Source organism: Streptomyces sp. NPDC050534 (assembly GCF_044457745.1).
In the GTDB taxonomy this organism is placed as follows: domain Bacteria; phylum Actinomycetota; class Actinomycetes; order Streptomycetales; family Streptomycetaceae; genus Streptomyces.
On record NZ_JBITHF010000015.1, the window covers coordinates 175,654 to 231,751 of the forward strand.

Here is a 56,098-nt window from a genome sequence, read left to right on the forward strand (position 1 = left end):
GGCGGGCGTGCTCGCAGTGGTGCCGTGCACCAGGCGCCGGCCGCCTTCCCCTTCGCGGCGTCCTCGACGTCAGGCCAGGCGGTCGCCAGCCATGCGGTGACGGCCGCGATCAGGATCAGCGCGATGTTGAGGGCGATCCGGCGATCCCCGATGCGCAGATGGACTGCGGTCGCGCCGATCTGCAGGATCACGAAGCCGGTGCTCGCGGCGAGGTCCAGCCAGGGGGCGATGCCACTCAGCGGCGGGAGGAGCAGCCCGATCGCGCCAAGCACTTCGACCAGTCCGATGACCCTGACGGCAGCCATCGGCATGCTGTCCACCCAGGCCATCATCGGCCGGAGCCGGTCACGGCTGCGGACCAGCTTCACCCCGCCGCTGTAGAGGTAGAAGAGGGCAAGCAGACCGGCGGCGATCCAGTAGGCGACGTTCACGGATTTCCATTCCTGGCGGGCAGTTGCAGGAGCACGCGGGCGTCTGGGCGGACAGTGGTCACCGCGACGGGACAGTGGTCACCGCAACGGGACAGTGGTCACCGCAACGGGAGGGCCCGGGCCATTCCGAAAAGGGAGGGCGTGAGTCCGCTGGGGCGGTGCGCTCTGACTCGGGGGAGAGCCGTGCCGTCAGGCCGTCGCCGGGGGAGCGCCGGTGGCGGGTTCGGTGGCGTACCGGCTCATCGTCCGGATGTTCGCCTGAGGGGTCAGATCCTGGCCGTCGGCCACCATGTCCCGCAGGTCTCGGAAGTACTGCACATACAGGTCGGGTGTGAAGGTGCTGAGCATGACGGCCGGCTGGTCGGTGATGTTGGCGAAGGTGTGCGGGGCGCCGGGCGGAACCATCACGAGCGTGCCCGGCGTCGCGTCGTAGTCCCGCTCCCCGACCGTGAACCGCACTGTGCCGGAGAGGATGTAGAAACCCTCGTCGTGCTGGGCGTGACGGTGCTGCGGCGGTCCGGGGGTGTGTGGTGCGAGCACGGACTCGGCCATCCCGAGACGGTGTCCGGTGGTGCTGCCGTCCTCGAGGACCCGCATGCGTGTGGTGCCCAGGACGATGCGCTCCCCGTCATCCGGGCCGACCACCGATACGGCGGGAACGGAATGCGGCCGCACGCCGGCCTTGTCGTCGTCAGTCATGTCTCGATTGCACGACCCGGGCGCCGCAGTGTCCAAGACTCATTACGGGACACCGATACCGGATCGGTATCGTTGCAGCATGGAGCTACGAACGCTGCGCTATTTCGTGGCGGTCGCCGAGGAGTTGCACTTCGGCCGGGCCGCCGCCCGGCTGCACATGAGTCAGCCGCCGCTGAGCCGGGCGATCAAGCAGTTGGAGACGGATGCCGGCGCCGTGCTGTTCGACCGGTCGTCCGCCGGTGTGTCGCTCACCGCGGTAGGGGTGGTGCTGCTTGAGGAGGCGCGCGGTCTGCTCGACCAGGCCGACCGGATGCGCGTACGCGTGGCTGCGGCGGCCGGTGCGGCATCCCTCACCGTGGGCCTCCTGGGCGACAGCACCGATCCCGGCATCCGCCGGCTGGCGGACGACTACCGCCGACGGCATCCGCACATCGAAGTCCGCGTCCGCGAGGCCGGCCTGGCCGACCCCACCTGCGGACTGCACGCCGGGCTGGTCGACATCGCCCTCACTCGCGCCCCCTTCGACGAAACCGGCCTGACCGTACGCGAGTTGCGTGCCGATCCGGTGGGGGCACTGCTGCGCGCCGACGATCCGCTGGCCGGCCGTGACGCCGTGCACCTGGCAGACCTGGCCGACCGCCGCTGGTTCGTCTTCCCCGAGGGCACCGACCCCCTCTGGCAGTCGTACTGGAACGGCGGGGAGCGCCGCGAGGGGCCGGTCGTGCGTGCGGTCCAGGAGTGCCGTCAAGCCGTTCTGTGGAACGGCACGGTCGGTATCACGCTGGTGACCCATGAGCCGGGAGCGGGGCTTGCTGTCGTGCCGCTGGTCGACATGGAGCCCAGCCGTGCGGTGGTGGCCTGGAACGAAGGCGACACGAACCCGCTGGTCCGCTCGTTCGCGCAGGCCGCTGCGACCGCACTGCGCGACGCACCGTCGCGCAGTGCCGTCGCAGAGCCGATCCAGAAGCCACCTGACATGGCCGGGCGATGATGGCGGGCCTGCCGCCCCGGCGACTCCGGGCCGTTGGCCAAACCGATCAACGAGATCCCCGAGCACGTGTTCTCGTGCTCGCTGGCCTCCACCAAGTGGACGTAAGTAGGGCGAGACGACGTTGTGGGTTGACTCCGAAGTACGAACGGCACAAGCCGTGGCGGCTCAGCTTCGAGATCCGCGACGACATCCACCACGCGTTCGTCACCCTCGCCTGCACGGGCAAAGGAGCCGTATTCGAGGTACCGAATTCTCCATACACCTAGTGATGGAGGCTCAGGCCGTTGATCGGTACGTGGCCGCTGCGTGATGGCTTCAACGCTTCTTCTGCCGCGGCTCAGTTAACGGCCACCTGGTGGCCGGCTCGGCGTAGTACGGCGACGGCTTCGTCAAGCTGGTCGGCTGGGACGAGTGCGAGGTCGCCGTCGTGGCTCGCGGCGGTCCAGACCGGGAGTTCGCCGGCGGCGAGCGGGGCGACGATGGCGCTGAGCATCCCGTCGCTTCCGGGTCGTGCGCGTCATCGCCGTTCCACAGCGCTGCCCGTCCGTCTTCGGCTGTGTCGTCGCGGAGCATCGCCGCGCCTCCGTCCGGACCGAGCACGAGTGCGAGCAGGTTGGAATCGGCGGCGACCGTGTGGATGTCGGACACCCGCTGGAGAACGAAGCGGCCCTCGAGCACGCGCAGGTTCTGAGTTCGAGCCGTCGGCGTCGACGCGGTCATGTGCCGCTGGCGCGGCGCACTCAGTGATGCAGGATCAGAATGCGCGCCACTGCTTTGGCCGTCGCCGTCATGAGTCTTCAGCAGTCCTCCTGTCGCGTAATAGCCGTCCCGAGTGCCGGTATCAACGGGTTACACGGACGGGAATTATCGCGATCGAATCAATCTGTCCTTGTGATCGCCAGTATGCCCGGACTGAGCGTGAACCTCGACGCCAAGTTCCTGGCTGCCACCAGTGGCGGCACGAGGGCGTTCGGCACCACTGACTGCCCTCGCACCTGAGGACGGTCGCAGAGCTAGAACTCATCCAATTGCCCATCCACGGCCGGACTGTGATGCTCGACCAGGAGTCTGGTTGGGCGTCCGTTCTCCGGTGCCAGAACGGTCTTGAGAGCCGCGTGCATGCGTCCCGGGATGATGACCGTGATCGTCTATCCGCGACATTATTGATGACGAAGGGGCCCTGCGCAGTGATGCGCTCGACGGATGAGTGGTCGATGCGCTTCGCGATGATCACACCTGCTGTATCTCTCGTTCCCGAGCCTGACACGCAGTTGCGGCAGCTCACGGAGGCGATCTCTGATCGTTGGCCTGAGGCGCCGCCGTATGGCGGCCGGTTCGCCGAGATCGTGCCGCACCTGACCATCGCTCAGGGCAGGAAGATGCCGTCCTGGAGGGGATCGAGGCCGACCTCGCCGGCACCGCCTGAGGTCCGGCGCGGACCGGGGTCGTGTACGACGTCGCGTCTGGAGGTGGATGGCTTGGCTCAGGCGATCGGCGTGGAGTGGGCGCGACGTTGCTGCTGGACCTCCGCATGGACACCCGACGGCCAAGAGTTCGTAACGAGCCATTGACAGGAGCTCTGGCCATGGGCAATCTCATGTGCACGCAGATGGCTAAACGATTAACCAACCCGGTATCTACTACTTTGGGCAGGGGCAATGGCGCGCCGGATCGGGATCAAGGACGTGGCCGCGGCGGCTGGTGTGTCGACCGCGACCGTGTCGCACATCCTGAACGGCGTCGAGGGCAAGCGGGCCAGTGCGGAGACCCGGCAGCGCGTCCTGCGGGTCGCCGACGAACTCGGGTACGCGCCGAACGGCCTCGCCCGGGGGCTGAGGCTGAAGCGGTCGCAGACCATCGGCTTCGTCAGCGATGAGATCGCCACCACCCCCCATGCCGGCCGGACGATCCTGGGCGCCCAGGAGGCCGCCGCAGCTGAGGGCCTGGTGCTGCTGCTGGTCAACACCAGCGGCGATGCCGAACTGGAGCGCACCAGCATCGAGATGCTGCTCCAGCGGCAGGTGGACGGCGTGCTGTACGCGGCGATGTACCACCGGAACGTGCGCGTGCCGGAGAGCCTGGGCTCGACGCCCACTGTGCTTCTGGACGCGCGCTCCGAGGACCCCGCCGTCCCCTTCGTGGTGCCCGATGAGGTCCAGGGCGGATACACGGCGGTGCGTGAGTTGATCGACCACGGGCACCGCAGGATCGGCATGACCGTGCAGACCGTCGACGTTCCCGCCCGGCAGGGCCGCTTGGAGGGCTACCGCAAGGCGCTGGCCGAGGTCGGTGTCCCCTACGACCCGTCTTTGGTCGCCGCGGAGACGGCAGTGTCCTTCGGGACGACGGTCGGCGATGTGGACGCGGGCTACCGGGCTGCTCGGCGCCTGCTGACGGCGGAGCAGCGCCCGACGGCACTGTTCTGTTTCAACGACCGCATGGCCGCCGGTGCTTATCGCGCTGCGGCCGAGTTGGGACTGTCCATCCCCGGTGATCTGTCGGTCATCGGGTTCGACAACCAGGAGCTGGTCTGCGAGGTCGTCTACCCCGCGCTGAGCACGGTTCAGCTCCCGCACTACGAGATGGGGGCACGGGCTGTGGCCCAGCTGCTCGCGCTCACCAAGACGCCGGGCCGGCCACCGGGCCCGGACAGCCAGGAGATGCTGCTTTGCCCGCTGGTGGCGCGGGCATCGGTCGCTTCGCCGCCCCGACTCTGACCCCGGGACGGCGAAGCATTTCGCACCATGACAGGCGACCGTCGCAACCGGTCGTCGGTCCTGTCAGTACTTGGAACACAGTGAGGGTACACACATGTCCCCTGAGATTTTCAACGAGGTGTCGAGCCGTCGCAGCCTGCTGGCGCTGGACGCCGCCTCCGCCGCGCCGGTAAGCGCGGGCGGATCGGTCTGCGTCTGTTTGGCCCGCTCCTCCAGCGGCCCGGCCTCTTTGGCGCGAGGGTACTGAGTCTCTCGCTCCTCGCCGACCAGGTGTCGGCGCGTCAGAAAGCCTCTCTCCCGCAGCTCGCCGCCGGCATCGCGCCGGACCTGGCTTTGCGTTGGCATGCCACCAGGGCCTGCCGCGAGTGCTGGTGGAGGCCACTTTCTTCGAGTGCTGCGAAGGAATCGTGGCCGTTTTCGTCCGGTGACCGCCCTTGGCATGCCCTCTGTACTTACCGAAAGGCACGTGTGTGTCCACCGCGCCCCGTGATCTGTTCCGGCCCGTTGCGCACTTGCGCCCGCCCCGCAACTGGATCAATGACCCCAATGGGCTGGTCTTCCATGACGGCCACTACCACGCGTTTTACCAGTACAACCCGTACGGGTCGACCCACGCGAACATGCACTGGGGCCACTTCCGCAGCTCCGACCTGCTGACCTGGGAGCCGCTGCCGATCGCCCTGTCCCCGACCCCGGGTGGCGTGGACGCCGACGGCTGTTTCTCCGGTAACGCCGTCTCCGACGGCGACCGGCTGGTCGCCTTCTACTCCGCGCACCGCGAGGACCGCTCGCCCCAGCACCAGCCGGTCACCTACGCCACCTCCCATGACAGCGGCCTGACCTTCCGCCCGCGCGGCGAACTGGTCATCCCTGCTTGGCCCGAGAGCTGCACCATGTACCGCGACCCGTACGTCTGGCAGGACGGCGACGGCTGGCGGATGCTGGTCGGCGCCGCCCTCGCGGACGGCCGTGGCGCGGCCCTGCTCTACGAGTCGCCCGACCTGGAGACCTGGACCTACCTGGGTCCCTTCGACGCCCGCGAGCAGGAGCCGGTCGGCGGCACGGAACTGCACACCGGCGAGGGCTGGGAGTGTCCCCAGTACCTCCCGGCGCAGTCCGGACGGCCCGGTGCTCTCCTCTTCAGCGCCTGGAACGACGACGACAGCCCACGGTGCGTCACGGCTCTGGTCGGCGAGGAGCACGGCAACGTCCTCGAGGCCGGCGCGCCAGTCCTCGTAGACCACGGCCCTGACTGCTATGCACCCGCCCTGCTGCGTGCACCCGGCGGCAGATGGCTGCTGTGGGGCTGGTCCGGGGAAGCCCGGGAGGAAGCCTGGGCGGTCGCGGACGGGTGGGCCGGCGTGCTGACCCTGCCTCGCGAGATCTCGGTCGGCGGCGACGGAACGCTGCGCCAGCAGCCCGCCACCGAACTCCTCGACCTGCGCGGCGAGCACACCGTCCACACCGAGGGCGTGACAGATGGCCCGGTGGACCTCGGCAGCGTGGGCCGAGCCTTCGACCTGACGGCCCGCCTGGAGCCGACCGGAAACGCCGGTCTGCGGCTGCTCACCACCCCGGACGGCTCGGAGTACCTCGACATCCGCCTCGACGCCGACACAGGCGAACTGGTCGTCGACCGCGACCACGCCTCGCTGGACACCCGGGCCCGCGGCGGCTCCTACCGGATGCCCTGCCTCACCAGCCGGCCCGTCGACTTGCGCGTGGTCGTCGACCACTCCATCGCCGAAGTCTTCCTGACCACCACCGGCCAGGTCCTCACCCTGCGCTTCTACCCGACCGGGGACGGCCCGTGGCGGCTACAGGCACGCAGCGCGCCCAACGCGCACCTCGGCTACGCGGTCGACGCCTGGGAGCAGCGGCCTCTCGTGATCAAGGAGGCGAGCGGCAACTCCGCCGAGCCCGAAGGGCGGTCCACATGAGCCCACATCTCTCTCCGCATCCGGCGGCAGCCCTGCCCACGGCGTAGGGCCCGTTCCCACCCCAGTTCTCCACCCTCCACGCCCCATCCGCACCTCCCACCCTGACCGGCACCACGCACCGGAGGCACTCACCATGAACATCGGCAATAGAAGTTCCCGCCGGACCGCTTGTACGGCCCTGGCCCTCGTCCTTCCGCTGGCCGCGCTGGCCGCCTGCGGCGGGGGCAGCGGCACCAACACCTCCGCCGAGAAGGGCAGCGGCACGGGCACCATCACTGTCTGGGCCCACCAGGGTCAGCAGAGCGAGGCCAGCGCCGTGCAGAACGCGGTGAAGACCTTCAACTCCTCGCAGAAGAAGGTCAAGGTCAAGCTGACGCTGATCCCCGACAACGACTACACCAAGACCATCACCACCACCGAGGCCTCCAAGCTGCCGGACGTGATGGAGTTCGACGGCCCCACCATGGCGAACTTCGTCTACAACCGGAAGCTCGCCGCGATCGACGACTACGTCTCCGCCAAGACCCTGTCCAACGCCACGGACGCCATCAAGGCCGAGGGTGAGATCGACGGCAAGCACTACGGCCTGGGCATGTACGACTCCGGGCTCGGCATCTACGGCAACAAGAAGCTGCTGGACAGGGCCGGGGTGAAGTACCCCACCGGTGTGTCCGACGCTTGGACCGCGGACGAGTTCACCGCGGCCGTCAAGAAGCTGGCCGCCAAGGACTCCGACGGCAAGAGCCTGGACCTTCAGGAGGGCGGCGGCTTCGCCAACGAGTGGGGCACCTACGGCTTCGGCCCGGTCGTCTGGTCGGCGGGCGGCTCGCTGCTGAAGAACGGCAAGGCAGAAGGCGCTCTCGACAGCCCAGCCGTGGCCTCGGCGCTGAAGACCTTCCAGTCCTGGAAGACCTACGTCGACCCCAACACCGACTCGAACGCCTTCACCAAGGGCCGCGTCGCCCTCAGCTGGGTCGGCCACTGGATGTACCCCGCCTACAGCAAGGCACTCGGTGACGACCTCGTCGTGCTGCCGCTGCCCGACTTCGGCAACGGCCCCAAGACCGGCCAGGGCTCCTGGGCCTGGGGCATCGGCGCCGACACCAAGAACGGCAAGGCCGCCGGCGCCTTCCTCGACTCCCTCATGAACGACACCAACGTCACCGCGATGACCACGGCCAACGGTGCCCCTCCCGGCACCGAGTCCGTGCTCGCCAAGAGCGACCTGTACAAGCAGGGCGGCCCGCTCCAGCTCTACGCCGACCAGCTGGCCAAGCCGTGTGGCGACAGTGACATCACGAAGTCCTGCGTGGCCGTGACCCGCCCGGTCACCGCCGGATACCCCACGGTCACCGCCAAGTTCAGCCAGGCGCTGAGCGACATCTACGGCGGCGCCGACCCGAAGACCGCTCTGGCCAAGGCCGCCCGCGCCATCGACCAGGACTACTCGGACAACGACGGTTACCAGCTGCCGTAGCCGGCATCCAGCAGCCGGGAGGGCCGGACGCACCCTGACAGCGCCCGCCCCTCCCGGCCGGGAAGAGGACCCCTACCGTGACCACCGTCAACCCCGCACCCGCCACGCCCGCCGGCAGGAAACCGACCTCACCACCGACATCCGCCAAGCCCAAACAGTCCGGGCGCAGAAACCGCGACTGGCTGCACGGGCTGCTGATGGCCGCACCCGCCCTCGGCGGCCTCATCGCCTTCGTCGGCGTCCCCTTCGTCTACGCGGTCGTGCTCTCCTTCTACAACGTGCGCCTCGGCTCGCCGCTCCCGCCCCGCTTCTTCGGCCTGGAGCAGTACCGGCGCATCTTCACCGACCCCGACATGTCCGGCCCGTTCCTGCGGGCCCTGCTGAACAACCTGACCTTCGCCGTGGTCGTCGTACCCCTGCAGACCGGCCTGGCACTGGCCCTGGCGATCCTCCTCAACCGCAAACTCAAGGCCATCGGCCTGTTCCGGTCCCTGTTCTTCCTACCCGTCGTCTTCCCCATGGCCCTGGTCGCCGTCATCTGGCGGCTCATCCTCGCCCGCAGCGGCGACGGCCTGCTCAACTCCGCGCTGCACGCGGTGACTTTCGGCAACTGGGGCGCCTTCGACTGGCTCGGCGACGGGCTCACCGCCATGGCCTCGATCATCGTGCTGTCCGTCTGGCAGGGCGTCGGCTTCCAGATGGTCATCCTCCTCGCCGGCCTCCAGCAGATCCCAGGCGAGCTCTACGAGGCCGCCCAGCTCGACCGCGCCTCCCGCTGGCAGCAGTTCCGCCACGTCACCCTGCCCGGCATCCGCGGCACCCTCGTCTTCGTCGCCCTGCTCACCTCGGTGTTCTCCTTCCGCGTCTTCGACCAGGTCTACGTCCTCGTCAAGGGCGGCGGACTCGACGAGGACGCCACCCGCACGGTGATGTACCAGGCCGTCACCACGGCCTTCGACCAGAACAACATCGGCCAGGCGTCCGCGATCACCGTCGTCTTCTTCCTGATCGTCGTCGCCCTGACCCTCATCCAGCGCCGCGTCGTCCGCGCGGGCAACGAGGACTGACCATGACCCGCTCACCCCTGCGCCGCTTCCTCGACTACGCCGTCCTGAGCATCCTGGCCTTCATCTTCGTCCTGCCCGTCCTCTACCTGTTCCTGGGCAGCTTCAAGCCCTCCGACGAAGTACTGAACGGCCTGACCGGCTTCCTGCCCACCCACCTGTCGCTGGACAACTACACCGCCGTCCTTGACAGCTTCGACTCCGACGCCACCGGCTACTTCTGGCGGTTCATGGGCATCTCACTGCTCCTGTCCGCCGTCGTGGTGCTCGGCGGGCTGATCGTCAACTCCATGGCCGCCTACGGGCTCACCCGGCTGCGCTGGAAAGGCCAGAACGCCGTCTTCACCCTCGTACTGCTGCTGTTGCTCGTCCCGTTCGAAGCGGTGGCCGTCCCGCTGTTCTACATGTTCAACGACCAGCGCAACACCATCTACATCCAGGCCATCCCCTTCATCGCCCAAGCCTTCTCCATCTTCCAGTTCGCCACCTACTTCCGCGCGATCCCGCCCAGCATCGAGGAAGCCGCCCGCATCGACGGCGCGGGCCCCTGGCGCACCTTCTTCGCGATCGTCGTCCCGATGTCGAAGCCGGTGTACGCGTCGGTGGCGATCCTGACCTTCCTCGGCCAGTGGGGCTCCTTCCTCTGGCCCGTCCTGATGGTCTCCGACCCCTCAGTACGTCCCCTCCCGCTGCAGATGAGCGTCTTCCAGGGCCAGCAGCCCGTGGACTGGGGCCAGGTCCTCGCCTTCGGTGTCCTGCTGGTCCTGCCGGTGCTGATCGTCTTCACGTTCTTCCAGCGGTGGTTCGTGCAGGGCGTAGCCAGCTCCGCCGTAAAGGGCTGAGTCGCTTTGACCGGTGTGTTGACCCGCCTCTGCAGGAAGGGAGGGGAGGTGACATGGGAGTCACTATCGCCGACGTGGCCGCGCGGGCCGGGGTCAGCAAGACGACGGTCTCGCGGGTGCTGAACGGCGAAGGCGAGATCAACGAGAACACCGTCGTGAAGGTCCGCAAGGCGATCTCGGAGCTCGGCTATGTGCCGAGCGCCGGTGCAGTGGGGCTGGCACGGGGCACGACCCAGATGATCGGCATGCTGGTCCCTGATACGGCCTGGGCCTGGGCCGGCATCGTGCAGGCGGTCGTCGAAACGCTGGAGACCGAGGGCTTCGGACTGCGCATGCTGACCTGGAACCACGGTGAGGAGTCACTGCGCAGGCTGGGCCTGCAGGTCGCCGCCAAGTCGTTCGACGGTCTGCTGGTGGTGGAGCCCGAGGGGGCCCTGGGATCCATCACGGAGCTGCACGAAGCGGGGCTGCCGGTGGTGCTGATCGACGACCGCTTCCAGCGGCCGGGATTCCCCTGCGTGGCCACCACCAACCGGGAGGGCGGTGAGCAGGCGGCGCGCCGCCTGCTGGACCTCGGACGCCGCCGACCTCTGGTGGTGACCGGTCCCGAGGAGTACGGCTGTACTCGGGAACGGCTGGACGGCTTCGTCGGCATCTATGCGCAAGCCGGGATTGATCTCGACCCGCGCAGCCTCATCGGCGGTGACTTCCTGTTCGAGACCGCCCGGAGCGCGGTCGCGCAAGCTCTCGCGGACGGTGTGGAGTTCGACGCGGTCTTCGGGCACAACGACCCCTCGGCGGCCCGTGTGCTCGCGGCCTTGCATGAGGCCGGCCTTCGGATACCGCAGGATGTCGCCGTGGTGGGCTTCGATGACGTCGAGCTGGCGTCGTACACCTATCCGGCCTTGACCACCATCCGCCAGCCGATGCGGGACATGGGTGAGGCAGCGGCGCGTCTGCTGCTCGACCACGTGCGCAGATCGCCGGAGGCCGCCCCCTCGCGCACCATTCTCACCAGCCTCGTGATCCGTGGCTCGACGTTACGGCCGAGCCCGAACTGACGCGACGGCGTCGCGATGCGCACGTGATGGCAGAAGCACCCGCCGTCGCCAATCAACTCTCTGACCCTGTACGACTCATTTCTTGGAGAACACAGTGGGACAGCCGGTCCGCTCTGCGGCGTACCTGGATCCGGAAGCGTCCGTGGAAGCGAGGATCGAAGACTTGCTGGCACGGATGACCATGCCGGAGAAGGTCGGGCAGTTGCTGACGCTCGACGCACAACACGGGGACCTGGCGGACATCGTGTCGGCCAAGCTGGCCGGATCGGTCCTGCACGTGTCGCCCGAGAGGATGCCGGAAGCCATGGAACTGGCCCGGCGGACACGGCTCGGCATTCCGCTGCTGACGGCCGACGACGGCATCCACGGCCACTCGTTCTGGCCGGGCGCGACCATCTTCCCGACCCAGCTGGCCATGGCCTGCACCTGGGACCCCTCCTTGCTCCACCGTGTCGCCCGGGCGGCCGCGACCGAGATCGCGGCGACCGGAATCCAGTGGACGTTCTCGCCGGTGCTGTGCATCACCCGGGACCTGCGCTGGGGCCGGGTCAACGAGACGTTCGGCGAGGACCCATTCCTGATCGGTGAACTCGGGGCGGCGATGGTGCGTGGCTATCAGGGTGAGGGCCTCAGCGATCCGACAGCCGTGCTGGCGTGCGCCAAGCACTTCGCGGGCTACTCCGAAACCCTGGGCGGGCGCGACGCGAGCGAAGCCGATCTCAGCCCGCGCAAGCTGCGCTCCTGGTTCCTGCCCCCCTTCGAAAAAGCGGCTCAGGCCGGCTGCAGCACTTTCATGCTGGGCTACCAGTCGATCGACGGCGTGCCCATCACCGCGCATCAGTGGCTGATCAACGACGTACTCAAGGGCGAGTGGGGCTTCACCGGCACCCTGGTGACCGACTGGGACAACGTCGGCCGGATGGTCTACGACCAGCGGACCTGCGCCGACCACGTCGAGGCGGCGGCGGTCGCCGTCAACGCCGGCAACGACCTCATCATGGCCACGCCGGCGTTCTTCGAGGGCGCGCAGGAGGCGGTCGCCCGCGGCCTGATCGAGGAGAAACAGATCGACGACGCCGTACGGCGGATTCTGCGGCTGAAGTTCGAACTTGCGCTCTTCGAGGACCCCCGCACCCCCGACCCCGAGCGGCAGGCGCAGGTGATCGGCTGCCGCGCGCACGCCGACCTCAACCTGGAAACCGCCCGACGCTCCCTGGTGCTGCTGCGCAACGACGGCACCCTGCCCCTCGACGGCGGGCTGACCCCCGACGGAACCGGCCGCGCCGCGAGCCGGGGCACGCCGCGGACGATCGCGGTCATCGGCCCCAACGCCGACAGCCCGGAAGCCATGCTCGGCGACTGGGCGGGCGCATCCGGACAGGTCGCGTGGATGCCCGACGGGCATCCACGCGAGACGGTGGAGACGGTGCTCGACGGCCTACGCGCCGTCGCACCAGCCGACTGGACCATCACGCACGCCCGCGGTGCCGACATCGAAAGCCCTGCATCCATGGGCGAGTGGTCGGTCGGGCCCGACGGCCAACCGCAGCCGCCCGTCTTCATCCCCGCCCCGGTCGACCAGGCACAGCTTCGGGAGGCAACCGCCGCCGCGGAGGCCGCCGACTACGCCGTCGTGGTCGTGGGAGACACCATCGCCCTCACCGGTGAGCTGCGCTCCACGGCCACGCTCGACCTCCAAGGAGGCCAGATCGCACTGCTGGACGCGGTCGCCGCCACCGGCACACCCACGATCGTCATACTCGCCCAATCCAAGCCGAGCACCCTGCCGGACTCGGCACTGAACGCGGCGGCACTCATCGAGGCGTTCAACCCCGGCATGCGCGGCGGCCGCGCCGTCGCCGAACTCCTCCTCGGACTCACCGAACCCAGCGGCCGGCTCCCGGTCTCCTTCGCACGCCACGTCGGACAGCAACCGGTCTTCTACAACCAGGTGCGAGGCCAGCACGGGAGCCGCTACGCGGACCTCACCCAGGACCCCCTGTTCGCGTTCGGCGAGGGCCTCACCTACACCACCGTCACCTACTCCGACCTTGTCGTACACGGCCCGGACATCACGGCAGACGGCACTGTCAACGCCACGGTACGGCTCACCAACACCGGCAGCCGTCCGGCCCTGGAAACGGTCCAGGCATACGTCAGCGACCTGACCACCAGCGTCACCTGGACCGAGCAGGAGCTGAAGGGCTTCACCCAGATCGAAATCCTTCCCGGCGAAAGCCTGGACGTCCACCTCAGCGTCCCTGCCTCGCATTGCTCACTCGTCACGGCCGACAACCGCCGCGTGGTCGAACCAGGTGAGTTCACACTCCGCGTCGGCACCAGCTCACGGCGGGAGCAACAGCTGAGCGCAGGATTCCGCATCCGGCCCTGAACCCCGCACACGGGCTTGAAGACTGCCGCCCCGCCAACCCGAGGGCCGTCGGGGCGGTCCCCCTGACATACCGAAAGGCACGCGTGCTCACGTCTCGCCGGTTGAACTCATGGTGCACGACGGCGTGAAGTGGCAAGAACGGGCGTCGTTCGCACTCGGAGAATGCAGGCATGAGGCTTGGCTGGTCCGCTGCCCCTTGGGTGGCGGACCAGCAGGGGGTTCCGGTCAGCTGGCGTTAGCGTGCTCAGCACGGGCTCGGGTGCTGGCGAGTCGGTAGGAGTCAGTGCCGGTCTCGATGATGGTGTCGTTGAAGGTGAGGCGGTCGACGATGGCCGCGCAGAGGCGGGGGTCGGTGAACGTCTTGGTCCAGCCGCCGAACGACTCGTTCGAGGCGATGGCCACGCTGTTCTTCTCCTCCTGTTCCGTCAGAACCTGGAAGAGGAGTTCGGCGCCACGGCGGTCGAGTTCCATGTAGCCGAGCTCATCAATACAGAGCAGGTCGACGCGGCCATAGCGGGCGAAAGTCTTGGTCGCTGCTTCTCGTCGGCTGCCTCGACGAGCTCGTTGACCAGCTTGGTCGCCAGCACGTACTTGACCAGGTAGCCAGCCATCGCCGCCTCGGTGCCGAGCACGATCAGCATGTGGCCGCCTGGACGACCCCGGACCATCACGCCGATCCGCATCACCCTGCCCGCAGTCGCGAGCCGATCGCGTTGACCGTCGCGGAGATCCGCCAGCTGTTCGCCGCCATCCTCAATGCACCCGTTGTGTCCCCGTCCAGGCCGCTGCACTGGTCAACCTGGCGCAGACGCCACCAGGCAACAGCCCGTCGCAGCCACTACAGACGGCGGTCCGCCGACGGGCCCACTGGGTAGATCACGAAAAACCGCACGGGAGTACTGGCTGCATTGCTCACGAGCCTTGTCAACGCGCTTGAGCAGTGCACCTACGGACGTCGGCTCGTCAGGGTGAAGCCTCAACGGCTGACGGAAACGAGTGTGTACGCCACGCCTCGGCCGACTCAGTTGACCGGGGCGGTCCGCCGGGAGCCATCAGACACGGACGAGGAGGATGCGTGGAAGGGTTGCCTGTACGGAGTTCTTGTCCATGTTGGCGCTCCGTCGCTACAGACCGGGAGCGGCGAAGTCGTTGAGGGCCCACAGTGCGGCGGAGTACCACAGCAGCCCGATCGCGCCGAACAGGGCGCTTCCGGCGGCCGGGAGCATCCAGCCGGGCAGGCGCCGGCTGTGGACCACCAATACCTTGGCTACGAAGGCTCCGTACAGCGCGCAACCGGCCACCGAGTGCAGGAAGACCCGGGTGCTCGTGGTTTCCACACCGTAGGTACGGACGCAGTGGTAGGCGATGGGCACCGACAACAGGAAGGCGGCCCATCCCACGATGCGGTGCGAGATGCGGACGCTGCGTGGCGCCGCTGCGAGACCGGGGAGCCGTCCGTACATCCACAGGGCCAGCAGAAGTTGGACGAGCGCGAGGCCGAACAGGGCGCTGCCCAGGCGGGCCTTGAGGGTGATCGCCGCGGCGCCCTGCGCGCCGAAAAGGCTGGTCGTGTACTGCGGGCTGTGGTGCTCGCCGGTCACCCAGATGGCTACGGCCACGGCCACTGGCACCGCAGCGCCCAGTGTGATGGCGGCGGCCCGCGCGGGAGAGTGCCGCTGGGGGGCTCGGTGACCGGTCCTGGCCGTCATGTCGGCTGACTCATCATGCGGTCTTCGCCGTTTCAGCTCTTGTCGACCTTGTTGCCGCCGGCGTCGAGGACGTACCACGCGGCACCGAACTGGTTGAGCGCCTGGCCGTTCGTGTCGCCCGGCTTGGAATCTCCCGCGTACCCATAGACCGGGTGACCGTGGTAAGTGACCTGCGTCGTGCCGTCGGAGCGCTTCGAGGTGCCCACCAGTTTGGACTGCGCCGAGCCGCCGGTCGACGGCGTCCCGGACGTCAGCAGCGGTGGCCACGCCGCGGCGCAGGACCCGTTGCAGGTCGAGGTTGTCGACTTGTCCGCCTCGAACAGGTACAGGGTGCGACCCTTGCCGTCCACCAGGATCGTGCCGAGGTTGCCGGCCGAGGCGGTCTTCACCATGGCCTGCGCGCCGGCCGAGGCACTGCTCGCCGGTGCGTACGGGCTTGTGTTTTGGCCCGCGCTGCTCGTGGCTGAGCTCGACGGCGTCGCTGGTGACGAGGACGAGGAACCACCGCCACCACTGGAACAACCGCTCGCGGCAGCGATCGACACAAGTGCCGCCGTCCACACGGCGGCCAGGCGGATACGCCTCATCCCAACTCCATTACTGGTAAGGGCCCTGAAGTCCGAGGGGCCGATGAGCGCATACGTCCCCACGTTCTCGCGCACTTTCTGCGCCACTGCACCGAGCTTCACTGAGATGGACTCGTTGAGCGGCGGGCACAGGCACATCAGTGTCCGCTGGGCCGAAGACCCACCAGAAGGCTCCGGGCACAGTCGGGAGACACAACAGGCCTCCATGACTGTGCCGATGGTCCGAAGCCTACGGTCTGAACCAGGCAGGTAGGGCCGTCGCGGCGGCGGCATGAAAGTGCCGCCGGGCCTCCTAGCGTCTGGTCATGCCAGTGCGTTCACCGCTGCCGCAAAGAGGCGGGGCAGGCGGGCGGCTGTGGGCATGATGCGCGAGGCCAGCGCCGGTTGCTGACGGGCCCGCACCAAGAGGTCGGTCAGGAGCCGGTGGCGGCGGGTGGCGCGGCACCAGTCGGTCTCGTAGCGGCTGGGTGTGCCGCGGCGCACATTGGCGACCAGGGCTTCGGCACCGGTGAGGGCGAGAGAGACGCCCTCACCGGTCAGCGCGTCGGTGTATCCGGCGGCGTCGCCGACGAGCAGTACCCGCCCGTGAACGCGGGTGCGTGCCCGCTGGCGCAGGGGCCCCGCGCCGCGCACCGCGGTGACGGCCCTCTCCGCAGGGAGGCGGGCAGGACACCGCCCGCAAGTGGGCCAAGAAGGTGGTGCGCGATCACGACGCGATCGCGGTGAAGGACTTCCGGCCGAAGTTCCTGGCGAAGTCCACGATGGCCCGCAAGGTGCCGATGCGGCGATCGATGCCACGAAGCAGGCCCTGCTGGAGACGGCCCGCAAGCACGGGCGCATCGTTCACCTGGTCCACCCCGAGCACACCACGATGGACTATGCGCACTGCGGCGCGAGAACCAAGCACGCACTTCCTCTTTCCGAACGAACCTATGCCTGCACCGTATGCGGAGCCGTATCCCCAAGGGACGAGAACTCCGCGCGCGTAATGCTGGTCCGGGCTGGTCTGCAACCCGGCTGGTGCTGATCGTGCAAGACCTGCGCGCCCGTCGGGCCGCGGGCAACGTGAGCTGGGAATTCACCCCGTTCACAGGGTGGAGGCGTCAAGCGTGTGGGTCATGGATCGGCGTCGCCTCGTCATCTCCGTCCGGGAGGGAGAGCCGCAGCCCGGACCGCCCCGTCGACCCCGTCGGAAGTTCCGCACGGTCGGCCAGACCCGGAATCGCTGTGACAGGAGGTGCACGGCGGCGGCACCGAAGTCACGTTCCTGAACTGACGCCGCACCTATTGACGGTAGTTGCACAACTCTCATACGGTGCACCCGCATTGACGTTTTGAAACGTTTCACTCCGGCGTTCGTATTCGTCGCGCAGCCAAGTCGCCCCGCTCCGCCCGCCCCGTGTGAGGGAGTAATCCAGTGGCAAGTCAGACAACGCCCCCCGACCGCAACTCGTCCCCCCTGCATGATCAGCCGCCATTCAGCCGGCGCCGTCTGCTGGGCGTGGGCTCGGCGCTGGTGGCCGGTGCCGCGGTGGCGGGAACTGTCGGCGCGTTCGGTGGCCGGGCAGAGGCGGCCGCAGGTGCGGTGCGTGCCAAGCCGGTCGATCTGTCCCAGGCTCACTGGATCTGGCACCCGGACGGGGGCCGGCGAAGCGGCGCGCCCGCCGGGTACCGCTACTTCCGCAAAAAGTTCGACGTCTCCCAAGGCGAGGTGACGGACGCGCAGTTCGTCGTCACCGGTGACGACACGGTTGATGTGTGGCTCAACGGACAGCCTCTGGCCGGATCCCCCAGAGTCGCTGGCTCCTGGCGCAGCGCGCTGTATGTCGATCTGAGGTCGGCCCTGGTGCCAGGCGCCAACGTCATTGCGTTGGCGAGCAGGAGCGCGGGCGGCCATGCCGGGGTCATCGGTCATCTGCGCGTGCGTACCACCGGCGGCACGACCGACCTGGTCACCGACGGTAGTTGGTCGGCGGGAAAGGATGTGCCGGAAGGCTGGGAGCAGGCGTCCTTCGCCGAGGGCGGCTGGTCCGCCGCCCTCGATCGGGGCGCCTACGGGATCGCTCCCTGGTATCGCAGGGTCGGTGTCCCGGAACTCGCGGGCGCGTCGCCTTTGAGGGTGGCCGGCTGCACCGTTGAGCACCGCATCAGACCCATGGGTGTCGACGCCGCACGGCCGCGGTTCGCCTGGAAGCTCGACTCGTCGGCGGGGCAGCAGCGCCAGGCCGCTTACCAGATCCAGGTCTCCTCCACGCGCGCGGGAATCGGAGACGTCTGGGACAGCGGCCGTGTCACCTCCGGGCAGCAGCTCGCCATCCCCTACGGCGGTCCCGGCCTCGTCGGCCTGACGCGTTACCACTGGCGCGTCCGTGTCTGGGACACCCAGGGCCGGGCGGGCGCATGGAGCGCGCCGCAGTGGTTCGAGACCGGTCTGCTGGCAGCGGCCGCGGAGTGGCGTGCCGCGTTCATCGGCCAACCCGCGACTCCGGACCTGACAGGGGCCGCCTGGATCTGGTACCCGGAGGGCGACCCCGCGGCGGGACTCCCTGTCGAGACCCGCTACTTCCGCCGCACCTTCACGCTGACGGGACCCCCCGCCGGCGCGACCCTGGTCGTCACGGGGGACGACACCGCGGACGTGTGGGTCAACGGCACCCAGGTGAGCACGTCACCGCGGGTGACCGACTCGTGGAAGAGCGCCGCCCTCGTCGACGTCACCGCCCATCTCACCAGTGGCAGCAACACCATCGCGATTGCCACGCAGAACACGACTGATTCCCCGACCGCAATGATCGCCAAGCTGACCGTTGCCGACGGCTCGACCGTCGTCACCGACACGTCGTGGAAGTCGAACAAGGACGCGCCGGCCGGCTGGAACACCCCTGGCTTCGACGACAGTGACTGGCTCGCGGCGCGCGCGGTCGCGCCCTACGGCAGCGGGCCGTGGGGGGCCAACGTGCACGTCGTCAAGCCCGCCCCGCTCCTGCGCAAGGCCTTCACCGTCCGTCAAAAGGTGGCCTCCGCACGGCTGCTGACCACTGCGCTGGGCCTCCACGAGACCCGGCTCAACGGCAGGAAGGTCGGCAGCGACGTCCTGGCCCCCGGCTGGACCGACTACGGCAAGCGCCTGCAGTACAAGGTTTTCGACGTCACCGCGCAGATACGGCAGGGCGGCAACGCCCTCGCCGCCTGGCTGGGCAACGGCTGGTACTCCGGCAGCCTCGGCTTCGCAGGGAGCCAGAAGTACGGCTCGCAGCCGTGGTACTCCGCGCAGCTGCTCATCACGTTCACCGACGGCAGCACCCAGCTGGTCACGACGGACGGCACCTGGAAGGTCAATACGGGTGCGATCAGGGCGGACGACCTCTACCACGGCGAGACCTTCGACGCGCGCCTGGACATCAGCGGCTGGGACGGCGCCGGCTTCGACGACAGCGGATGGGCCACCGCGGCCGTCTCCGGCGAGGCAACTCCCCACCTCGTCGCCCAGGTCGACAACGGTGTCACCGTCCAGCGCGAGTTCCGGCCTGCGGCGATCACCCAGCCGCAAACCGGAGTGTGGATCTTCGACATGGGGCAGAACTTCACCGGCTGGAACCGCATCGCCCTGACCGGTGCCGCCGGCACCACCGTCACCCTCCGCCACGGCGAGGTCCTCAACCCCGATGGCACGCTCTACACGACCAACCTGCGCTCCGCTCAGGCCACCGACCGATTCACCCTCGCCGGCACCGGCCGAACCGAGACCTACGAGCCCCGGTTCACCGTCCACGGATACCGCTACGTCGAAGTCACCGGCCTGCCCACCGACTTCACCCCCGACAAGGACACCCTCACCGGTCGTGCGGTGTGGACCGATGCCGCGCAGCCAGGCACCTTCAGCACGTCGGATCCACTGATCAACCAACTGCAGCACAACATCGTGTGGGGCGAACGCAGCAACATGCTGTCGATACCGACCGACTGCCCCCAGCGAGACGAGCGCCTGGGCTGGACCGGAGACATCGCCGCCTTCTGCGCCACCTCCACCTTCAACCTCGACAACCACGCCTTCCTCGCCAAGTTCGTCGACGACCTCATGGACGCCCAGCAGCCCAACGGCGCCTTCACCGACGTCGCGCCCGCAGTGATCAGCGGTTCCGGCACCGCCGGCTGGGGCGACGCGGGCACGATCATCCCGTACACCCTGTGGCAGCGTTACGGCGATCTCCACCTGGTCGACCAGCACTTCACCGCGATGGCGAAATGGGTCGACTATCTCCGCAGCACCGCGGGCACCGACCTGATCCGCGATCAGCAGACCTTCGGCGACTGGCTCAACGTCAACGACAACACGGCCCAGAACCTCATCTGCACGGCCTTCTTCGCATGGTCGGCACGCCTGGTCTCCCGCATGGCAGCCGCCACCGGCCGCGCGGCACAGGCCACGTCGTACGGGCAGCTCGCCGACCAGGTGGCCGAGGCCTTCACCGGTCGTTTCGTCACGGCCGACGGCACCGTCAGCGGCAACACCCAGACCGGCTATGTGCTGGCTCTGGCCTTCGAGTTGCTGCCCGCCTCCCTGGTCCAGCCGGCCGCGGACAAACTGGCGGCCAAGGTCGCCGCGACAAACGGGCACCTCAGTGTCGGATTCCTCGGCGTCGAGAACCTCCTGCCCGTGCTGGCCGCCCATGGCCATGTCCAGACCGCGTACCAGATCCTGCTGCAGCGCGGATTCCCCGGCTGGGGCTACATGATCGACCAAGGCGCCACCACGATCTGGGAGCGCTGGGACGGTATCCGCACCGACGGCTCCTTCAACGACCCGGGGATGAACTCCTTCAACCACTACGGTCTCGGCTCGGTCGGCGACTTCCTCTACCGCCACGTCGGCGGGCTCGGCCCAGGCAGCCCCGGCTACGCCTCCTTGCGCATCGCACCGCAGCCCGGCGGCGGCCTGACCTCGGCCTCCAGCACGTACGAAACCCCCTTCGGTACGGCGCGGAGCGAGTGGTCGGTCTCCGCGGGGCAACTGACATTGCACGTCACTGTGCCCACCGGCGCCCATGCGGCCGTCACCGTACCCACATCGCAACCGCAGTCGATCGCTGCACCCGCCCAGGCGGTCCCGGCCGGTGCGGCGACGTACTACCTTCCGGCCGGTCAGTACATCTTCACTGCGGCGCGCTGACATCGGCCCTTCACACCGAGAAAGGTGACGCTCCCCGTACGGCGGCTGCCCGGGCGTGGGCCTGCTGACCGCAGGCTCCCACCCCGGCAGGCCGTCGAGCGTCTACGGAGCGGACACCGACTCGGCGATCAAGGACACCGTCGACAGCCTCACCCGGGTCTCGCCAAGGACGTCGCGGGGGAGGACGTCCGCGTCAACGCGGTGGCGTCCGGCCTGGTCGACACCGACACGGCCTCGCCCGACCTGGTCGAACGTGCCGAGACCGGCGCGCCGATGGGCCGCCGGGCCAAGCCTCGGGAGGTGGCCGAGGGCGGCCCGCCGACTGAAACACCGGCGGCTTCCTACAGACTGGTACGACGGTCCTTGTGTCCGGCGGCGGTACCCGGCGGCGTCTCTCGTATGGGTGGCCGGTACACGGGTACTCGGCCCTCCGGCGCACCCGCGGTGAGGAGTCCGCTCCGTGGCACGTACAGAAACCGCTCCCGATCGTCTGCAGGCAGCCAGCCCCCGGGTCGGCCCCCGCTGGGGCCAGGCGGCCGGTGCGCTCTCACTGTCCGTGTCGCCAGTCTGCATCGAGTTGTCCGGCGCGGATGCGGGTACGGCCTCGGCGTACCGCTGCCTGCTGGCTGTCCCCGTCCTGGTGCTGCTGGCGTGGCCTGAATACCGCCGGGAGGGCCGGCCGCCTCGGCGGCAGGTGTTCTACGGGCTGGCCGGCGGGGCGCTGTTCGCCGGAGACATGCTGCTGTGGGCGAAGGCGATCACCGAGGTGGGGGCGGGACTGTCCACCGTGCTGGTCAACGTGCAGGTGGTGTTGGTGCCATTCCTCGCCTGGGCGGTGGACCGCGAGCGCGTGCCTCGCCGTTTCCTGCTGTGGCTGCCGGTGCTGGTCGGGGGTGTGGTGCTGACCGGTGGGCTGTTCGAGCAAGGTGCGAGTGGCAGCGATCCCATGGCGGGCACGGTGCACGCGGTGCTGGCGGCCGTGAGCTACTCGGGTTTCCTGTTCCTGCTGCGTCGCGGGGGCTTCCAGGGGCACGTCCGTACCACGTACACGTTGGTGATCTGTGTGTCGATCGTCGTCTCCGCGCTGGGCGGCGCCGCCTGGGGTGCCCTCGACCTCGCACCCTCCTGGCGGACCCTGGGCTGGCTGGCGGTGGTTGCGCTGAGCAGCCAGATCGTCGGCTGGTTGCTGGTGGCCATCTATTCTCCCCGGCTGTCCAGCCACGTGGGCGCGGTTCTCCTGCTGCTCACGCCGGTCGGTGCGCTGGCGCTCGGGACTCTGGTGCTGGGTGAGCGGCCGACGCCCGCACAGTGGGCGGGGTGCGTCTTGATCCTGGTCAGTGCCTACGTCACCACGGGTGGCGCGCCCGGCAACCGTGACGGTGACGGTCCGCAGCACGTGGGTGGGTCGGTCGTGGGGCCGCGCCGAATGTCGGCGCCCAGCCGAACCCCGAGGCCCGGCCCTCGGCCGCGGCGGTGATCGTCACGAGCTGTCCGACGCCCTTACCGACATCGATGTCCGGCTGCCTGGCCTGCTGGAGACCTGCCACGGACGGGGAAGAAGACCAGGCTGGCGCCGGCGACCTGGGCGGAGCCGGTCCACGATCGGCACGCGAACCCGCCGAGAGTGGTTTGCAGTCCGGTGCCGCGTGGGCCGCGGTGGTCTGGAGTCCCTAGGCGTGGACGCGGTTGAGTCGGAGGGGTGCTCCGGCCTGGTGGAGGCTGGTGAGCGCATGGCGGTAGGAGGCGACCAATCCGGTCTCGAGATAGCTCACACCCAGCTCCTGGCAGTGGTGCCGGACGAGGACCCGGGCCTTGCGAAGGTTGGGGCTGGGCATGCTGGGGAAGAGGTGATGTTCGATCTGGTGGTTCAGCCCGCCCAATGCGATGTCGGTGAACCAGCCCCCGTTCACGTTGCGTGAGGTGAGCACCTGGCGGCGGAGGAAGTCCGGGCGGTCGTCTTGGGTCAGGATCGGCATGCCCTTGTGGTTGGGTGCGAAAAGGGAGCCGAGGTAGAGGCCGAACAGGCCCTGGTGGACGGCGATGAAGGCGATCGCCATGCCGGGTGGAAGGATCCAGAACAGGACGGCCAGGTAGACCGCACAGTGCCCGAACAGCAGGGCCCCGTCGAGCTTCCGCTGCTTGAGGGAGCGGTTGGCCAGCGCCTTGCCGCTCGACACGTGCAGGTTGAAACCCTCCAGCGTGAGGAGGGGGAAGAACAGGTACGCCTGCCAGCGGCCGATCAGGCGGGGCAGCCCCGTGGCAACCCGGGCCTGCTCCTGGGACCAGACCAGCAGGTCGGGGGCGAGGTCGGGGTCGAGTTCGTCGTTGTTGGGGTTGGCGTGGTGGCGGGTGTGCTTGTCCTGCCACCAGCCGTATCCCATTCTGATACCGGCTCCGGCGATTCGTCCGCACGTCTCGCTGGCCCGCCGACGGCGGAACACCTGACGGTGCGCCACATCATGGGCCACGAGGGCAACCTGGCCGAAGACAACGGCCAGCACGGCCGCGACCGCCAGTGTCCACCAGCTGTCGCCGACGAGGGCGAGGGCGGTCCATCCGCCGATGTAGAGCCCGGCCACGAGCGTGATTCGGAGTGTGTAGTAGCCGGGGCGGCGCTCCAGCAGCCCGGCATCCGTGATCGTCCTCGCCAGCCGGGCGAAGTCGCTTCCGGAGCTTTCCGACCGGGAGGGACGCACCGTGGTACTCGTCATGAAGTAAGGCTCTCTGTGAAGTGGGCAGGGTCGAACTCCGGGGACTACCGGCGGCGGCCACCGCCGCGGCCGCGCATCGCGAAGCCGGCGATCCACATGACCAGCAGGGCAGCGGCGACCCACCACAGGATCTGCATCGTGAAGCCGAACCCGAAGACCACCAGGATCAGCGGAAGGAGAAGAATCCAGATCATCGCCGGGCTTCCAGAACGCGGGGATTTCCTTGATTCCGCGGGGTCAGGGCGAAGCGGCGTGGTGGAATGCCGCGCCCCGATGTCCCGGAGTGGCATGGCCCTACGCCGTGCTGCCAGTGAACGCCCGGCCACCTGACCTGTCAACGCGGTGTCGACAAGGGCGGGTTATGGGAGCTGGGCCGGGGCCGCCGGGGTGAGCGGCGGATCGGCGGGGGACTCGGTCGGCGAAGACGGCAGGATGTGGTGCCCCATCACGAAAGGGCCGTCACGGCTCCGCCGCGTCGCACGCATCCCACACCAGGCGGTACACACGTACGCGGCAGTGGATCGTTGCCCGCTTGAGGCTCATCCGGGTGCGCCGGGATCCCGTGACGGCGGGCGGGTGCCGGAACGGCCTCGCTCCTGACGCGGCGGGTCCGGCGCCGATGCGCAGGGTGCGTCCTGTGGGGAGAGTGTGGGCGGAGCGACGCTGCCGGGGCAGGGGCGGCATCTCGCCCGCCGGCCCACGCCGCAGTTCCGCGACAGGTGTCAACTAGCCATCCACGCTGGGCAGTACGCGCTGACTTTGCGCCGTATCCGCAGCCTCTGGACAGGGCTACGCTGGAGGCGAGGCCCCAGTCCCCGGTACCGACGCTGTGACCCGCTCCCGGGGAGGCCCACCGTGTTCGTCCTGCTCCTCATCCTCATCGCAGTCCTGTTCGGCTTCGGCTTCGTTCACCCCATCTGGTGGGTGGCGGTGGCGGTGCTGGTGTTCGGCGCGACCCGCCACGGCCGCGATCGTGGCGGAGGCTGGGGCCGTGGCGGCGATTCCTATCTCGGGGACCGGGACTACCGGGACTATCAGGAGCGCCGGGACCGGCAGGATCGCTGGGACCGCCGCTACAGGCGCCAGAACCGGGCGCGCTGGCGGCGCGAGGACCGTCGGGACCATGAACACCACAGGTGACCCGTGGAGAAGGCAGGCAGCCGCGGTCCGGGACGACTCCAGTCAGGCCGGAGACGTCGAACTCGAAGAGGTGCTGGTCATGCAACGTACAACCGTGCTCCAAGAAGACTGGTGGAAGCTGAGGGCCGAGGCCACGTGGGGGAACGCAGTCGCGGGAGAGGACCTCGTCGCGCTGCGCGCCGAGAACGATCAGCTGCGGCGGGCACTGGCCGGCCGTGCGGTCATTGATCAAGCCCGCGGCATGGTGATGGTTTTGACCCCCTGCAGCCGTGGGACGGCCAGGGACCTGCTGGTCGACGTCTCGCGGGAGTGCGGCACCAAACTTCCGGAAGTTGCTGCGGCCGTGATCGCGGCCTGGGAGGGGAAGCCGCTCCCGGAGAGGATGCAGCGGGCGCTGCGGCGGCTTCACGCGGAAGACTGAGGGTGCGACTCGTCGTCGGCCGATGAGCCGTCCAGATGGGGAGAGGCCATGATTCACGCAGCCGACGTCCGGGAATGGCGCAACCGCGATGTCGTCGACTCCGAGTCGCACAAGATCGGTGTCCTGGAGGCGGTCTATGTGGACACCACCACCGACGAGCCCGCCCTGGGCACGGTACGGACCGGACTGCCCACCCGGCACCGCCTGGTCTTCGTGCCCCTTGAGGACGCGGTCGCCGGGCCCGGCTATCTCAAGGTCGGCTATGTCAGAACGCTGGTGAAGCAGGCCCCTTCGATCGGCGTCGACGGCGAACTTCCGGCCGAGCAGGAGGAAGCGATCTTCAAGCACTACGGACTGCCCTACCAGCCCGGTACCGCCGGCGAACGGCAACTGGCCCGCCGCTGACCGCCCTTGGACGGGAGGACTGCCGTGCCCGCCGGGGCCGTGGGTCTTGGTCGCCGTCTCGGTCGGGCTGATTCCCCCTGTGCGTTCTCTTCTCCGTCTCGGCCCGTCGGCGCCGGCTGTTGAGCGGCCACCCAAGCCCGGTGACGCGCGAACTGGCTCCCGGGCTGGTCGCAAATCTGTTCACCGTCCACTCGGACAACTGGCGCGCCGCGATCAACTACGGCCTGCCCGCCGTGCCGGGGACCACCGGGCATCGGGGGCGGGACGTGCAGCCCGTGGTCCAACCCCCCAGGCCCGCGGTCCACCCCCCTCGACGCCCAGGGACCGGAGCCTGTGCGCGGCGTTGACCGTCCGTGACCTGCGGACGGCGGTGAACCGCCACCCCCGTGCCCAGCGTCCTCCTGTTGAGCCCGGCTTCTTCCGTTTGACGTGTCCCGGATCCGATGACTCGGATTGCCGGAACCGGGCGTCCGGCAGCATCTGGAGACTGCCCGGGCAGCCGCGCCCGCGTCTGCCCGGGCAAGGCCCTAATGCACCCGGTCCCCGCTGGTCTCCTGCTCCTGGGTTTCGTCGTCCGGCAGGTGCACGTCGTTGACCGCGATGTTCACCTCGACGACCTCCAGGCCCGTCATCCGTTCCAGCGCCGCGATCACGTTCTCACGCACCTCTGCCGCGACGTCGGTGATGCTCACCCCGTATTCGACGACGACCTGGAGGTCGATTGCGGTCTGCTTCTCACCGACCTCGACCTTGACGCCACGCCCCGCGCTCGCATGCCCGCCCGGGACCCGGTCGCGCACCGCACCCATGGTGCGGGTGAATCCGCCGCCCAATGCGTGGATTCCCGGGACCTCCCGTGCGGCGATGCCGGCGATCTTCTCCACCACCCCGTCGGCGATGGTCGTCCGGCCCCGGGTCTTCGGCGGTTCCTGGAGCCGGGGTTGTCCGGCGCGCCTTGTCATGTCCTGGTCGGTGGTACCGGGTTCCCCCAGGTCGGGTTTGGGCAGATTCGAACCGTTCGGTTCCGTCATGCGAAGCCACCTCCTCGGGTGGTGCACGGACTGACGTGCCCGGCGGCCGTCGGCCGCCGCGTTTCGCGCCGCTTGCCCAGTACCGCGCTACGCGGCGGACATGCCCGCGTACGGCCTCACATCGCGGTTACGGTCCAGGCGCTGGGAACAGGCGGGTCACCCGAACCCTAACGGACCGCGCCCGGGACTATGCTGCTGTACGGACGTCCCAGACCCTGGCGGCTTGTCGTTGCTCGACACAGATGGCGCGAGGAGCGGACTCGTAGCCTGTCGCCCGGCGCATCCCTGCAGGGAACCGGGTGGTCCTCTGGCCTCCTGTGCAGGCTTTCGGACCGGCCTTGCTCCGCCTCCGACGAACGTACGCCCCTACGGGAGCGCGCTCAGGTAGCCGGAACTCCGGCGTCACCGGGGCCGCTGCCGGATGATCTTTCGAACCGAGGCGTCATGCCCCTGCCGCAGCTCATTGTCTACCGACATGACCGAAGGACACGGGTGCTGATCACCCTGGTCGGTGAGTTCGACCTGGAATCGGCGCACCTGGTGCGCGCGTCCCTGGAGTCGTGCCTGCGCGACGGTATCCGCATTGTCGACGTCGACCTCACCCTCGTCACGTTCTGCGACCGCAGCGGACTCAACGCGTTCCTCGACGCTGCGCAGCAGACCACCGTTGCGGGCGGGACCCTGCGACTGCACCACCCGCCGCCGATGCTCGCGCGTATCGTCCGCCTCGCCGACTGCGGGTTCCTGTTCGTCGGTTCTCAGCTCGCCCCCCTGCCGCCTTCTGCCGGCGACACCTGGGCTGCGCCCCGTCCAGCCCCGCCGCACCGGCCTGTCCCACCTGTGCCTGTTCTCTCGGGTGATGCGCGATGACGGCCGGACCCGGATGGGGCACGTCACGGAAGCCGGGGGACGGCGAACCGTTCGCGGTGGCGCCGCTGCGGTTGCGCCGGCCGAACCGCCGGCTGGTGGAGGACCTGCGGGAGGATCTGGCGGATCTGTATGTCGAGTCCCGTGCAACGGCGCCGGGTGATGGGTACCGCCGTCCCGGCCGCCAGGACTTCCTGAACCGTGTCACCGCAGACATGGGCCGGCCGGGATTCGTCATGGTGATCGCCGAGTCGGACGGCCTGATGGGATGTGCCTTCGGATTCCCGGTGCGCGGCGACGGCTCGTGGTGGCTCGGCTTCGACGGAGTACTGCCGCGCAGCGTCGGGCAACTCACGGTGTCCGGCAGGGCTTTCGCGTTCGGTGACATCCTGATCCGCCCGCACCCGCAAGAACGGGAACTCGCCCGTCGTGTGCAGGAGCGGCTGCTGGCCGATCACCAGGCGTCGCTCGGCGCCACCTTGGTGGACGGGGCCGATCACCCCACTCTCGCCGCGCTCCACTCCTGGGGCTGGCTGGACATCGGAGAGCTTCGCAGGCCACTGGGTGCCACCACGTTCCGTGCGCTGGTGTTTCCCGCCGTGGAACAAACCGCGGCGAGGCTGGAGGGCCTTGTCACCATGACGGGAGGCGGTGGCGCGGGTGGGTCCTGAGAGCAGGTCGGCGCGCATCCAGCTACTGGTGGCCGATCAGGCGGCCCGACGCGGAGCCGGGGTCGGTGTGGTGGACGTGTGCACCGCGGCCGTGGCCGCGCTGCCGGTCGGCGGGGCCGGTCTGTCGGCGATGTCCAGGACCGCGCCGAGCCACCCGCTGTGCAGCACCGACGACATCAGCGAGCGACTTGAAGAACTCCAGCTCACCGTGGGCGAGGGGCCCTGCGTGGACGCCTTCCTGAACGGCTCGGCCGTCCTGACACCCGATCTGCTCACTCGTGACCTGCAGGACCGCTGGATGGTGTTCGCCGACGCGGCACTGGAAGCCGGGGCACGAGCGGTGTTCGCGCTCCCCCTGCAGATCGGGGCGATCAGCCCGGGAGTTCTGGACCTTTACGCCCGCGTTCCGGTCCGGTTGGACGCTGAGGAACTGGCGGACGCGTTGGCGTTCGCCGATCTCGCGACGCTGGTGCTGCTCGACACGCGAATCGGCGAGACGGGCGAGCCGCACAGAGGCCCTGTCGAAGACCTGGGCGCGTACCGGGCGGAGATCGACCAGGCCAGCGGGATGCTCACGGTCCAGCTCGGCGTCGGCATCGAAGAAGCCTTCGTCCGGCTCCGTGCCCACGCCTATGCGCAGGGACGCCGACTGGCCGACGTGGCGGCGGACGTGGTGGCCCGTCGCCTTCGTTTCCCACCGGACGCGGAGCCGGACCAGGCCGGGGAGGACACGTGACGTAATGGTGCCGATCGAGGAACGTGCTGTACGTCCCGCCCCTTCGGGCCGGGACCGGTCTCAATCGAAGGTGTCCACGATGGATCAACAGCTTTTGGCCAAGACCTTCGTCGAACTGGCCGACAACCTGGTCGCCGACTTCGACCTCATCGACTTCCTGCGCCTGCTGACCGACCGCTGCGTCGGCATGCTCGACGCGAGCGCCGCCGGGGTGCTGCTCGCCGACCGGGACGGCAAACTCCGAGTCATGGCCGCCTCCGACGAACAGGTTCGCCTGCTGGAGCTCCTCCAGCTCCAGAACGACGAAGGCCCCTGCCTCACGTGCTACCGCACCGGAGCACCGGTGATCGTCCCCGACCTGACCCAGGAGATCGACCGCTGGCCACGCTTCGTCACGGCGGCCCACCGCAGCGGATTCGAAGCTGTCCAGGCCCTGCCCATGCGTCTGCGGGACGAGACCGTGGGCGCCCTGAACCTCTTCCGCACCGCGCCCGGCCCCTTCGACCCGGCCGCCACTCTCGTCGCCCAGGCGCTGGCCGACGTCGCCACCATCAGCCTGCTGCAACAACGCACCGCCCAGCGCAGCACCGTGCTGAACGAGCAGCTGCAGACGGCGCTGAACAGCCGGGTGCTGATCGAACAGGCCAAGGGGAAGTTCGCCGAACGCCAAGGCGTCGACATGGAACAGGCTTTCAGCGCGCTGCGCGGCTACGCCCGCGCCCACAACCGGCGCCTGGCCGACGTGGCCCGCGCCTTCATCGACGGCTCCGAACCCCTCTCCGGTCTAGGAGGCTGACCCACACCCCGGCGGGGCCCCTCACTGCTCTGGGCCGTCCTCGATCAGACGGCGGTGCAGCTCCGTGGTCATGAGGTGGATCGCCCGCGTCAGCTCGGTGTTGGTCTTGAGCTCCAACTCCTGCTCTACGAAATCGTGGTCGGCCTTGATCTGCTGGAAGGCTGCCTGTCGGTTCTGGCCGATCATGACGAACGTGGAGAGGAAGATCGCCTCCAGCGACACCACGAGCGTCAACGTGGGCCAGGGGCTGCCCTCGACGAACAGCATCCAGACCACGAACGCGACGGCGTGAAGGTAGACGAACGGCATCGAACCGGCGAACTTGGTGACGGCGTCGGCGATCTTCAGCTGGACATCCTCGGCACGGCTGTTGCGGTGCGCAATCACTGCGGGGTGATGGATGGCCTGACTGTCCTGCTCGCTCATCGCGGGGCGCCTCTCGCGTCTCGGGGCTTCGCGGGGCACCGCCTACCACGGGCTACGGCCCCCGCGCGTCCCTGGAGCCTAACCGCAGGCCTCCGCCATCACTTGGTCGCGCAGGCGCGCAGGCGCAGATGATCGGCCGGGAGACCTGCATCTGCGAGGGAACGGCGTCCAGGGGCACCGCAACGTAGCGCTCCGGTGTCTCCGGCCGAGCGGCACCTCCGCTTCGGTGAGGCCGGCGTGCGCGGGGATCTCGCGGACGGAGGGTTCGCGGCCGTAGAGGAAGGCGCACTCGTCCCCGACGGAGCGGACCCGGGCGCGCAGCTCCTGCACGCGTTGCGGCACATGACCGCCCAGGAGGTGGTCACGGAAGTGCCGTTTCACCTCGCCGAGAATCGTCGGTACGGCAAAGCTGGGGAAGGCGGTGCCCAGGCTGGGAGCCGGCAGGTCACAGCATGATGGGGGAGCGGCGACAGTTGCTCGCGCGCGTGCCTATGGTCTGAAGCACAGCGCACGGATCCCTGAACGGCCCGCGTTCAAACGGGGTTTCCGGACCGGCTGCGGCAGTTCGGCCACAGTGGCCCCGTGTCCCCCAACGGGCCCCGGCGCGGCGTTGATCCAGGGCTATGCTGGTCGACAGACGTCCCGGACCCCGGCGCCGCACCGCACATCGGCCACGATGGCACTCCCGCACATCTGCCGGTCTCCTGTAACCGAGGCCCCATGCGCACTCCACGGCAACCCCACGAACCCGAAGGCCCGGAGCCGTCCGTCATGGACTTGGTACGGCTGCGCCATCTGAACCGCTGGCAGGCCGAGGGCATGCGGGAGGATCTGGCGGATCTCTACGTGGAGTCGTCCACCACCCCACCCGGTGAGCAGTTCAGCGGACGGCAGGAGTTCCTGCGCCGTCTGGCGGACGGCGTGAAACAGCCGGGATTCGACATGCTGGTCGCCGAGGCCCGGTCCCTGACCGGCTGCGTCTTCGGATTCCCCGTGCCGCGTGACGGCTCCTGGTGGCAGGGGTTCGACGGGCCGCTGCCACAGAACCTGGAGCAACTGACCGCGTCCGGACACGTCTTCGCGATCCTTGAGACCGTCGTCCATCCGCACCAGTACGCCCGCGGGCTTGCCCGCCGACTCCAGGAGCGCCTGCTTGCCGACCACCAGGCTTCGCTCGGTGTCACCTTGGTGGACCAGCGTGACCGCTCGGCCCGTGCCGCCTTGGAGGCGTGGGGCTGGCAGGAGGCAGGCCGGCTCCACCGCGCCCCGACCGTCCTGTGCGTACTCCTCCTGCCCCTCGGCGAGCGCACCACGGAACATCCGGACGGCCTCGGCCACAATGCCCGGACCCAACGGCCCGGATAGCCTCCTGCGCCGGCCGGGCGCGACGCGCGCGAAGACGGGGGAGCGTTGAGAAGCGGTGGAGCAGCGCGTGGAGTTGTCCTCGGAGCACGAGGCACGGCGGACCGCGGCGGTGCGTCGTTACGACATCCTGGACACTCCGCTCTACGGCGCCTTCGCCCGGATCGCCGCGCCGGCCGCCCGTCTGTTCGAGGTTCCGGCCGCCACGGTGACGATCGTGGACACCGAACGGGTCTGGACCCGGGGCTGTGCACCTCGGCGATCATCACGGGCAGCCCTCTGGTCGTCCCCGACATCCTCTACGACCCGGTCGCCCGCGCCCACTTACTGGTGACCGGCCCGGTTCAGGTGCGCTTCTACGCCGCCGCCCCGATGACCACCGGCGACGGTCACCACCTGGGGATCGTGGACGTCCGGTACACCAAACCGCGCCGCATCACAGCGGATCAGGCCACCGCCCTGACCGACCTGGCCGCACCCGTGATGGACGAACTCGAACTACGGCTGTCCGCCCTGCGCATGCTCCGACGACAGCGGCTTCTGCACTCTGGTCTTCGGCACCCTCGCCCCCGATCCCGCGGGCGGTTTCGCCCTCACCCTCGCCGGAGGCGGCCACCTCCCGGTCCACACCTGCGGCCCGCGGACGGGCCCGACCGGGCTGTCGCTTTGGCCGAGCCGGTGAACCTGGAGGGAGGGATGCTTGTGGGCCCCCTGCCGCGGGCGGACTTCGTCTCCCGGACCGTTCAACTCCAGCCCGGCGAGGCGCTCTTCCCGTACAGCAACGGACTCACCGAGGCCCGAACGTCCCACGGCGCCCGGTTCGGCGAGAGCGGCCTGTCCTCCCACCTCACCCACCACGCCGCCACCGACCGAGCCCTCGGCGTCACCGCGATCATCAGCGGCCTCACGGCGCTCCTGAAGACTTTCGTCGCAGGACCCGCGGACGATGTCGCGCTCCTCGCCCTCAGTGCCACCTCCACGACGGCCCTCCTCACGCCCTCGGCGCCTCGGGCACCGCACACACCGGCGTGCCCCTTGCAACCCCCGACAGCACGCGACCGGGCCGCACGGGCGATGAGCCAGACAGGCGGTCCGGCGGGCGCGCCCGCCGTCATCTGCGGTCCGCCGTTTGGAGGCGCCGCAGTGCCTGGCGCAGCTCCTGTCGTACCGGTTCCGGGAGCGCCTCGTCCTTCGTCGTGGCGACCAGGGCCGCGGCCACGGCCCGGAGTTTGATGTTGGAGCGCTGAGACACGTCCACCAGCAGGTCCCAGGCCCTCTCACTGGTGCAGGGCGCCAGGGCCATCACCATGCCGCGTGCCTGGTCGATCACCGCACGGCTCGCCAGCGCCTGCTCCAACTGCTCGTTGCGGGCGCGGAGTTCGTCGACCTCGGCCAGCAGTCCCGCATCCCCAGCCGTCGACAGCGGCTGCTCTTGACGGGGCGTGGTGCCGGTCACCCGCGTTGCTTGCTGTGCCGACGGGCCTCGCGCCTCCAGGGCGCCCGATGCCGAGGGCGGTACCGGCGCTTCCGGCAGTCCTGGTACTGGCGGACATCGGGACTGCCGCCACGGTCCCAGCCCCCGCCTTCACCACGGCGCCAGTATTGGGCGGCGCAGAACACCAGCACGATTACGGCCGCGGCGGCCCACCAGATGGGGCTGAGGAAGCCGAAGCCGAACAGGACCACGATGAGGATGAGGAGCAGGGCGAACACGGCGGGCCTCCCCGTAGCGGAGCTGCACTGCCGGGGGCCGGGGCCTGTTCGAACAGCGTAGCCCTGCCCAGAGGCGGCTGGTGACGCCGCATGTAACGGTCTCGCACCCGGACACATGGCCCCTTACCGGCTGTTCAGCGAGCGCGGCGAAGGCCGGCGTCTGCGGTACGGCCCGAGCCCCCGGCCGTGTCGATCACCCTTGTGCTCCGGGGACGCACCGCGCGCATCGGCGCCGGAACCTGCTGCGTCACGAGCGAGGGCGCTCCCGCACTCGCCATCACCATGGCATGCCGGCGAAGCCACATCCTGCCGTCGCCGCCGTGCCGGTCCTGTGCTGGGTCGCCGCCGTCCTGCTGGTCGCCTGGATCGTCGGCTTCGCGATGCGCGGGCGCGGCGGTGGCAGGCGCCGGTGTTTCACCAGGAGAGGATGCGCTGCCGCCGCGGATGCCCATGGTGACGGCGGGCAGCGGCGTCACCTGAGCGGGTCATGCATCCACCGCACCGGCGTGTCCATCAAGGGCGCGATCCGTGGCTTCCGCAGTACGATGGGTCGTGGGTTGGCTCACTCTCACGTGCAGCCGCCCGGAAGGGCGACTCCGGCGTGGTTGCGCCGGAGTCGTTGTCACATCCGGGCACTTCCGCTCCGCCGGTTCCGGCCAAGCCGCGATCTTCCAAGGGCGGCGGCCGGTGTCCCGCTCGGGAGGGACGGCGCACGATCCAGGCACTCGAAGCGGTCCATGTGGTCACCACCGCCGACGAACCGGCCGTGGCCACCGAACGGACCGGGCTGCCGACTCGCCGGCGCCTCGTCTTTGTGCCCCGTTGACGACGTACTCCTGGGGTCGGGCTACGCGCCCACGCCCACACCACGAGCCAGGAATCATCGGCGTGACGGCCGAAGGCCTGGACCATCTGCTGATCGTCGGCGTCGTGATACTCGTGGCCGACGTGATCGTGATCGTGATCGTGGCCGCTGTGCGGCTGTCCCGGTGGGCTCGGCGGCGTCCTCTCCGCTGACGGCGACGGGCGGAAGTGGATCGCGCACCTCACCGCTGGGGCGGAACGTACTCTGATCACCGCTTGCGTCCCGGCACGGATTCGCGCCCCTCGGCGAAGGCCCATGCGATGGGAGCCTCCGTGGAGCGGGCCGCCGGAGGAGTAAGCTGGTGTTACCGAGGGTATCTCGCGCACCGGCCTTCATGCTTGTGCCGTTTTCGGCGATTGTATACGCCGGACCGGTCCGACCGGTCCGGAGCAGGGTTCGCATCATGACTGCGACCGTTTCGTACGCGCCGACAACCGAAGACCGGCCCTCTTCCCCGTCTCTCCGCATGCCGCCGGCCCTGACCAGTTCGGCTCCGGCTCTGCTGGACGGCGCCTGGTGGCACCGCTCCTGTTATCCGGGGGCGGAACTTCCCCCATCGGCTGTCCTGCTCGACCCGCATACGACTCGTGTCTCGGCCGTGCGGCTGATGGCCGCCGTAAGCGACCCACTGCGTAGGTCGACCACGGGCCGGTTGATGGAGGAGGCGGCGCGTCTGCGCACCGTGACGGCGACCGAACGGGCCGTGGAGGTCGTCTGGGACGCCGAAGGAGGCCGTGAGGCCCCTGATCCGACCTCACGTCCACGGATCGCGGCAGCCACTGCTCCGGTACTCGCCATTCCGGCAGTCGCCCTGCCGACAGCGACTCAGGCAAAGGGCATGTGAGGGTCATGGAGACCTTCGTGGCCGTGACGGCGCTCCTGGCGATGGTCGTTGTGGGCGTGCTCCTGATTCACCTGCTCAACAACCAGCACGACGCGCGCATCGCCGCTTTCCGCTACGGCCACGCCCGGTCGGCTGTCCGGGGGGCGACACCGTCGGCCCCGCAGAAGCTTCCCGGTCGCGCCGGAGCGAATGGCGTCGGCGATCGCCGCGACCACCGCGACGGGGGACGCGGACGGCTGCGGCCACGGCGCCGGACCGGAACCCGGATGGCGGGGAAGTGAGTTGCCATGCTCCCCGCCATGCATTCCGTCAGGCTTCTGGCAGATACCGGCAGTGAGCCGGTGCATCCCGGCACCGCGGTTCTGCGGATGGAGACGACAGCCAGGCGCACGGGGACGTTCGACGGCGCGTGGTGGCCGCGGACACGCGACCTCAAAATGCAGTTGTCGGGTCTCCTCACCGCGCTGACGGCACGCCTTGGCCCCATCGCCCGCGTGGGCCTCGACGCGAGCGACTGGGACGGGACCCTGAGCCATCTGTTCGTCGACGGGCACATGGTCTGCATCGACTGGTCCGCCGTGGGCGACAACACCATGATCGTCACCCGCGGCGACCAGGACCACTTCCTGTTCCTGGTGATCCCGCCGGGGGCCGGTATCGGCCCCGCGCACGCCGCGATGGTCATGGCCGTACAGGACGACAACGCCGTCCCGGCCGAGGGGATCCTGGCCGCCACCGGCATCACCCGGGCCGACCGGAGCGACGTACCGCAGAACTCTCCCGGCTGAGCCGGGCCGACGCAGCAGAGCCTCATCAGCAGCCCGGGACCCCGGCCGCACCACTGACACCGGCCGGGATCCTCCCGTGCCGGGTGCTTCCCGGACCGCTCGCGTCCGGGACGCCATCGACGTAAGGAATGTGAGAACCATGGGTGTTCTGATCACCGTGCTGGTGGTGCTCGTCCTCGCCGGGCTGGTCCTGCTGGCCCTGAGCCTTCGCAACGTCCAGCAGTACGAGAAGGGCGTGGTGTTCCGCTTCGGGCGGCTGCTGCCGGACATCCGTGGGCCGGGCCTGCGTGTCATCCGGCCGATCGGGGACCGGATGCGGAAGGTGTCCGTACAGACCGAGGTGCTGGGCATCCCGCCGCAGGGGTCGATCACGGCCGACAATGTGACGCTCACCGTCGACGCGGTCGTCTACTTCAGGGTCATCGACCCCGTCAAGGCCCTGGTGAACGTCCGCGATTACCCCAGCGCCGTCTCCCAGATCGCCCAGACCTCGCTGCGCGCGGTCATTGGCAGGGCGGATCTCGACACACTCCTGTCCGACCGTAACCACATCAACGCGGAGCTCAAGAAGGTGATGGACGCCCCCACCGAGGAGCCCTGGGGACTGCGCATCGAGCGGGTGGAGATCAAGGACATCGCCCTTCCGCAGTCGATGATGCGCTCCATGTCCAAGCAGGCCGAGGCCGAGCGTGAACGCCGTGCCCGGGTCATCGCCGCCGACGGTGAATTCCAGGCGTCCCAGCGGCTGAGTGATGCCGCGGCGACCATGGCCGACACTCCGGGCGCGCTCCAACTGCGCCTGCTGCAGACCGTGGTGGACGTCTCGGCGGAGAAGAACAGCACGCTGGTCATGCCGTTCCCGGTGGAGATGCTCCGCTTCTTCGAGCACCAGAGCAAGGAAACCGACGGCGAATCCACCCACCGGAGCATCCCGCGCCCCGCGATCCCCGAACGTCCGGAGCGTCCGGAACACCATGGACTCCCCGAACTGATCACCCCTGAACCCACCGCGCCCGCCTTCCCCCTGAGCGGAGAACGGGTCGGCTCCCATGGCGATCGGGTCGGCGGTCGGGCGGCAGTGGCGCGGGAACGGCGCGACAACTGGCCGACACACACGGAGCCCGACCCCGACGCGTCACCCGTCGGCGGCTGAACGTGGCGTGAGGCGTTGGCTTGAGCCGACGGCTGCGGCACCCGAGGTGGAAATGGGCTGTTACTCGCCGAGCTGCCACTGTTGCCGTACGCGCCGCTTCGCTCGTCGATGGGGGGATGTGAGCGAGGAACTCGCGAGTGATGGCCGTCGTCTTGTATACGCGATCTCGACCGTCTTGTATACGCGATCTCGACAAACTGCGATCCCGGTGTCGCCGCGGAACTGCGCGGGCCGGTACATCGCACGGGCCGGTACATCGCATTGGCACACCCCGTCACGATCACTCTCGCCATCGAAAGGCGTAGGAACTCCCGTCGGGGGACCTCGCGTTGCGCCGGCATCCGGCCGCGGCCGGTCATGGCGGCGACTTGCGGCAGAGCGGTGAAGCGGCCGGCAGGGGCGCGGGTCCAGCCAGCCCCGGTACGACCAGCTCCGGAGCTTGTCGAGTGCCGGTTCGACCTGCTCGGGCCGGGTGCTCCTGCCGAGCTGGACGCTGACGACCTTGGCCGGGATCGGATCCGAGGCCGTGCCCATGATCGTCATGATCACCCGGCCGTCGGCAGGGGGCGCGCTCTCCCGTCCATGCCCGACTCACGCCGGGGGACCAGCAGCATCTCGCCCGCCCCTGGACCGGGACCTCGCCGAGGTCGATGCCGAGGTGGCCCGGTTGGAAGGGGCCGAGGTGGTGACCGGGCAGTTCATCGAGGCCGAGCGGAGGCGGGCCGACGATCCGGTCGTGGCCGCCGAGCCGGAGCCGGTGACGGCAGTTGCGCCGCCTTTCGGTGGAACGAACTCAATGGCTCGTTCGGTGGTAGGGGTGCGGGGCGACGCCCGGGAGCGCCCTGGACATGCGGCTACTGCTTCGTGCGGCCGGATGAGGCTTGCCGGGTGTCGGCGCCGGAGCTGACGTGCCGCTGGGTCTCCTGAGGGCCGCGCCAGTCCGGACGCATCACGGCGGCATCGTCTATCGAGCCGGCCGCCGACGGCGTTCGACGCGCTTGTGCGGGGATGTGCCGCCGACGGGCAGCGACCCGGGGCGGCGTTGACGCAGTCGGGCAAGCAGGGACCACAGGGAGAGTAGGGCGATGTGCCGGGACTGCGCGTGCGTGCGGCCCGGGTGGCGATCCAGGCGCCCATCCTGTCCGGGATGACATACGCATCCCGCTCGGCCGGGGGCGGCAGGGTGGCCCGCACCGTTGGGGCGGGTCCTTCGTCAGGGGATTGGGAGCCAGGCCGCGTCTTCACCGCGGCCTCCGAGTACGGAGGTCGAGGCCGCCCTGGACCACGAGGCCGGCGATCAGCTCCACCGCGGCCCAGGATGTGGTTCTCCCCTTGAAGCCCAGCTGGCCGGGTCGTCGGCTCCAAGTCAGTGCGCACCTGAAGTCGTCGTGGACACGACGCGGGCGGCGGAATCGGCGCGGTCCTGGCTGGAGGCCGGCCACTCCCCGGGGGGCGGACCGTCGGCGCGAGTGAGGCGATGGCCGGGAGCGGTCCGTACGCCCTGTTCGGGGAGTAGCGTGGGGTGGTCGGGAGCTTTTCGCGCACCGGTCCCGATACCGGTGTCGTTCCTGGTGAGCGACGACGCCGGACAACTGCCCAAGCGCAGGGGTCCGGAGACGGGTTCGCACGATGTCTGCGACCACCGACCATCCCTCGCTGCGCGCCGCGCCTTTCAGGGCCCCGACCGCGCGCCTCGCCCTCAGACCCGTGAGCCCGCCCCCGGAACATGCCGAGCTGGACGGCGCCTGGTGGCCCCGCTCGCGTGACCTGACACAAGAGCTTCCCGCGCTGGCCGACGTACTGGACCCACTGTGGGGGAGGATCACCCGTATCGCCGTCAATGCCCGCTACTGGCCGATCATCCCGCGAAGGATCTTCGTCAACGGCCATGTGGTGAAGGTCGGTTGGTTCACTTCGGAGCTGGACCCGCACATGATCCTGCTGCTGTCCTACACGGCGGGCCGCTGGGACCTCCTGGTGATTCCCCCGGAGACGACCGTCCCCTCGGCCGCCCGGCTGATGGCCGCCGCGAGTGCCGGCACCGGCCCGCAGTCGACCGCGTCCGCCCTCATGGCGGCGGAACAGGCCGAGGCTCCCTCCACCTCGTACGACGCCGGTACCGGACGGCCCGGTTGACGGGTGGCGGGGATGTGACCATCTGCGTCACCGCCGCGGCCATGACGGGACGCCCCGGATCGCGTGGCCACCGCGTTGCACGGACGGTCGCCGGACGTGGACTGGCCGCACGGCGCGGGGCCAGGCCAGTCCCGAACACACGGCAACGCATTCCGCCAACCCGCCTCGCCAGGCGCCGTGAGAACCCACCCACCGGACAACAGCGAGGTCGGCATGACTCTTTCACGGGACATCAGAAACCCGGCGCAGACGATGAAGGGCAGGATCTCGTAGGAGCTCGGCCGGCTCACTCGCAACAGGCGACTGCAACGCCAAGGCAGGTCGACCGGGTCTCCGGAAGCCTGAACCAGCCGCCGAGAAGTCCGAGGACGCCTTCAGGCGGAACGGGAGCAGGCCCCGATGACGTACGACCAGCCACGCGCCCGGCGGCCGCGGGCCATGCCCTGGGCCAGGCCGGGCGCCGCAGCCCGAGCCAGGAGCCGCCGCTCCCCTCGGACGAACAGGACAAGATCGGCCCGCGTTCTAGCACGTCCTCAACACCTTCGCCGACACCCAGCTCAAGGCGCGGAATGGGCCGAGAGGACCTACGACGAAGTCAGCGCCCAGCTCGTGAACGCCCTCGCGCAAGGCGGCGTGTCCTGCGCGCCGGCTAACAGGACCCGGACTCCGAGACACATTCCGACCAACTCCGGCTCGCGCTGAGGCAGTACCGGGAGATCACTCAGCGGCTGCTCCACATCCGCGCAGCCATTACTCCGCGCTGAGGCATAGCGCGGAGTAATGTTGCCGTACCGAGGGCATTTCGCACACCGGCTTCCACGCCGGGTCGTTCTCGGCGAGAACATGAAACCCGGGCCACCGCAGAGGCGGCTCGGAGACGGGCTCCGCATCATGTCGGTGACCTTGCACCCAACTCCGCAGCACCCCGAGCCCGTCGCAGCCCCGGCCGCGCGTCTCGCGCTGAAAATCGACGGCCCTTCCCGTGGACTCCTCGACGGTGCCTGGTGGCCCCGCTCCCGGGACCTGCTGAGTGAACTGCCCGCGCTGACCGACGTGTTGGATCCCTTGTGGGGCCGCATCACCCGCATCGCGGTCAACCCGAAGTACTGGCCGATCATCCCTCGCCAGGTTCCCGTGGACGGCCACGTCGTCAGGGTCGGCTGGTTCACCCCGGAAATCGATCCCCACAAGCTGCTGCTGCTCTCCTACGGCACCGGGCGCTGGGACCTGCTGATCATCCCGCCGGAGACCGGGGCGGAGTCGGCGGCTCGGCTGATGGCTGCTGCGTCCGACTACGCCGGCCCGCCCCTGACCGCGAGTGAGCTCATCGCAGCGGACGAGCCCCGGCACGGAGTCGCCGCGACCGACACGGCTCAGGACCCGGACGAGGCATGGGTTCACGAGGGCGGTGCCTCCTCGGTGTCCGTGCCCGCCACGGAACTGCCCGGTCCGCTCAGTCGGGCCAGCCGCCTGATCGTCGGTATGTGAGCGGCTGCCATGACCGCCTTCGTGACGGCCGCCGTCATCGTCCCCATCGCAGTGGTGGCATACGTGATTCACCGGCTCAACATCCAGCGCGCCGACAGCATCGCCGCGCGCCGGTACAGTGCCGCCCTGCCCGGCCGCCGCGGGAGTGGCACGACACCGCCCCCGGTGGAAGCAGGTCGGTCCGAGTCGACAACGCCGGCGAACGACGTCCCCGGGGGCGGCCACGGCCGTTTCCCGCCTCTCCACCGCAGCCCTACCACTCACCAGCGGTGACCAGTCTGGCTTCCGTCACCGAGCCCGCGATGGTGCGGCTGTAGCGGGATTCCTTGGGCGAGATGTTGAAGAACGGTGCGTCGAACAGGTCGATGTGGTCGAGGAATCCGCCACTGGTGGTGGTCATTTTCCCCTTGTCGTCCGGGCCGTCGGGCCGGAATGCCTCGACGTCCCCGCGGTCTTCCGGAACGGTCCGGATGCCGGACTTTCCGGCCCGGAGGAACGCGTCGAACTCGTCGGGAGATTCGGCACCACCGGGAAGGCGCAGCCCTATTCCGACGATCGCTATCGGCTCGCTCTGTTCCGTCTGCATCTGTCCGGCGGTCCGTTGGTCACGCGACATTGCACGCCTCTTCGTCAGTGGACGGGTTTGACGGGGCGTCGGTCAGATAGGAAACGAGTTGCTCGACCGTGGGCTGGCTGAACAGCACGGTCGCGTCGATGCTGATGCCGAGCAATTCTTCGAGGTGTGCCCTGAGGTCGGTGAGCCTGAGCGACGTCAGGCCAATGTCGAAGTAGCCATGGTCAAGGGGGAGTTCCTCGTGGTCGTCCATCAGAGGATCTCTTTGATGTACGCGACAACAAGGTCTTCCAGGGCGTCTCGGCGCTCTCGCCGGCTCATCTCTCGCAGGTACCGACTCGTATTCATCGCACCAAGGTAAACAGCATGTGCTGACGCCCTGCTGATTCAGTGCTGATGCGATCGACACGGCCGAACAGGGCCCGGCGCCCGGCGACTTGGCCGGCCTCGGTGCCGGAGTGACTGCTCGGCTGCGTGCCGGCTCGTCCATGGCCGGGTGCTCCGGGACGGGCGGTACGGAAGCGCCAAAGTTTATTACCTCGTAGGTAATCGACGGGGCCCGTGACGCACTGGCAGCCTCATTGAGGCAGGGACGACGGAGGTCCTCGCCGCACCAGGCCTCCAGCCCTCCAGGCTCCCGGCCTCACAGAGCGGCGGGAAGTTATTACCTATGAGGTAATCGACTTCCTCCTCCACTTGCTGACATTCTCGAGTTGTCGGGGCAGGCGACATCGCTGTCGCGCCGAAACTCCCATCCCCTTTTTCCGCGCGAGGAGAGCACCATGAGCGAAATCGAAGCGGCCGTCGAGAAGTACGTCGCGAGCTGGGCGGAGCCGGACGCCGACATTCGTCGCAAGGTCATTGCCGAGCTGTGGGCCGAGGACGCGATCTACAAGAACCCGTTCGTGGAATTCCACGGTCGCAAGGGTGTCGAGGACGCGGTCACGCAGGCATACGACCTCTTCGTCACCAAGGGCGCCACGTTCAAGGTCACCAAGGTGGACATCAGCATGGACGCCGTGCGCTACACCTGGGAGATGACGTTCCCGGGAGCCGCCGGGCCCGAGGCGATCGGCACGCAGGTGGTCATCCTCGACGAGAACGGCCTCATGGCAAACGACCACCAGTTCATCGACAAGGCACCCACCGGCATGGAGGAGCTTGTCCATGTCGGACTCGACGTCTGATCGGGACCCCCACCGTCAAACTTCTTCGCCGCCACCTCATCCGTGGGGGAAATAGATCCGCGATGAACAGCCAGCAGAGCCGAAAAAGCATCAACTGCGCGCTCTGCTGGCTCAAGGCGGAAATTCTACTCTCGCGCGTGACGGAACGGCGGTGCTGATTTCAGCTGCGCCGGAGCAGGCAGGATTCAGGTAAAGCACCTGAGATTTACTGCGAGCCCCACAGGCCCATGCAGGCAGTACTGAAAACACATCGACCGGGAGTCCGATTATGTCGGTAGACGAAAATACGCGCTCAGCATTGCCCAGGTTGGAGGAGACGGCCGAACCGGGCATGGACAAGGTGACCCTGATCCGGATCCTCCTCGTCGTCTCGGGCATGTTCATGATCACCCTGGACTTCTTCGGGGTCAACGTGGCCATCCCGTCCACCCGCGCGGACCTCAACGCCAGCTCCGCAGCGATCGAGTTCATCGTCTCCGGGTTCAACCTCGCCTACGCGGCCAGCATGGTCACCGCCGGACGGCTCGGCGACCTTTACGGCAGGCGCCGGATGTTCGCCCTCGGCATGGCGTTCTTCACCCTGGCCTCCCTGTCCGCCGGCCTCGCCCCCAACCCCGGCGTGCTGATCGTGGCCCGCGTCGTTCAGGGCATCGGCGCGGCCGTGATGACTCCGCAGATGCTGGCCATCTTGAACACGGCCTTCACCGGCGTCCAACGCGTCCGTGCCTTCACCGCCTTCGCCCTGTCCATGGGGCTGAGCGCGACCTTCGGCCAGCTCATCGGCGGCGTACTGATCTACCTGGACATCGCCGGAATCGGCTGGCGCACCATCTTCCTGATCAACGTGCCGATCGGGGCAATCTCCCTGCTCCTGATGCGCAACTACATCCCCGAGTCGCGCGGCACCGGCCGAACCGGCCTTGACCTGATCGGAGCGGTCCTGGGCTCCTGCGGTCTGCTCGCCATCGTCCTGTCCCTGGTCGAGGGCCGCGAACAGGGCTGGCCCGCCTGGTCGTGGGTGGTCCTCGCCGCCTCCGTCCCGCTGCTCGCCGCCTTCGCCCTGCGCCAGAGCCGTCTCGAGCGCCACGACCGCGCACCGCTGATCTCGCTCAGCCTGTTCCGGGAGCGTGCCTTCTCCGTCGGCATCCTGATCATCCTGGGATTCTTCGCGGCGATGGCCTCCTTCATGTTTATCCTCGCCCTCTACCTCCAGGACGGCCATGGCGACTCCCCGCTGCACTCCGGCCTCATCTTCGGCGCCCTCGGCATCGGGTACGTCCCGGCCGCGTTCGCGGCGCCCAGGATCGCCGCCCGGCTGGGCAAGCAGGTGCTCACCCTGGGCGCCCTGGTCGTCGCCGCCGGGTACGGGCTGATGATCGCCGCGACGGCCGCGATCGGTGTCACCGGGCCCTCGCCGTGGGTGATGCCCGGGCTGTGCATCGCCGGCATCGGCATGGCCCTGTTCGCCAACCCGGTTACGCCCACCGTGCTCGCCGGAGTCAAGCCCGACAACGCCGCCGCGGCCGCCGGAGTCCTCTCCACCGCGCAGGAAGGCGGCAACGCCCTCGGCGTGGCAGCCATCGGCGTGGTGTTCTTCGGAGTACTCGGTCACGGCGACCGGGGCGCCTACGCGGACGCCTTCGGATGGAGCGTCGCCGTCCTCGCCGCCTTCACGATGGCCGTCGCCGTCCTGGTCCAGGCCCTGCCCAAGCCGGCCGCCCAGAACTGACCAGCCCCCGGCACCGCCCGCCTTTCCCGTTACCTTGTGAGGAGGCACGATGACCACTCCCGAGAACGTCACGCCGAACTGGCCGATGCCCCGGTCCTGTCCGATGCTGCCCCCCGACCAGTACGCCGAGCTGCGCGAGGAACCGCCCCATCAGGTACGCCTCGACGACGGCACGCCGGCATGGATCGTCAGCCGCCACAGTGACGTGCGCGAGGCCATGACGAATCCCGGTCGGCAGCAGGGCTCTTCACCACCCAACGACCTTGCCGAGCCGAGGAACAAGCGCCCTGACGGCAGTCGCAGAGCCGCGCACCCGCCCGGACTCCGTGAACACACCATCGAAGACAGCATGGTGACGGAGAATATCTCCAGGCGGACCGACGCATCGCCCGCTGCAAGAACGAGGTGAGGATCAGGTGACGGTGACGACAACGGACCCGCGGCTCACGCAGTCCCTCGGGGATCTGCTGAGGCAGTGGCGCAAGCACCGCCTGCTCAGTCAGATGGAGCTGGCGACGCTGGCGGAGATCTCCCCACGGCATCTGAGCTTCATCGAGAACGGCCGCTCGGTGCCCAGTCGGGATGCCGTGTTGAGGCTGGCCGAAGCCCTCGGTCTGGAGCTGCGCGAACGCAACCCGCTGCTGTTGGCGGCCGGTTACGCCCCCGTCTACCACGAGACCAGTCTGGAAGCCCCGCACATGTCCGCCGTCCGCGGCATGGTGCGGCAGGTGCTGGCCGCCCACGAACCGTATCCGGCCGTGGTCCTGGACCGGTACTGGAACCGGGTGGACGCGAACGACCCTGCCTGGCTGTTCGGCCAAGGCGTGCACCCCGAACTGCTGGAAGAGCCGGTCAATCTGCTGCGGGTGAGCCTGCACCCCGAGGGCATGGCACCACGCATCGCCAACCTTGGCGAGTGGCGCGGTCATCTGCTGAGCCGGCTGCGCCAGCAGGTCACGATGACCGCAGACCCCGATCTCGTCAAGTTGTACGACGAGTTGAGCGGCTACCCCTGCGACCAGCCCGAGCCCAAGGTCGAGCTACCCGGCCCCGGCGAGATCGCCGTACCGCTGCGGCTGCGCCACGAAGGCCGGGAACTCGCCTTCTTCAGCACGATGGCCACCTTCGGCACACCGCTCGACATCACCGTCGCCGAGCTCGCCATCGAATCCTTCTTCCCGGCCGACGCCGAGACCGCCGAAGTGCTGCGCACCACCGACTGGAAGGCAGCCGCAGGCCCGGCTACCCCGCAGTAAGTGCCGATCGGTACCACGGCACGTACTGCGCGAACCGAGCCGGGAACCTGGGCCCGGCCGGGCATCCCGACAACGCCCACAGACGCGAGCTGGTGAACCAGTGGTCGGTGGACAGCATCCGCATCGACCGTCCGGCCCGCACACCGATCCTGGCGGACGCCTCCTCCAAGGTGAGAGAGCGTTCCGGCAGGTCAAGACCCAATCCTGCCGCGACCTCGGTGACGAGATCCCGCACGCGCACGGGAACGGGAGGGCTGCCGTGCAGGACCTGGCCCGCCGGCAGTAGCCCCGGCCGCACGGCAAGCGCCATGATCGCCGCGGCCAGATCGTCGGCGGCAACCAGCGAGATACGCGGCCGGCCCTCATCGATCCAGTACGGGAACCGGCTCAGGAGCTGCATGACAGCCGGCACGACCCAGGTATCGCCCCTGCCGTACACCAGGTAGGGGCGCACCACCGTCCCGCCCGCCGCGAGCACCAACTGCTCCCCGGCCAGTCTGGACAGGCTCGTGGCAGACGTCGGCCTGGGCAGCACCTCACCTTCCGCCCGGGCCGTCCCCGTACACCGCCGCCGTACCCAGCTGCACGACATGCTGCGCCCCCGCACGGTGCGCCTGGGCGGGGCGAGCAGGGCCCCAGTGCCTTCCTCGTTGACGACACGGCAGGTCTGCTCGTCCTTGCCCGCCGGGGCGGCCATGTGCAGCATGCGGACAGTGCGGATGCCGGCGTGGGTGGGCTGGGGCCAGATGCGGTGTTCATCCCTCTTTGGGTGCTGCCGTCCGTCACCGCCTTTCCGGACCACGACGGCTGTCGGCCCGGCAGCGGGCCGGGGGCGCACGTCCACCGCGGTGGGCCGGGCGGTGGAAGCGGCTCCGGGAGCGTCGTGGCCATGAACCCCGCAGCCGCAACGGGCGTGCCGGTTAGCGGGCATGAGGACGAGGCGGGACCGGTTGTCGGACATTCGCCGCTCCCGGCAGCCGACTGCAGCCTCTATGGCCGCCGGCTCCGCCGTCGGTGGCAGGGTGCCCGGTCAGTGGCCGCGGATGTGCCAGGTACCGGGTTGCGGGTGCCAGACCAGGTGAACCTGCCCTTGATCGGGCCGTCGGAGCGTCAGTTCGTCCAGGTCCAGCGCTGCCAGGGCCCGCAGTGCCTCGTCGGAGGCGTTCGACCAGAGGAAGAGTGAAATGCCTGCGTCCGGATCCCGGACGACGGCAAGGCCCGCGTCGGCGTCGACGGGCGGGGATGACGGTGTGTCTTCCTCGTTGCTGTGGTTGTTGGTTGCGCGGTTTCGGCGCACCAGCCGCTGGATGAACTGCCGGGTGTGTCCGTAGGCGTCGTCGGCGGTTTTGGCCACGAGCGCCTGGATGAACGGCACGAGGGCGGTGGTGACCACGGCCGTCACGATCACTTCGACCCAGCCTGGCCCGGCCAGCACACCTGCTCCGGACTCCCACCCCTTCAAGGTCTCGGCCCGCGCGCGCCATTCGGCGGCCTCGTCGGCCCGGCCCAGCCTTTCGAGGGCCCCAGCCAGCAGTCTGGCAGCCGCCCATGAGCCTGCCTCGGCCTCCGCCCGCACATACGGCTCGGCCTCGGCCGAACGGTCCTGTGCGATCAGGAAGGAGGCAAGGTGCTGGCGTGCGGAGGCGACATCGTGGGCGATGGCTGTGTGATACCACTGCTCCGCCTCGGCTGCTGCTCCTTTCCTCGCCAGCACGTCGGCCAGGCGCAGCGTCTCGCGTCGGGCTCCGCCGTCGGCGGCCCGGCGGAGCCAGGATTCCTCCTCGTCCGTGTCTGCCGTGACGAAGGCCATGGTGCGCATCGCGTCCACCCAGCCGGCTTCCGCGGCTCGCCGGGACCAGCTGATCCAGGCGGCGTCGTCGGCCTGCTTGTCGGCGCCGCGTTTCCGCATCGACCGCTGCTGGTAGAGCCACGACAGTTCGTGCATCGCCTCCGGATCTCCGGCCTCGGCCGCGGCGAGCAGCCACCGTTCAGCCTGATCCCTGCCGGCGTTCGGCCCGGGAGCAGTCTGCAGGTAATGGGCCAGCACCCTCATCGCAGCCGGATCGCCCGCTTGCGCGGCCAACTCGATGTTCTGATCCGGCTTACCGGGCACCTTCAGCGCGGCCACTCGTCTCCCCGTTTCTGCAGCCCGGTTCTCGTTCCTTGGACGGATACGGCACGGGCATGCGCACATTAGACACTCACAGTCGGGCTGTGCAGCAGTCCAGTCGGCGCGACAGCAGCCCAAGAAGCGTGGCGGGGTCGGTCAGCGGGGGAGGCGAGCGGGCGGGCGGTGCGATACCTGTCCTCGTCCTCATTCACCAGAGCGTGGTGCTCGCCGCCCCGCCCCCACCCCCGGCCCGGCCGCCAGGGGGCGGTAGCGCGGTAAGGCCCGCGCAGGGAAGGGGCGTTGCACATGCGCGTGAAGCGCTTGGCGCAGCCGCATCGCTGGGAGGGGGGCGCGGTTTCGCCGGTCAGTGTGGGGGGGAGGGTTTCTCGTGCGGTGCACAGCCGCTCACAGCTGTGTGCAGACCTGCGTACCGGGGCCGGGTAGCTTGCTTCAACTCCAATGCAGTCGAGGTTGATTGTTCTGGCCATCACCACCAACGCCCGTGCGATGACGGTCCACGCTTACCTGGAAAGCCGCGGCCTGAACGACTGTTTCGCCCTTCACCTCTCCGGCCGCGCCCGACTCCATGTCAGCCTCCGTGAGTTGGCGGGACACGGGCGCCTAGGCCCTTCGTGTTCGCGGCCGCTTCTGGACGACCTGGCTAGGCCGCGCACCCCGTCTTTGTCGAACTGCGGCTGGTCATCTATGGCGGGGAAGATGGTGGAGATACGCGGCCCGGCACACCCGCCCGATCGCCCTTGGGTGAGGTAGACCGAGTGGTACGTCTGTCCGTGTCGAAGCTGTCGTTCGAGGCCGGCCGTGCCCGGTCAAGGCACAAAGAACCCAACACCCACAAAGCCCGGAGCAGTTCAGATACGCCTGCTGTCCGCGGGGCCGGGGGAAGGCCGCTCAGAGTCGGGGTGAAACAGTAGCCGGGATGTGATTTCAACGACCTGGGTGTACTGGGACGGCCGCTGGCGAAGAGATGAACCGACGTGGGAGCTGGCGGAGCGGTCGTCACTCGTCCGGGTGGCTCCTGGTTACCCTCTGTCGTTTTGAGGGTGATGTTCATGGGACAACAGCACCCACTTCACAGGAGTACCCATGCGTATCCGTATCGCCGTTGCTGCTACCGCTCTCGGCGCCCTGGTCGTCCTCGGCGGCGCGACCGCTGCCACTGCGGACACTGGTGACGAGGGCGCCTTCGGGGCCGGCAGCCAAGGAAACTTCGGGACCAGCAGCCAGGTGAACCAGGACTGGCAGGGCCCCGCGTTCGACGACCAGGCCGCCGCGGGCCTGGGCACCGAAGGAAACCTGGACCTGGGCCAGAAGGACAGCTTCGGCGGAGCTGACGCCACGTTCCAGCGCTAGAGCCAGTTGATGAGCGGGGCCCGGGCTGCCGTCAGAGGCGGAGCGGGCCCCGTCACTCTTGTTCAACGGCCGGAGAATGCGCTCGGCGGCCAAGGGCGACTGTCGACGTGCCGTTCCTCATCTGGGCGAAACACCCGTCATATTGCGCAGGCGGGCGCATCCTTGCGGTGGCGGCGGAGGCAAGAAGGCCCCGCCGAAGCGGCAGGCGCTCGGTCGGGGGTGTGGTGTGGAGCGGCTTGTCGAGGCTGCCGGGTGGTGCTGTGGCGCGTCAGCGGGACTTCTGTACGCCGAGCAGGGTGAGGGCGTTGCGGATGCCCTCGTCGAGGAGCTCGTCGGAGAGTCGCTGGTCGGCCAGGGCGCGGGAGAGCTGCAGCGTCCCGACCATCATGGCGTACACGCTGAGGGTCTTCGTGCGCACCGAGCGCGGATCGGCAGGCGCCAGGCGAGCGGCGATACCGTCGATGACTGCGAGCACGCCGTCGGTGTACGCCTGCTTGGTCTCGTCCCCGCAGCGCCCGAGCTCATCGAGGAGTGCCGCGGAGGGGCAGCCGTCGTCGGGACTGTCGCGGTGCTGGGGTGAGAGATACCACCGTACGATCTGCTCGAGTCCGGCGATGCCGGGGGCCGCCTGCTCGATGACGTTCGCGTACTGCGCGCGCAACTGGTCCGTGACCGCGGTGGCCACGAGGTCGTCCTTGGATGCGAAGTGGGCGTAGAAGGCGCCGTTGGTCAGTCCGGCGTCCGCCATCAGCGTCGAGATGCCCGAGCCGTCGATACCGTCCCGCTTGAACCGGCGGCCGGCGGTCTCGATGATCCGCTGCCTCGTCGCCTGCTTGTGCTCTTTCCCGTAACGCGCCACGCGCTCGCTCCTTTGTGTGCCGGAAGGGTCACCTGCCTTCGGCCGGCTTCACCATCGTATTGGATTGCGAACGTACTCCAATGGTGTGTCGACGGCGTCTTGGAGCACCGACACGCCTTCTGTGCGGCCGGCCCGATTCACTCGTCGTCGGGAGCCATCGAGATCACGACCTTTCCGGCTGTGGTACGGCCCTGCTCGACGTACGCCATCGCCTCGAGAGTCCGGCCGAAGGGGAAGGTTCGGTCGATGACCGGGCGGAGGTGTCCGTTGTCGTACAGGGCGCCGAGCTCACGGAGCTGGGAGCCGTTGGCCTGCATGAAGAAGAACTGATAGCGCACGCCCAGGGCCTTGGCCTGCCTGCGCACCTTGCGACTGAGTGCGTTCATGACCACGCCCGTGAGCGAGGGGGCATCGAGTTGTCTGGCGAAGCCGGCGTCCGGCGGGCCGGCGACACCGATGGCCAGGCCGCCCGGCTTCAGTACGGTCAGCGACTTCTCGAGGTTCGCCCCGCCCAGAGAGTCCAGCACCAGGTCGTAGCCGGACAGCACCTTGGAGAAGTCCTCCTTGGTGTAGTCGACGGCGATGTCGGCGCCGAGGCTCCTGACCAGCTCCTGGGTGCGGGTGTTCGTGGTCGTCGCCACGGTGGCGCCGAGGTGCCTGGCGAGCTGGATGGCGGTCGACCCGAGGCCACCGGCACCGGCGTGGATGAGCACCTTCTGACCCGGCTTCACATGGGCACGGTCGACGAGGATCTGCCAGGAGGCCAACGCCACCAGCGGCACCGCGGCCGCCTCGCGGAGGGTGAGGGACTCCGGCTTGGGTGAGACGTCGTCCTGGTCGATTGCGATGAACTCGGCGAAGCCTCCGACCCGCAGGTCGCGGGGACGTGCGTAGACCTCGTCGCCGACGGCCACGTCGCGCACGCCGGACCCGACCTGCGTCACGACGCCGGCGACGTCGTGCCCGAGCACGAAGGGCGGCTTGTACCTCAGGAGTCGTTTGAACTCCCCGTTGCGGACCATTTTGTCCAGCGGGTTGATGCTGTGGCGCTCACTCGGACCAGGACGTCGCCGTCCCCGACGGTGGGCTCTGGAACGTCTGCGGCGCGTACGCCGTCCTTGCCGTACTTCTCGACGACGAATGCCTTCATGTCAGCCATCCCTTTGCGTGGTCTTCTCGCTTGTCCTTCGCCGGACGATGCGCATGTCCGGGCTCCGCATCAGCTGCCGAGGTGCCGGCGGAGCCACCGGCCCATCTGCCCGATCGCGCTGTCCACCTCGGGCACGCGCCCCGCGCCGAGGATGAACGAGTGCTGGCCCGCGGGCAGCGGACGGACCTCGGAAACAATCTTGAAGTCGGCGAGCCGGCGGCCGAAGTCGGCGCCCTCGCCGGCAAGCGCCTCGTACTCGCCGTAGTGAAGGGCCGTGGGCGGTAGGCCGGTCAGGTCGGCGTTCACGATGCTGATGTCGGGGTCGGTGAAGTCCACGGCGGGGTCCTGCAGCCAAGCTGCCCGGAACTGCTCGAGGATGCCCCGGCTGAGCATCTTGTCGTGTTCCTCGTTCTCGTCGACCTTCGGGTTGCTGATGGTGAGGTCGGCCCACGGCGAGATGCTGATGATCGCCCCGGGGGTCGCCTCGCCCTTGGCGAGCAGGCGCAGCGGCAGCATGACCGCGAGGGTGCCTCCGATGGAGTGGCCGGTGCTGCCGATGTTCCGCGGCTCGTAGCCCTGCGCGAGCAGCCAGCGGTAGGCGGTCTCGGCGTCGTCGATCTGCGCCGGGTGGGGGTGCTCGGGTGCCAGGCGGAAGCCCACGACGAGTGAGCGGACTCCGGCCGCCTTGGCGATGTGGCCGGCGGCCTTGCGGTCCGATGCGATGGAGGCGGCGACCGATCCGCCGAAGTGGAAGTGGAGCAGTGCCCTGTCGGGGTCGGCGCCCTCGGGGATGGCCCACAGGGCGGGGACGCCGTCGGCGTCCACGTCGGCGTAGGTGACGCCTTCCGGCTCGGTGGACGCCGAAGCGTGTGTGTCGACGATGTCGCGGACGACGGCCAGGTCGAGGCCGGGTGTCGACGCCTTCGCGCGCACGCTTTCGAGGAACTGCGCGAACTGCTGTGCTTCCGTACTGATTCCCATGGTGATGCTCCTGTTCAGGTCGGAGGTGAGCGCACTTCTCGCGTGCAGTGCAGGCCGATGGGCCGGGTGTGACGTCAGCCGGGCATCCGGTTGAATCTGCGGATCTGCTTGTCGAAGATCCCGGCGGGGACGAGGCGTCGCGCGGTGGTGATGCGTGAGGCGAGCGGTCCGGCGGTGTAGCGCAGCTTCGGCTTCGGGGCGGTGGCCGCCGTGACGACCTCCTTGGCGACAAGGGCGGGGTCGTCGCCGCTCTCCATCGCCGCGGCGACCACCTCGTCGAAGACACGCCGCCGCTCCGCGTACAGCGGCAGCGGTGTGTCGGGCTGCGCGGCATTGGCGTCGAAGGCGGTCCGGGTGTAGCCCGGCTCGACGAGCAGGACGCGAACGCCGTGTTCGCGGACCTCGTGGTCCAGGGACTCGGAGTAGCCCTCGACAGCGTGCTTCGCCGCGACGTAGAGGGCCATGTATGGCTGCGGAATGACGCCGAGGACGGACGAGAGGTTGACGATGCGGCCGCGACCCTGGGCGCGCATGTGCGGCAGGACGGCCTTGGTCATGCGGACGAGACCGAAGAAGTTGAGGTCGAAGAGCCTCTGGGCCTGGGCGACGGAGTTCTCCTCGGCTGCGCCGGCCGAGCCGAGTCCGGCGTTGTTGACGAGGACGTCGATCCGACCGAACCGTTCGATCACTTCCCGGACGGCGGCGGTGACGGATTCGTCACTGGTCACGTCGAGGTCGAGGAAGGTCACACCGGCGGGCGGGGTGAGTCCCGAGGTGTTCCGTCCGGTTCCGATCGCCTCGAACCCGGCTGTGACGAAGGCGGAAGCGGTTGCGTTGCCGATCCCCGACGATGCCCCCGTTACGAGTGCTAGCGGCCGATCTGTTGTCATCACAGACTCCCTGCGCCATTGAATTACGATCGTTTACCTTACGGTCGTAAGGCTATGGCGGGATGGGGTGGATGGCAAGGGGAGGCTCCGGCGATCGCCGGGAACCTGCGGTTTGGTGCGGGAGGGGACACCAGGGGGCGACGAGGGCGGATGATGAGCCGGAACAGGCCGTGCAAGCAGAAATTGCCCGCGAGATGCGGCTTCTCGATCCTGAGGTGCGCGCTTACCCGGTCCGGGTCGTCTATCTCCTGGATCCGAGATCGGGCTTCCGGACGCCGGTGCGCGGGCTGGAGCCATCGGAGGACGATCAACGACTGTGGCCCGTACCCCAACTGGGCATCGTCGTGTTACTGAAGTTCTACACGCAGTACGGCCGGTTTCCCCGGGGCCGGCTCGAGCTGCCGGGCGAGGCGGCGGAGTTCGTCGCTCGGCAGGTGCAGGTGCCCGCGTTCGAGCTGGACACGTATGAGTGAAGCGGTCGGACGGTCGAGTACCACCGAGCGCAGATCCCCGTGCGCCTGGACTTCGGTGAGTGCAGTGTTGCGGACGCGGACAAGCCGGCGGCCTGGCCGGTCGAGCATGTCGCGTGCAAGGAGCGGCGGCCGGAGCTGGTGCGGGCGGTGTTGCAGGGCCGCGCAGCGGTGCAGAGCGTGGAGGCGGATGGGCCGCACACTGCGCCTCCAAGCCTGGATCGACGAGATGGGGCGAATCTCCAGCAAGGGCGCCTGCCGGTAGTTCGTTGAATCCGGCAGTGGAGATCAATGGGTGGTGAAGGCCGTGGTCGGGCTGGGCGCCTTGCTCAGGACTGGGTCTCGAACTGGGCGATGATCTGGCTCGACCCCTTCGTTCGCGCAGCGCCGGTGGGGGCCGTGCCGTCCAGCCGGTTCTCCGTGCCCGGTGGAAGGTCCTGCGGTGCGCGGTCGGTGCCGATGACGAGGGTGAACTCGGGGTCATCGGGGCTGCTGCGGCAGACGTACGTGTCCTTGTCGCGCCATGCTTCCAGCGCAAAGTCTGCAAGGATCGCCCGCCCGCGGCGGCCGTCGGGAAGGAGCAGGAGCAGTGTGTCGCCGCGCACGGGAACGTCGGTGTCGGCGACAGGGGCGGCCAACGCCTTGATGGGGAAGGCCGGTTCGACCTGGAGACCGAAACCACTCTGGTGCGAGCCGGCCACGGTGACGATGCGGTAGGGCACGCCGCATCCTCCCCGCCGGGTGGGGGTGTGTCGTGAACCGGGTGGCGCAGGCGATCGGCGGGGCCGCGCGCCGGGTCGTTCGCGGCGAACAGCCAACCCTCGTCCGGCTCTCCTTTACGCGTTACCCGCCGCGGGAACGCCATGTCGTCGGTAGTTCACACGGGGTCGGGGAAGGTCAAGTCCCCGGCCCCCAGCGGTCTTCACGCCCTGGTGGCTGGCGCCTACTGGTAACAGGGGGGCCCGCACAGCACGGTGACCGTGCTGCTGCCGACAGCTGCCGTGGAGGTGGCGTGGTGGGTGATGACGGTGGGGGTCTTGCTGGTCTCCCATGGCATGGGAGACGCCATGGCCTGGGGAGCAAGGGCGAGGAAGGTTGCGGTGGTCACGAACACGGCGGCCGCTGCGCGCTGGCGTGGACGCATCTTGACACTCCTTGGTCGAGGAACAGTGGGTGCGCCGGCCGGCGCACTGCTCGGGGCAGGCCGGACGGCTGGCTGCTCAGCTGCGGGGTGTGGCATCCCCGAGCCGGCTGTGCCTGAGGACCGGGGGCACCGCTTTGTGCGGTCACCGCCCATGGCGAACGCGCCTTGTGGGAAGGCGCTGTGGCGGCTGCGGTGACCAGATTCGTTGCGATTGATCAGGCATCGGCATCGGCACTGACTCCCAAAGCCGAGGACGGACGACTCCCACGCTCTCGTGTCCACAGTGGAGTGTTGCCGGTGTTCAGCAGTGCACGTTCACCTGGACGACGACGTTGGTGACGTCCAGGATCCGCTCGCTCCATGCCGCGACGAAGTCCCACCTGCTGTCCTTGTAGTAGACGGTGAAGGAGTTTCCGTTGGCCTTCGCGTAGTCGAATCTGTCGAAGAGGCCGGCCGTTGATCCGCAGTGGCCGGCGTTGAAGACGTTTCCGTCCTCGCGGTAGAGACAGGCCCTGCCGTAGTCACACCGATCAGTCCAGTACTGGGCATGCATACCGGCTGCGGAGGCCGTGCCGGGGCCGCTGATCAGTGCGGCGGCCCCCAGTGTGGCAGCGACAGCGGTACGGGACACGATCCTTTTGATCGACTGCATCTCGGTCTCTTCCTGTCCGGAGTTCTCACCGCGGCATCCCTGCAAGCGGGTGCCGCGGTGAGATGCTCCACGGTTGGCTTCCTGCGGTCGCGGCGCCGAGCCCCGTCACCGCGACCGGCCCCTCTTCATGGCGTGTCGGCAAGCAGGCTGTGCCGAAGGACAACTGCCGACGTTTCGGGGGCCGTTGGAACCTGCCGGGCCACGCACACGAGCAGTCCTCCACCCCAGCCCCCTGTCAGACGAGGGGGGACTTCTGTTCCACGGGCGATGCCAGGGTCGTGACCGTGCGGACGGCCGCCCGCCGGATGGCGATGCCACAGCCCCATGTGACGCCGCTCGCCGGCGCGTGGGCATCCGGCGGCGCACTCGCCTACTCGTAGCAGGGAGCCCCGCACAGCGCGGTGACCGTGCCGCTGCCGGCGACCGCCCGGGAGGTGGTGTGGTGGGTGATGACGGTGGGGGTCTTGCTGGTCTCCCACGGCATGGGAGCCGCCATGGCCGGCACGCCGAGGGCACCGAACGCGGTCGCTGCGAGGACGGTTATGGCGATGGCGCGTTTGCGCAGGCTCATCTGTTTCCCCTTCTGGGTGGTGGGCGGTTCAGCAGGAGCGGACCACCACGGCTTGCCAGGGCAGGCCGCAGGGGTTCAGTGACGGGCCGGCCGGCTGGACGAACCGGTAGAGCGTGTGGTTGTCGCAGACCTGGACCTGGCGCAGATCCAGGCAGGCGTCGTTGTTGAAGGTGAGGGCCTGGGCCGAGCCGGACCCCATGAAGACGGCGATGCCGGCGATTCCGGACGCGGCAGCAATACCGATCTTGCGCATTGTTCCCCCGAAGGATTGGTAGGCGCATCAAAAGAGAGCACGACCATCGTGCTGACGTGCCTGGTGGGCTGACAGATCACGAACCGTTCACGTGTGACCGGTCGGCGATGGTCCTCGACATTCCGAGGCCGCCCGCGCCAACCCTGCAACGGGTACCTCGCCTCGTCCACTGCACGGCGCCGGTGAGGCACTCGGCGGCGTGCCGGGCGAGCGGCCCGGTGACGGTGCAGATGAGCGGGACCGGCTCGCCGTCGCGCCACTGCCTTCG

At 68.9% G+C, this 56,098-nt stretch carries 55 protein-coding genes and 7 pseudogenes (1 of these 62 cut by a window edge); 35 read left to right on the forward strand and 27 right to left on the reverse strand.

Features of this window, described 5'->3' with window-relative positions; genetic code table 11:
- Positions 1-74: 74 nt before the first annotated feature.
- Both ACIBN2_RS38640 and ACIBN2_RS38645 read right to left on the reverse strand, forming a co-directional pair.
- Positions 75-431, reverse strand: a pseudogene (locus ACIBN2_RS38640) (DoxX family protein); the annotation flags it as partial.
- A 189-nt stretch (positions 432-620) separates the two neighbouring features.
- Positions 621-1,130 carry a cupin domain-containing protein gene (locus ACIBN2_RS38645; RefSeq protein WP_399141724.1) on the reverse strand — a complete coding sequence of 170 codons (510 nt, stop codon included), beginning with the start codon at positions 1,128-1,130 and terminating at the stop codon, positions 621-623.
- A 79-nt stretch (positions 1,131-1,209) separates the two neighbouring features.
- Here ACIBN2_RS38645 and ACIBN2_RS38650 point away from each other — a divergent pair, with 79 nt between their 5' ends.
- Positions 1,210-2,121 carry a LysR family transcriptional regulator gene (locus ACIBN2_RS38650; protein WP_399141726.1) on the forward strand — a complete coding sequence of 304 codons (912 nt, stop codon included), beginning with the start codon at positions 1,210-1,212 and terminating at the stop codon, positions 2,119-2,121.
- A 337-nt stretch (positions 2,122-2,458) separates the two neighbouring features.
- Here the strand turns inward: ACIBN2_RS38650 and ACIBN2_RS38655 are convergent, their stop codons facing one another.
- Entirely contained in the window at positions 2,459-2,614 is a 156-nt protein-coding gene (locus ACIBN2_RS38655; protein ID WP_399141728.1) for an ACT domain-containing protein, read from the reverse strand.
- Positions 2,615-3,347: 733 nt separating this feature from the next.
- On the opposite strand from ACIBN2_RS38655, the gene ACIBN2_RS38660 reads away from it, so the two are divergent.
- From ACIBN2_RS38660 to ACIBN2_RS38695, 8 genes are all read left to right on the forward strand, one after another.
- Positions 3,348-3,692, forward strand: a complete 345-nt coding sequence (locus ACIBN2_RS38660) for a 2'-5' RNA ligase family protein (RefSeq protein WP_399141837.1) — start codon at positions 3,348-3,350, stop codon at positions 3,690-3,692.
- An 87-nt stretch (positions 3,693-3,779) separates the two neighbouring features.
- A complete protein-coding gene (locus ACIBN2_RS38665) occupies positions 3,780-4,838 on the forward strand; it encodes a LacI family DNA-binding transcriptional regulator (protein ID WP_399141730.1) in 1,059 nt (352 codons plus the stop codon).
- 470 nt (positions 4,839-5,308) lie between these two features.
- Entirely contained in the window at positions 5,309-6,778 is a 1,470-nt protein-coding gene (locus tag ACIBN2_RS38670; RefSeq protein WP_399141731.1) for a glycoside hydrolase family 32 protein, read from the forward strand.
- Between the two features lie 133 nt (positions 6,779-6,911).
- Positions 6,912-8,255 (forward strand): ABC transporter substrate-binding protein, encoded by a 1,344-nt coding sequence (locus ACIBN2_RS38675; RefSeq protein WP_399141733.1) that lies wholly within the window; start codon positions 6,912-6,914, stop codon positions 8,253-8,255.
- A 77-nt stretch (positions 8,256-8,332) separates the two neighbouring features.
- Positions 8,333-9,322, forward strand: a complete 990-nt coding sequence (locus ACIBN2_RS38680) for a carbohydrate ABC transporter permease (RefSeq protein ID WP_399141735.1) — start codon at positions 8,333-8,335, stop codon at positions 9,320-9,322.
- A 2-nt stretch (positions 9,323-9,324) separates the two neighbouring features.
- Complete coding sequence (locus tag ACIBN2_RS38685) at positions 9,325-10,161, forward strand: carbohydrate ABC transporter permease (protein WP_399141737.1); 837 nt, start codon at positions 9,325-9,327, stop codon at positions 10,159-10,161.
- Positions 10,162-10,214: 53 nt separating this feature from the next.
- Entirely contained in the window at positions 10,215-11,222 is a 1,008-nt protein-coding gene (locus ACIBN2_RS38690; protein WP_399141739.1) for a LacI family DNA-binding transcriptional regulator, read from the forward strand.
- A 94-nt stretch (positions 11,223-11,316) separates the two neighbouring features.
- The gene (locus tag ACIBN2_RS38695) at positions 11,317-13,614 is read left to right on the forward strand and encodes a glycoside hydrolase family 3 N-terminal domain-containing protein (RefSeq protein ID WP_399141839.1); all 2,298 of its coding nucleotides are present in this window, start codon (positions 11,317-11,319) and stop codon (positions 13,612-13,614) included.
- A gap of 225 nt (positions 13,615-13,839) precedes the next feature.
- Here the strand turns inward: ACIBN2_RS38695 and ACIBN2_RS38700 are convergent.
- From ACIBN2_RS38700 to ACIBN2_RS38715, 4 genes and pseudogenes are all read right to left on the reverse strand, one after another.
- Positions 13,840-14,258: pseudogene (locus ACIBN2_RS38700) on the reverse strand (ATP-binding protein); the annotation flags it as partial.
- Between the two features lie 480 nt (positions 14,259-14,738).
- Positions 14,739-15,323 carry a DUF6529 family protein gene (locus tag ACIBN2_RS38705; protein ID WP_399141740.1) on the reverse strand — a complete coding sequence of 195 codons (585 nt, stop codon included), beginning with the start codon at positions 15,321-15,323 and terminating at the stop codon, positions 14,739-14,741.
- A gap of 32 nt (positions 15,324-15,355) precedes the next feature.
- Positions 15,356-15,715 (reverse strand): hypothetical protein, encoded by a 360-nt coding sequence (locus ACIBN2_RS38710; RefSeq protein WP_399141741.1) that lies wholly within the window; start codon positions 15,713-15,715, stop codon positions 15,356-15,358.
- 498 nt (positions 15,716-16,213) lie between these two features.
- Positions 16,214-16,576: pseudogene (locus ACIBN2_RS38715) on the reverse strand (NAD(P)/FAD-dependent oxidoreductase); the annotation flags it as partial.
- On the opposite strand from ACIBN2_RS38715, the pseudogene ACIBN2_RS38720 reads away from it, so the two are divergent.
- The 4 genes and pseudogenes from ACIBN2_RS38720 to ACIBN2_RS38735 all read left to right on the forward strand — a co-directional run.
- Positions 16,576-16,953: pseudogene (locus tag ACIBN2_RS38720) on the forward strand (zinc ribbon domain-containing protein); the annotation flags it as partial. The pseudogenes ACIBN2_RS38715 and ACIBN2_RS38720 sit on opposite strands and share 1 nt — an antisense overlap.
- Positions 16,954-17,327: 374 nt before the next feature.
- Positions 17,328-21,080, forward strand: a complete 3,753-nt coding sequence (locus ACIBN2_RS38725) for a family 78 glycoside hydrolase catalytic domain (RefSeq protein ID WP_399141743.1) — start codon at positions 17,328-17,330, stop codon at positions 21,078-21,080.
- Between the two features lie 24 nt (positions 21,081-21,104).
- Positions 21,105-21,377 (forward strand): annotated as a pseudogene (locus ACIBN2_RS38730) (hypothetical protein); the annotation flags it as partial.
- 163 nt (positions 21,378-21,540) lie between these two features.
- The gene (locus tag ACIBN2_RS38735; RefSeq protein ID WP_399141745.1) at positions 21,541-22,557 is read left to right on the forward strand and encodes a DMT family transporter; all 1,017 of its coding nucleotides are present in this window, start codon (positions 21,541-21,543) and stop codon (positions 22,555-22,557) included.
- A gap of 193 nt (positions 22,558-22,750) precedes the next feature.
- On the opposite strand, the gene ACIBN2_RS38740 is transcribed toward ACIBN2_RS38735, so the two are convergent.
- Both ACIBN2_RS38740 and ACIBN2_RS38745 read right to left on the reverse strand, forming a co-directional pair.
- On the reverse strand, positions 22,751-23,791 hold the full coding sequence (locus ACIBN2_RS38740) for a fatty acid desaturase family protein (protein WP_399141747.1): 1,041 nt from the start codon (positions 23,789-23,791) through the stop codon (positions 22,751-22,753).
- Between the two features lie 44 nt (positions 23,792-23,835).
- Entirely contained in the window at positions 23,836-23,985 is a 150-nt protein-coding gene (locus ACIBN2_RS38745; protein WP_399141749.1) for a hydrophobic protein, read from the reverse strand.
- A 661-nt stretch (positions 23,986-24,646) separates the two neighbouring features.
- Here ACIBN2_RS38745 and ACIBN2_RS38750 point away from each other — a divergent pair.
- The 3 genes from ACIBN2_RS38750 to ACIBN2_RS38760 are packed head-to-tail and all read left to right on the forward strand — an operon-like array spanning position 24,647 to position 25,757.
- Positions 24,647-24,931, forward strand: coding sequence for a hypothetical protein (locus ACIBN2_RS38750; RefSeq protein WP_399141751.1), 285 nt, complete (start codon positions 24,647-24,649; stop codon positions 24,929-24,931).
- The gene (locus ACIBN2_RS38755) at positions 24,915-25,352 is read left to right on the forward strand and encodes an ANTAR domain-containing protein (protein ID WP_399141752.1); all 438 of its coding nucleotides are present in this window, start codon (positions 24,915-24,917) and stop codon (positions 25,350-25,352) included. The genes ACIBN2_RS38750 and ACIBN2_RS38755 overlap by 17 nt, the downstream gene beginning before the upstream one ends.
- A gap of 48 nt (positions 25,353-25,400) precedes the next feature.
- On the forward strand, positions 25,401-25,757 hold the full coding sequence (locus ACIBN2_RS38760; protein WP_399141754.1) for a PRC-barrel domain containing protein: 357 nt from the start codon (positions 25,401-25,403) through the stop codon (positions 25,755-25,757).
- 527 nt (positions 25,758-26,284) lie between these two features.
- Here the strand turns inward: ACIBN2_RS38760 and ACIBN2_RS38765 are convergent.
- Positions 26,285-26,719: an Asp23/Gls24 family envelope stress response protein gene (locus tag ACIBN2_RS38765; RefSeq protein WP_399141841.1), complete on the reverse strand. Its 435-nt coding sequence runs from the start codon at positions 26,717-26,719 to the stop codon at positions 26,285-26,287.
- 561 nt (positions 26,720-27,280) lie between these two features.
- Between ACIBN2_RS38765 and ACIBN2_RS38770 the strand changes: the two genes are divergently transcribed.
- The 4 genes from ACIBN2_RS38770 (at position 27,281) to ACIBN2_RS38785 (ending at position 29,858) form a co-directional block, all read left to right on the forward strand.
- Positions 27,281-27,658: an STAS domain-containing protein gene (locus tag ACIBN2_RS38770; RefSeq protein WP_399141756.1), complete on the forward strand. Its 378-nt coding sequence runs from the start codon at positions 27,281-27,283 to the stop codon at positions 27,656-27,658.
- A gap of 56 nt (positions 27,659-27,714) precedes the next feature.
- Complete coding sequence (locus tag ACIBN2_RS38775) at positions 27,715-28,326, forward strand: hypothetical protein (RefSeq protein ID WP_399141758.1); 612 nt, start codon at positions 27,715-27,717, stop codon at positions 28,324-28,326.
- 28 nt (positions 28,327-28,354) lie between these two features.
- On the forward strand, positions 28,355-29,062 hold the full coding sequence (locus ACIBN2_RS38780) for an ANTAR domain-containing protein (protein ID WP_399141760.1): 708 nt from the start codon (positions 28,355-28,357) through the stop codon (positions 29,060-29,062).
- A gap of 79 nt (positions 29,063-29,141) precedes the next feature.
- Entirely contained in the window at positions 29,142-29,858 is a 717-nt protein-coding gene (locus tag ACIBN2_RS38785) for an ANTAR domain-containing protein (protein ID WP_399141762.1), read from the forward strand.
- 21 nt (positions 29,859-29,879) lie between these two features.
- Here ACIBN2_RS38785 and ACIBN2_RS38790 read toward each other — a convergent pair whose 3' ends face one another.
- Positions 29,880-30,284: a DUF1003 domain-containing protein gene (locus ACIBN2_RS38790; protein WP_399141764.1), complete on the reverse strand. Its 405-nt coding sequence runs from the start codon at positions 30,282-30,284 to the stop codon at positions 29,880-29,882.
- A gap of 771 nt (positions 30,285-31,055) precedes the next feature.
- On the opposite strand from ACIBN2_RS38790, the gene ACIBN2_RS38795 reads away from it, so the two are divergent.
- The 3 genes and pseudogenes from ACIBN2_RS38795 to ACIBN2_RS38805 form a co-directional block, all read left to right on the forward strand.
- Positions 31,056-31,649, forward strand: coding sequence for a hypothetical protein (locus ACIBN2_RS38795; protein WP_399141765.1), 594 nt, complete (start codon positions 31,056-31,058; stop codon positions 31,647-31,649).
- A 67-nt stretch (positions 31,650-31,716) separates the two neighbouring features.
- Complete coding sequence (locus tag ACIBN2_RS38800) at positions 31,717-31,980, forward strand: hypothetical protein (protein ID WP_399141842.1); 264 nt, start codon at positions 31,717-31,719, stop codon at positions 31,978-31,980.
- A pseudogene (locus ACIBN2_RS38805) lies at positions 31,926-32,555 on the forward strand (SpoIIE family protein phosphatase); the annotation flags it as partial. The gene ACIBN2_RS38800 and the pseudogene ACIBN2_RS38805, both read left to right, overlap by 55 nt.
- 202 nt (positions 32,556-32,757) lie before the next feature.
- On the opposite strand, the gene ACIBN2_RS38810 reads toward ACIBN2_RS38805, so the two are convergent.
- Positions 32,758-33,102 (reverse strand): ANTAR domain-containing protein, encoded by a 345-nt coding sequence (locus ACIBN2_RS38810; protein ID WP_399141767.1) that lies wholly within the window; start codon positions 33,100-33,102, stop codon positions 32,758-32,760.
- Entirely contained in the window at positions 33,099-33,359 is a 261-nt protein-coding gene (locus ACIBN2_RS38815; RefSeq protein WP_399141769.1) for a hypothetical protein, read from the reverse strand. Before ACIBN2_RS38815 ends, ACIBN2_RS38810 begins: the two co-directional genes overlap by 4 nt.
- Positions 33,360-34,247: 888 nt before the next feature.
- Here ACIBN2_RS38815 and ACIBN2_RS38820 point away from each other — a divergent pair.
- From ACIBN2_RS38820 to ACIBN2_RS38845, 6 genes are all read left to right on the forward strand, one after another.
- Complete coding sequence (locus ACIBN2_RS38820) at positions 34,248-34,376, forward strand: hypothetical protein (RefSeq protein WP_399141771.1); 129 nt, start codon at positions 34,248-34,250, stop codon at positions 34,374-34,376.
- A 697-nt stretch (positions 34,377-35,073) separates the two neighbouring features.
- Positions 35,074-35,349: a hypothetical protein gene (locus ACIBN2_RS38825; RefSeq protein WP_399141772.1), complete on the forward strand. Its 276-nt coding sequence runs from the start codon at positions 35,074-35,076 to the stop codon at positions 35,347-35,349.
- An 18-nt stretch (positions 35,350-35,367) separates the two neighbouring features.
- A complete protein-coding gene (locus tag ACIBN2_RS38830; protein ID WP_399141774.1) occupies positions 35,368-35,856 on the forward strand; it encodes a DUF5994 family protein in 489 nt (162 codons plus the stop codon).
- A 139-nt stretch (positions 35,857-35,995) separates the two neighbouring features.
- Positions 35,996-37,009, forward strand: a complete 1,014-nt coding sequence (locus ACIBN2_RS38835) for a slipin family protein (protein ID WP_399141776.1) — start codon at positions 35,996-35,998, stop codon at positions 37,007-37,009.
- A gap of 1,629 nt (positions 37,010-38,638) precedes the next feature.
- Positions 38,639-39,145, forward strand: a complete 507-nt coding sequence (locus tag ACIBN2_RS38840; RefSeq protein WP_399141778.1) for a DUF5994 family protein — start codon at positions 38,639-38,641, stop codon at positions 39,143-39,145.
- 891 nt (positions 39,146-40,036) lie between these two features.
- Entirely contained in the window at positions 40,037-40,633 is a 597-nt protein-coding gene (locus ACIBN2_RS38845; protein WP_399141780.1) for a DUF5994 family protein, read from the forward strand.
- A 253-nt stretch (positions 40,634-40,886) separates the two neighbouring features.
- Here ACIBN2_RS38845 and ACIBN2_RS38850 read toward each other — a convergent pair whose 3' ends face one another.
- The gene (locus tag ACIBN2_RS38850; protein WP_399141781.1) at positions 40,887-41,219 is read right to left on the reverse strand and encodes a beta-ketoacyl synthase N-terminal-like domain-containing protein; all 333 of its coding nucleotides are present in this window, start codon (positions 41,217-41,219) and stop codon (positions 40,887-40,889) included.
- A 19-nt stretch (positions 41,220-41,238) separates the two neighbouring features.
- Positions 41,239-41,460, reverse strand: a complete 222-nt coding sequence (locus tag ACIBN2_RS38855; protein ID WP_399141783.1) for an acyl carrier protein — start codon at positions 41,458-41,460, stop codon at positions 41,239-41,241.
- A gap of 529 nt (positions 41,461-41,989) precedes the next feature.
- On the opposite strand from ACIBN2_RS38855, the gene ACIBN2_RS38860 reads away from it, so the two are divergent.
- From ACIBN2_RS38860 to ACIBN2_RS38875, 4 genes are all read left to right on the forward strand, one after another.
- Entirely contained in the window at positions 41,990-42,394 is a 405-nt protein-coding gene (locus ACIBN2_RS38860) for a nuclear transport factor 2 family protein (RefSeq protein ID WP_399141784.1), read from the forward strand.
- Positions 42,395-42,692: 298 nt separating this feature from the next.
- Positions 42,693-44,123 carry an MFS transporter gene (locus ACIBN2_RS38865; protein WP_399141786.1) on the forward strand — a complete coding sequence of 477 codons (1,431 nt, stop codon included), beginning with the start codon at positions 42,693-42,695 and terminating at the stop codon, positions 44,121-44,123.
- A 49-nt stretch (positions 44,124-44,172) separates the two neighbouring features.
- A complete protein-coding gene (locus ACIBN2_RS38870) occupies positions 44,173-44,532 on the forward strand; it encodes a hypothetical protein (protein WP_399141787.1) in 360 nt (119 codons plus the stop codon).
- A gap of 7 nt (positions 44,533-44,539) precedes the next feature.
- Positions 44,540-45,379 (forward strand): helix-turn-helix domain-containing protein, encoded by an 840-nt coding sequence (locus tag ACIBN2_RS38875; protein ID WP_399141788.1) that lies wholly within the window; start codon positions 44,540-44,542, stop codon positions 45,377-45,379.
- On the opposite strand, the gene ACIBN2_RS38880 is transcribed toward ACIBN2_RS38875, so the two are convergent.
- Together ACIBN2_RS38880 and ACIBN2_RS38885 are read right to left on the reverse strand one after the other, a co-directional pair.
- Positions 45,366-46,085: an NAD(P)-dependent oxidoreductase gene (locus tag ACIBN2_RS38880; protein WP_399141790.1), complete on the reverse strand. Its 720-nt coding sequence runs from the start codon at positions 46,083-46,085 to the stop codon at positions 45,366-45,368. The genes ACIBN2_RS38875 and ACIBN2_RS38880 overlap by 14 nt on opposite strands.
- A gap of 324 nt (positions 46,086-46,409) precedes the next feature.
- Positions 46,410-47,507, reverse strand: coding sequence for a hypothetical protein (locus tag ACIBN2_RS38885; protein WP_399141792.1), 1,098 nt, complete (start codon positions 47,505-47,507; stop codon positions 46,410-46,412).
- 1,086 nt (positions 47,508-48,593) lie between these two features.
- Between ACIBN2_RS38885 and ACIBN2_RS38890 the strand changes: the two genes are divergently transcribed.
- Positions 48,594-48,860 (forward strand): hypothetical protein, encoded by a 267-nt coding sequence (locus tag ACIBN2_RS38890; protein WP_399141793.1) that lies wholly within the window; start codon positions 48,594-48,596, stop codon positions 48,858-48,860.
- Between the two features lie 268 nt (positions 48,861-49,128).
- Here ACIBN2_RS38890 and ACIBN2_RS38895 read toward each other — a convergent pair whose 3' ends face one another.
- From ACIBN2_RS38895 to ACIBN2_RS38910, 4 genes and pseudogenes are all read right to left on the reverse strand, one after another.
- Positions 49,129-49,719: a TetR/AcrR family transcriptional regulator gene (locus tag ACIBN2_RS38895; protein WP_399141794.1), complete on the reverse strand. Its 591-nt coding sequence runs from the start codon at positions 49,717-49,719 to the stop codon at positions 49,129-49,131.
- A 137-nt stretch (positions 49,720-49,856) separates the two neighbouring features.
- A pseudogene (locus ACIBN2_RS38900) lies at positions 49,857-50,869 on the reverse strand (NADP-dependent oxidoreductase).
- Between the two features lie 69 nt (positions 50,870-50,938).
- On the reverse strand, positions 50,939-51,850 hold the full coding sequence (locus ACIBN2_RS38905) for an alpha/beta hydrolase fold domain-containing protein (protein WP_399141796.1): 912 nt from the start codon (positions 51,848-51,850) through the stop codon (positions 50,939-50,941).
- Positions 51,851-51,924: 74 nt separating this feature from the next.
- Entirely contained in the window at positions 51,925-52,740 is an 816-nt protein-coding gene (locus ACIBN2_RS38910) for an oxidoreductase (protein ID WP_399141797.1), read from the reverse strand.
- Positions 52,741-52,910: 170 nt separating this feature from the next.
- On the opposite strand from ACIBN2_RS38910, the gene ACIBN2_RS38915 reads away from it, so the two are divergent.
- Positions 52,911-53,213 (forward strand): hypothetical protein, encoded by a 303-nt coding sequence (locus ACIBN2_RS38915; RefSeq protein ID WP_399141799.1) that lies wholly within the window; start codon positions 52,911-52,913, stop codon positions 53,211-53,213.
- A gap of 326 nt (positions 53,214-53,539) precedes the next feature.
- Here ACIBN2_RS38915 and ACIBN2_RS38920 read toward each other — a convergent pair whose 3' ends face one another.
- The 6 genes from ACIBN2_RS38920 to ACIBN2_RS38945 form a co-directional block, all read right to left on the reverse strand.
- Positions 53,540-53,932 (reverse strand): hypothetical protein, encoded by a 393-nt coding sequence (locus tag ACIBN2_RS38920; protein ID WP_399141800.1) that lies wholly within the window; start codon positions 53,930-53,932, stop codon positions 53,540-53,542.
- 221 nt (positions 53,933-54,153) lie between these two features.
- Positions 54,154-54,354: a hypothetical protein gene (locus ACIBN2_RS38925; protein WP_399141802.1), complete on the reverse strand. Its 201-nt coding sequence runs from the start codon at positions 54,352-54,354 to the stop codon at positions 54,154-54,156.
- A gap of 301 nt (positions 54,355-54,655) precedes the next feature.
- A complete protein-coding gene (locus ACIBN2_RS38930) occupies positions 54,656-54,985 on the reverse strand; it encodes a hypothetical protein (RefSeq protein ID WP_399141804.1) in 330 nt (109 codons plus the stop codon).
- 391 nt (positions 54,986-55,376) lie between these two features.
- A complete protein-coding gene (locus ACIBN2_RS38935; protein WP_399141806.1) occupies positions 55,377-55,577 on the reverse strand; it encodes a hypothetical protein in 201 nt (66 codons plus the stop codon).
- Positions 55,578-55,605: 28 nt separating this feature from the next.
- The gene (locus tag ACIBN2_RS38940; RefSeq protein WP_399141808.1) at positions 55,606-55,830 is read right to left on the reverse strand and encodes a hypothetical protein; all 225 of its coding nucleotides are present in this window, start codon (positions 55,828-55,830) and stop codon (positions 55,606-55,608) included.
- A gap of 76 nt (positions 55,831-55,906) precedes the next feature.
- On the reverse strand, positions 55,907-56,098 hold the 3' portion of the coding sequence (locus ACIBN2_RS38945) for a hypothetical protein (RefSeq protein ID WP_399141810.1). It continues 129 nt past the right edge of the window; only the last 192 of its 321 coding nucleotides appear in the window; the start codon falls outside the window, past its right edge — the gene reads right to left on this strand; the stop codon is at positions 55,907-55,909.

Coding starts and splice junctions, on each gene's coding strand:
- ACIBN2_RS38645 (WP_399141724.1), bottom strand. CDS start 1,130: ATGACTGACGACGACAAGGCCGGCGTGCGGCCGCATTCCGTTCCCGCC.
- ACIBN2_RS38650 (WP_399141726.1), top strand. CDS start 1,210: ATGGAGCTACGAACGCTGCGCTATTTCGTGGCGGTCGCCGAGGAGTTG.
- ACIBN2_RS38655 (WP_399141728.1), bottom strand. CDS start 2,614: ATGCTCAGCGCCATCGTCGCCCCGCTCGCCGCCGGCGAACTCCCGGTC.
- ACIBN2_RS38660 (WP_399141837.1), top strand. CDS start 3,348: ATGATCACACCTGCTGTATCTCTCGTTCCCGAGCCTGACACGCAGTTG.
- ACIBN2_RS38665 (WP_399141730.1), top strand. CDS start 3,780: ATGGCGCGCCGGATCGGGATCAAGGACGTGGCCGCGGCGGCTGGTGTG.
- ACIBN2_RS38675 (WP_399141733.1), top strand. CDS start 6,912: ATGAACATCGGCAATAGAAGTTCCCGCCGGACCGCTTGTACGGCCCTG.
- ACIBN2_RS38685 (WP_399141737.1), top strand. CDS start 9,325: ATGACCCGCTCACCCCTGCGCCGCTTCCTCGACTACGCCGTCCTGAGC.
- ACIBN2_RS38690 (WP_399141739.1), top strand. CDS start 10,215: ATGGGAGTCACTATCGCCGACGTGGCCGCGCGGGCCGGGGTCAGCAAG.
- ACIBN2_RS38705 (WP_399141740.1), bottom strand. CDS start 15,323: ATGACGGCCAGGACCGGTCACCGAGCCCCCCAGCGGCACTCTCCCGCG.
- ACIBN2_RS38710 (WP_399141741.1), bottom strand. CDS start 15,715: ATGGTGAAGACCGCCTCGGCCGGCAACCTCGGCACGATCCTGGTGGAC.
- ACIBN2_RS38740 (WP_399141747.1), bottom strand. CDS start 23,791: ATGACGAGTACCACGGTGCGTCCCTCCCGGTCGGAAAGCTCCGGAAGC.
- ACIBN2_RS38745 (WP_399141749.1), bottom strand. CDS start 23,985: ATGATCTGGATTCTTCTCCTTCCGCTGATCCTGGTGGTCTTCGGGTTC.
- ACIBN2_RS38755 (WP_399141752.1), top strand. CDS start 24,915: ATGAACACCACAGGTGACCCGTGGAGAAGGCAGGCAGCCGCGGTCCGG.
- ACIBN2_RS38760 (WP_399141754.1), top strand. CDS start 25,401: ATGATTCACGCAGCCGACGTCCGGGAATGGCGCAACCGCGATGTCGTC.
- ACIBN2_RS38765 (WP_399141841.1), bottom strand. CDS start 26,719: ATGACAAGGCGCGCCGGACAACCCCGGCTCCAGGAACCGCCGAAGACC.
- ACIBN2_RS38785 (WP_399141762.1), top strand. CDS start 29,142: ATGGATCAACAGCTTTTGGCCAAGACCTTCGTCGAACTGGCCGACAAC.
- ACIBN2_RS38790 (WP_399141764.1), bottom strand. CDS start 30,284: ATGAGCGAGCAGGACAGTCAGGCCATCCATCACCCCGCAGTGATTGCG.
- ACIBN2_RS38795 (WP_399141765.1), top strand. CDS start 31,056: ATGGACTTGGTACGGCTGCGCCATCTGAACCGCTGGCAGGCCGAGGGC.
- ACIBN2_RS38825 (WP_399141772.1), top strand. CDS start 35,074: ATGGAGACCTTCGTGGCCGTGACGGCGCTCCTGGCGATGGTCGTTGTG.
- ACIBN2_RS38830 (WP_399141774.1), top strand. CDS start 35,368: ATGCATTCCGTCAGGCTTCTGGCAGATACCGGCAGTGAGCCGGTGCAT.
- ACIBN2_RS38835 (WP_399141776.1), top strand. CDS start 35,996: ATGGGTGTTCTGATCACCGTGCTGGTGGTGCTCGTCCTCGCCGGGCTG.
- ACIBN2_RS38840 (WP_399141778.1), top strand. CDS start 38,639: ATGTCTGCGACCACCGACCATCCCTCGCTGCGCGCCGCGCCTTTCAGG.
- ACIBN2_RS38845 (WP_399141780.1), top strand. CDS start 40,037: ATGTCGGTGACCTTGCACCCAACTCCGCAGCACCCCGAGCCCGTCGCA.
- ACIBN2_RS38850 (WP_399141781.1), bottom strand. CDS start 41,219: ATGCAGACGGAACAGAGCGAGCCGATAGCGATCGTCGGAATAGGGCTG.
- ACIBN2_RS38855 (WP_399141783.1), bottom strand. CDS start 41,460: ATGGACGACCACGAGGAACTCCCCCTTGACCATGGCTACTTCGACATT.
- ACIBN2_RS38860 (WP_399141784.1), top strand. CDS start 41,990: ATGAGCGAAATCGAAGCGGCCGTCGAGAAGTACGTCGCGAGCTGGGCG.
- ACIBN2_RS38870 (WP_399141787.1), top strand. CDS start 44,173: ATGACCACTCCCGAGAACGTCACGCCGAACTGGCCGATGCCCCGGTCC.
- ACIBN2_RS38880 (WP_399141790.1), bottom strand. CDS start 46,085: ATGCTGCACATGGCCGCCCCGGCGGGCAAGGACGAGCAGACCTGCCGT.
- ACIBN2_RS38890 (WP_399141793.1), top strand. CDS start 48,594: ATGCGTATCCGTATCGCCGTTGCTGCTACCGCTCTCGGCGCCCTGGTC.
- ACIBN2_RS38905 (WP_399141796.1), bottom strand. CDS start 51,850: ATGGGAATCAGTACGGAAGCACAGCAGTTCGCGCAGTTCCTCGAAAGC.
- ACIBN2_RS38910 (WP_399141797.1), bottom strand. CDS start 52,740: ATGACAACAGATCGGCCGCTAGCACTCGTAACGGGGGCATCGTCGGGG.
- ACIBN2_RS38925 (WP_399141802.1), bottom strand. CDS start 54,354: ATGCGTCCACGCCAGCGCGCAGCGGCCGCCGTGTTCGTGACCACCGCA.
- ACIBN2_RS38935 (WP_399141806.1), bottom strand. CDS start 55,577: ATGAGCCTGCGCAAACGCGCCATCGCCATAACCGTCCTCGCAGCGACC.
- ACIBN2_RS38940 (WP_399141808.1), bottom strand. CDS start 55,830: ATGCGCAAGATCGGTATTGCTGCCGCGTCCGGAATCGCCGGCATCGCC.